The sequence below is a fragment of the Ktedonobacter robiniae genome (genome assembly GCF_016587375.1).
GTDB lineage: Bacteria > Chloroflexota > Ktedonobacteria > Ktedonobacterales > Ktedonobacteraceae > Ktedonobacter > Ktedonobacter robiniae.
In genome coordinates, this window is the sequence record NZ_BNJG01000001.1 from 3842742 (window position 1) to 3900412 (window position 57671).

General features: G+C 53.7%; 44 protein-coding genes, 1 pseudogene and 1 riboswitch (2 of these 46 cut by a window edge). Of the genes and pseudogenes, 27 read left to right on the plus strand and 18 right to left on the minus strand.

Going from position 1 to position 57671, the window contains the following annotated elements; all coding sequences use genetic code 11:
• The 3 genes in view from dnaB to JMJ04_RS16075 are tightly spaced (at most 28 nt apart) and all read left to right on the plus strand, a layout consistent with a single transcriptional unit that may run on beyond the window.
• Nucleotides 1-795, plus strand: partial view of a replicative DNA helicase gene (dnaB, locus tag JMJ04_RS16065; protein WP_201371470.1) — the 3' portion only. Its footprint begins 546 nt before the window's first position; the window shows 795 of its 1341 coding nt (coding positions 547-1341); the start codon falls outside the window, past its left edge; it ends in the stop codon at nt 793-795.
• 28 nt (nt 796-823) lie between these two features.
• Entirely contained in the window at nt 824-1030 is a 207-nt protein-coding gene (locus JMJ04_RS16070) for a helix-turn-helix domain-containing protein (protein ID WP_201371471.1), read from the plus strand.
• 8 nt (nt 1031-1038) lie between these two features.
• Nucleotides 1039-2232: a tyrosine-type recombinase/integrase gene (locus JMJ04_RS16075; RefSeq protein ID WP_201371472.1), complete on the plus strand. Its 1194-nt coding sequence runs from the start codon at nt 1039-1041 to the stop codon at nt 2230-2232.
• Nucleotides 2233-2572: 340 nt separating this feature from the next.
• On the opposite strand, the gene JMJ04_RS16080 is transcribed toward JMJ04_RS16075, so the two are convergent.
• Both JMJ04_RS16080 and JMJ04_RS16085 read right to left on the minus strand, forming a co-directional pair.
• Nucleotides 2573-3172, minus strand: a complete 600-nt coding sequence (locus JMJ04_RS16080; RefSeq protein ID WP_201371473.1) for an anti-sigma factor family protein — start codon at nt 3170-3172, stop codon at nt 2573-2575.
• Entirely contained in the window at nt 3169-3705 is a 537-nt protein-coding gene (locus tag JMJ04_RS16085) for an RNA polymerase sigma factor (protein WP_201371474.1), read from the minus strand. Before JMJ04_RS16085 ends, JMJ04_RS16080 begins: the two co-directional genes overlap by 4 nt.
• A gap of 448 nt (nt 3706-4153) precedes the next feature.
• Here JMJ04_RS16085 and mtnA point away from each other — a divergent pair, with 448 nt between their 5' ends.
• The 7 genes from mtnA (at nt 4154) to JMJ04_RS16120 (ending at nt 12531) form a co-directional block, all read left to right on the plus strand.
• Nucleotides 4154-5263 carry an S-methyl-5-thioribose-1-phosphate isomerase gene (gene mtnA, locus JMJ04_RS16090; RefSeq protein ID WP_201371475.1) on the plus strand — a complete coding sequence of 370 codons (1110 nt, stop codon included), beginning with the start codon at nt 4154-4156 and terminating at the stop codon, nt 5261-5263.
• 149 nt (nt 5264-5412) lie between these two features.
• Nucleotides 5413-6039, plus strand: a complete 627-nt coding sequence (locus JMJ04_RS16095; RefSeq protein WP_201371476.1) for an HD domain-containing protein — start codon at nt 5413-5415, stop codon at nt 6037-6039.
• Nucleotides 6040-6094: 55 nt separating this feature from the next.
• Complete coding sequence (locus tag JMJ04_RS16100) at nt 6095-7033, plus strand: PfkB family carbohydrate kinase (RefSeq protein WP_201371477.1); 939 nt, start codon at nt 6095-6097, stop codon at nt 7031-7033.
• A gap of 90 nt (nt 7034-7123) precedes the next feature.
• Nucleotides 7124-8392 carry an adenosylhomocysteinase gene (gene ahcY / locus JMJ04_RS16105; RefSeq protein WP_201371478.1) on the plus strand — a complete coding sequence of 423 codons (1269 nt, stop codon included), beginning with the start codon at nt 7124-7126 and terminating at the stop codon, nt 8390-8392.
• 231 nt (nt 8393-8623) lie between these two features.
• A riboswitch (SAM riboswitch) is annotated at nt 8624-8764 on the plus strand.
• 312 nt (nt 8765-9076) lie between these two features.
• Nucleotides 9077-10321, plus strand: coding sequence for a methionine adenosyltransferase (metK, locus tag JMJ04_RS16110; protein WP_201372378.1), 1245 nt, complete (start codon nt 9077-9079; stop codon nt 10319-10321).
• Nucleotides 10322-10597: 276 nt separating this feature from the next.
• Entirely contained in the window at nt 10598-11749 is a 1152-nt protein-coding gene (locus JMJ04_RS16115) for an acyl-CoA dehydrogenase family protein (RefSeq protein ID WP_201371479.1), read from the plus strand.
• 164 nt (nt 11750-11913) lie between these two features.
• Nucleotides 11914-12531, plus strand: a complete 618-nt coding sequence (locus tag JMJ04_RS16120) for a DUF1003 domain-containing protein (protein WP_201371480.1) — start codon at nt 11914-11916, stop codon at nt 12529-12531.
• A gap of 72 nt (nt 12532-12603) precedes the next feature.
• Here JMJ04_RS16120 and JMJ04_RS16125 read toward each other — a convergent pair whose 3' ends face one another.
• Complete coding sequence (locus JMJ04_RS16125; protein ID WP_201371481.1) at nt 12604-14565, minus strand: hypothetical protein; 1962 nt, start codon at nt 14563-14565, stop codon at nt 12604-12606.
• On the minus strand, nt 14562-15347 hold the full coding sequence (locus tag JMJ04_RS16130; RefSeq protein WP_201371482.1) for an RNA polymerase sigma factor: 786 nt from the start codon (nt 15345-15347) through the stop codon (nt 14562-14564). The genes JMJ04_RS16125 and JMJ04_RS16130 overlap by 4 nt, the downstream gene beginning before the upstream one ends.
• A gap of 568 nt (nt 15348-15915) precedes the next feature.
• Here JMJ04_RS16130 and holB point away from each other — a divergent pair.
• The 6 genes from holB to JMJ04_RS16160 all read left to right on the plus strand — a co-directional run bounded on the left by holB (nt 15916) and on the right by JMJ04_RS16160 (nt 23209).
• Nucleotides 15916-16947, plus strand: coding sequence for a DNA polymerase III subunit delta' (gene holB / locus JMJ04_RS16135; RefSeq protein WP_201371483.1), 1032 nt, complete (start codon nt 15916-15918; stop codon nt 16945-16947).
• A 38-nt stretch (nt 16948-16985) separates the two neighbouring features.
• The gene (locus JMJ04_RS16140) at nt 16986-17783 is read left to right on the plus strand and encodes an enoyl-CoA hydratase/isomerase family protein (RefSeq protein WP_201371484.1); all 798 of its coding nucleotides are present in this window, start codon (nt 16986-16988) and stop codon (nt 17781-17783) included.
• A 138-nt stretch (nt 17784-17921) separates the two neighbouring features.
• Complete coding sequence (locus JMJ04_RS16145) at nt 17922-18932, plus strand: NAD-dependent epimerase/dehydratase family protein (protein WP_201371485.1); 1011 nt, start codon at nt 17922-17924, stop codon at nt 18930-18932.
• Nucleotides 18933-19077: 145 nt separating this feature from the next.
• Entirely contained in the window at nt 19078-20007 is a 930-nt protein-coding gene (locus JMJ04_RS16150; protein WP_201371486.1) for a hypothetical protein, read from the plus strand.
• A gap of 598 nt (nt 20008-20605) precedes the next feature.
• Entirely contained in the window at nt 20606-21943 is a 1338-nt protein-coding gene (locus JMJ04_RS16155; protein ID WP_201371487.1) for an alanine--tRNA ligase-related protein, read from the plus strand.
• Between the two features lie 261 nt (nt 21944-22204).
• Entirely contained in the window at nt 22205-23209 is a 1005-nt protein-coding gene (locus JMJ04_RS16160; RefSeq protein ID WP_201371488.1) for a DMT family transporter, read from the plus strand.
• Between the two features lie 181 nt (nt 23210-23390).
• Here JMJ04_RS16160 and JMJ04_RS16165 read toward each other — a convergent pair whose 3' ends face one another.
• The 4 genes from JMJ04_RS16165 to JMJ04_RS16180 all read right to left on the minus strand — a co-directional run bounded on the left by JMJ04_RS16165 (nt 23391) and on the right by JMJ04_RS16180 (nt 29798).
• Nucleotides 23391-24620 (minus strand): aspartate aminotransferase family protein, encoded by a 1230-nt coding sequence (locus tag JMJ04_RS16165; protein ID WP_201371489.1) that lies wholly within the window; start codon nt 24618-24620, stop codon nt 23391-23393.
• Nucleotides 24621-24708: 88 nt separating this feature from the next.
• The gene (gene argJ, locus JMJ04_RS16170; protein ID WP_201371490.1) at nt 24709-25920 is read right to left on the minus strand and encodes a bifunctional glutamate N-acetyltransferase/amino-acid acetyltransferase ArgJ; all 1212 of its coding nucleotides are present in this window, start codon (nt 25918-25920) and stop codon (nt 24709-24711) included.
• 803 nt (nt 25921-26723) lie between these two features.
• Entirely contained in the window at nt 26724-28694 is a 1971-nt protein-coding gene (ftsH, locus tag JMJ04_RS16175; RefSeq protein ID WP_201371491.1) for an ATP-dependent zinc metalloprotease FtsH, read from the minus strand.
• Between the two features lie 354 nt (nt 28695-29048).
• The gene (locus JMJ04_RS16180) at nt 29049-29798 is read right to left on the minus strand and encodes a ComF family protein (protein WP_201371492.1); all 750 of its coding nucleotides are present in this window, start codon (nt 29796-29798) and stop codon (nt 29049-29051) included.
• Between the two features lie 164 nt (nt 29799-29962).
• Here JMJ04_RS16180 and JMJ04_RS16185 point away from each other — a divergent pair, with 164 nt between their 5' ends.
• Complete coding sequence (locus tag JMJ04_RS16185) at nt 29963-30151, plus strand: hypothetical protein (protein WP_201371493.1); 189 nt, start codon at nt 29963-29965, stop codon at nt 30149-30151.
• A 51-nt stretch (nt 30152-30202) separates the two neighbouring features.
• Here JMJ04_RS16185 and lysS read toward each other — a convergent pair whose 3' ends face one another.
• The 4 genes from lysS to JMJ04_RS16205 form a co-directional block, all read right to left on the minus strand.
• The gene (gene lysS, locus JMJ04_RS16190; protein WP_201371494.1) at nt 30203-31693 is read right to left on the minus strand and encodes a lysine--tRNA ligase; all 1491 of its coding nucleotides are present in this window, start codon (nt 31691-31693) and stop codon (nt 30203-30205) included.
• A 422-nt stretch (nt 31694-32115) separates the two neighbouring features.
• Nucleotides 32116-33264 carry an RNA-guided endonuclease InsQ/TnpB family protein gene (locus JMJ04_RS16195; protein ID WP_201371495.1) on the minus strand — a complete coding sequence of 383 codons (1149 nt, stop codon included), beginning with the start codon at nt 33262-33264 and terminating at the stop codon, nt 32116-32118.
• Nucleotides 33265-33509: 245 nt separating this feature from the next.
• Nucleotides 33510-33974 carry a GreA/GreB family elongation factor gene (locus JMJ04_RS16200; protein WP_201371496.1) on the minus strand — a complete coding sequence of 155 codons (465 nt, stop codon included), beginning with the start codon at nt 33972-33974 and terminating at the stop codon, nt 33510-33512.
• A gap of 74 nt (nt 33975-34048) precedes the next feature.
• Nucleotides 34049-34948 carry a biotin--[acetyl-CoA-carboxylase] ligase gene (locus tag JMJ04_RS16205; protein WP_201371497.1) on the minus strand — a complete coding sequence of 300 codons (900 nt, stop codon included), beginning with the start codon at nt 34946-34948 and terminating at the stop codon, nt 34049-34051.
• A 664-nt stretch (nt 34949-35612) separates the two neighbouring features.
• Between JMJ04_RS16205 and JMJ04_RS16210 the strand changes: the two genes are divergently transcribed.
• The 4 genes from JMJ04_RS16210 to JMJ04_RS16225 all read left to right on the plus strand — a co-directional run bounded on the left by JMJ04_RS16210 (nt 35613) and on the right by JMJ04_RS16225 (nt 39782).
• Nucleotides 35613-35855, plus strand: a complete 243-nt coding sequence (locus tag JMJ04_RS16210) for a DUF433 domain-containing protein (protein ID WP_007906169.1) — start codon at nt 35613-35615, stop codon at nt 35853-35855.
• Between the two features lie 475 nt (nt 35856-36330).
• Nucleotides 36331-36516 (plus strand): hypothetical protein, encoded by a 186-nt coding sequence (locus tag JMJ04_RS16215; RefSeq protein WP_201371498.1) that lies wholly within the window; start codon nt 36331-36333, stop codon nt 36514-36516.
• Between the two features lie 178 nt (nt 36517-36694).
• A complete protein-coding gene (locus JMJ04_RS16220) occupies nt 36695-39193 on the plus strand; it encodes a mannose-1-phosphate guanyltransferase (protein WP_201371499.1) in 2499 nt (832 codons plus the stop codon).
• Between the two features lie 94 nt (nt 39194-39287).
• Nucleotides 39288-39782: an aminoacyl-tRNA deacylase gene (locus tag JMJ04_RS16225; protein ID WP_201371500.1), complete on the plus strand. Its 495-nt coding sequence runs from the start codon at nt 39288-39290 to the stop codon at nt 39780-39782.
• A gap of 59 nt (nt 39783-39841) precedes the next feature.
• Here JMJ04_RS16225 and JMJ04_RS16230 read toward each other — a convergent pair whose 3' ends face one another.
• The 4 genes and pseudogenes from JMJ04_RS16230 to JMJ04_RS16245 all read right to left on the minus strand — a co-directional run.
• Nucleotides 39842-40936, minus strand: coding sequence for a threonine aldolase family protein (locus JMJ04_RS16230; RefSeq protein WP_201371501.1), 1095 nt, complete (start codon nt 40934-40936; stop codon nt 39842-39844).
• A 241-nt stretch (nt 40937-41177) separates the two neighbouring features.
• The gene (locus JMJ04_RS16235; protein WP_201371502.1) at nt 41178-42164 is read right to left on the minus strand and encodes an NAD-dependent epimerase/dehydratase family protein; all 987 of its coding nucleotides are present in this window, start codon (nt 42162-42164) and stop codon (nt 41178-41180) included.
• 320 nt (nt 42165-42484) lie between these two features.
• Nucleotides 42485-42688: a helix-turn-helix domain-containing protein gene (locus JMJ04_RS16240; RefSeq protein ID WP_007906152.1), complete on the minus strand. Its 204-nt coding sequence runs from the start codon at nt 42686-42688 to the stop codon at nt 42485-42487.
• A 1109-nt stretch (nt 42689-43797) separates the two neighbouring features.
• Nucleotides 43798-44265, minus strand: a pseudogene (locus JMJ04_RS16245) (RNA-guided endonuclease InsQ/TnpB family protein); the annotation flags it as partial.
• 474 nt (nt 44266-44739) lie between these two features.
• On the opposite strand from JMJ04_RS16245, the gene polA reads away from it, so the two are divergent.
• The 5 genes from polA to JMJ04_RS16270 all read left to right on the plus strand — a co-directional run bounded on the left by polA (nt 44740) and on the right by JMJ04_RS16270 (nt 53855).
• Entirely contained in the window at nt 44740-47865 is a 3126-nt protein-coding gene (gene polA, locus JMJ04_RS16250; protein ID WP_201371503.1) for a DNA polymerase I, read from the plus strand.
• A gap of 36 nt (nt 47866-47901) precedes the next feature.
• Nucleotides 47902-49071: an LL-diaminopimelate aminotransferase gene (locus tag JMJ04_RS16255; protein WP_201371504.1), complete on the plus strand. Its 1170-nt coding sequence runs from the start codon at nt 47902-47904 to the stop codon at nt 49069-49071.
• A gap of 300 nt (nt 49072-49371) precedes the next feature.
• Nucleotides 49372-51507, plus strand: a complete 2136-nt coding sequence (locus tag JMJ04_RS16260) for an amylo-alpha-1,6-glucosidase (protein ID WP_201371505.1) — start codon at nt 49372-49374, stop codon at nt 51505-51507.
• Between the two features lie 166 nt (nt 51508-51673).
• Entirely contained in the window at nt 51674-52348 is a 675-nt protein-coding gene (locus JMJ04_RS16265) for a response regulator transcription factor (RefSeq protein WP_201371506.1), read from the plus strand.
• A gap of 1 nt (nt 52349) precedes the next feature.
• Nucleotides 52350-53855 carry a sensor histidine kinase gene (locus tag JMJ04_RS16270; protein ID WP_201371507.1) on the plus strand — a complete coding sequence of 502 codons (1506 nt, stop codon included), beginning with the start codon at nt 52350-52352 and terminating at the stop codon, nt 53853-53855.
• 43 nt (nt 53856-53898) lie between these two features.
• Here JMJ04_RS16270 and JMJ04_RS16275 read toward each other — a convergent pair whose 3' ends face one another.
• A complete protein-coding gene (locus JMJ04_RS16275) occupies nt 53899-55845 on the minus strand; it encodes a protein kinase domain-containing protein (protein ID WP_201371508.1) in 1947 nt (648 codons plus the stop codon).
• 503 nt (nt 55846-56348) lie between these two features.
• Between JMJ04_RS16275 and JMJ04_RS16280 the strand changes: the two genes are divergently transcribed.
• The gene (locus JMJ04_RS16280; RefSeq protein WP_201371509.1) at nt 56349-57350 is read left to right on the plus strand and encodes a hypothetical protein; all 1002 of its coding nucleotides are present in this window, start codon (nt 56349-56351) and stop codon (nt 57348-57350) included.
• A gap of 84 nt (nt 57351-57434) precedes the next feature.
• Here the strand turns inward: JMJ04_RS16280 and JMJ04_RS16285 are convergent, their stop codons facing one another.
• Nucleotides 57435-57671 carry the final stretch of a class I adenylate-forming enzyme family protein gene (locus tag JMJ04_RS16285; protein ID WP_201371510.1) on the minus strand. It continues 1374 nt past the right edge of the window, so 237 of the gene's 1611 nt are visible here — the last part of the coding sequence; its start codon lies off the right edge, out of view — the gene reads right to left on this strand; the stop codon is at nt 57435-57437.

Here is a 57671-nt window from a genome sequence, read left to right on the forward strand (position 1 = left end):
TTCAATGCTCTGGATGTTCCCCTAGGTGGGCTACAACCCTCTGACCTGATCATCCTAGCGGCGCGTCCCGCTGTTGGCAAGACCAGCTTTGCCCTGAACGTGGCTTACAATGCGGCCTATCACCATCAGCAACGCGTGGCTGTCTTCTCACTAGAAATGAGTAAACAGCAGCTGGGCATGCGCCTTCTGTCCATGGCGTCCGAACTGGACCAGCAACGGCTACGGATGGGCTGGATTCAAGATCACGAGTGGGAAAAGGTGAGCGAGGCGGCGGCCACCCTTACCACAGGCTCCATCTGGATTGATGATACAGCTGGGATAACGCCCTCTGCCATGCGAAGTAAGGCGCGTCGCCTTCAGGCGCAGCAAGGGGTAGACCTGATCATTGTGGACTACCTCCAGTTGATGCATGTCTCCCAGGAGAAGCGCACGCAAAACCGCGAACAGGAGATCGCGGAGATCAGCCGCAACCTCAAAGCATTGGCAAAAGAATTAAACGTGCCTGTCCTGGCTCTCGCGCAACTCTCCCGAGCGGTCGAGAGTCGTCAGGCGAAAATTCCCCAACTCTCTGACCTGCGAGAGTCGGGAGCCATCGAGAACGACGCCGATGTGGTGCTCTTCATCTATCGCGAAGAGCTCTATAACCCTGACAACGAAGAGGCGCGCAACACGGCCGACATTATCATCGCGAAGCATCGCAATGGCCCTGTCGGTACCGTCCGGCTGGCCTTCAATGCCAGTCAAACGCGCTTTGCCCCTTTGGAAGTAACTTCTACAAGTGAGATGTCCGAATAACCCAGTCTATTGCTTGGAGGATACCAATATGCAGAAATCAATAAGGAAGGCTTCAGGTGAGTTACAGCCTTTACTAACAATTCCTGATGTTGCGAAGACGCTCAATGTCTGCGAGCGCATGGTATACAAGCTGATTGATTATGAAGGATTGCCCACGATATCGCTGGGCCGATCAGTGCGGATTAACCCTGTTTCGCTCAAGCAATGGCTTGCAGACCGTGAAAATAAACGTTAGGAGAGAGTATGGGGCGCAGGAAACATGGCGAAGGGACGCTTTTCAAGCGTGCTGATGGTCGCTGGCAAGCTAGTTTTGTAGCCTCTGATGGCAAGCGCAAGTACTTTTATGGTGAAAAGTCGTCTGAAGCCCTTGAGAAGATGCGCAAGGCGATGCAGGAAGACCAGAAAGGTCTTCTTGCATCTGGCAAGCGTGTGCTGCTGAAGGACTACTTGCCTCAGTGGCTAGAGCTTGTAGCAAAACCACAGGTGTTTCAAGGTACCTATGTCCAATATGAAGCTACGGTCAAAAAGCACTTGCTTCCCGCCTTTGGTCATATCATGGTGCATAAGCTGACGGTTCAGCAAGTACAATCCTTCTATGCAAAGAAATTGGAAGAAGGGTTAGCACCTGGAACTGTCATTTACATCCATAGCATTCTTCACATGGCTCTAGATAATGCAGTAAGTTGGGGGCTTATCTCTCACAATGTGACTGACAAAGCAAAATTGCCTAAGAGAAAGCGCCCTGACCATCGCGTCCTGAGTTTAGAAGAGGCTAAGACGCTGGTGAAGTTTGCCCGCGCTTCTCGCTTGGAAACGCTGCTGATTATGGCCCTGACAACCGCCATGCGAAGAGGCGAACTTCTTGCTTTACAATGGAGTGATATCGATTTTGAGAAGAAAACACTTCAGTTAAGGCGCTCTTTCAGAAGAGTGGGCAATGTGGGGAATATTGTCAAAGAGCCTAAAACTAAAGCAGGTCAACGCCGAATTATGCTGACTGATTTTGCGATAGAGGCCCTCAAAAGACATAAGCAGTTGCAAGAAGAGCAGCGTGAAAGATCTACAAATTGGCGTGATCTTGACCTGGTGTTTCCCAATACACTGGGAGGATATTGGAGCCCTGATTATATGGTGTTAGTGTTTAAGAAAATGCTTACCCAGGCCCAGCTTCCTCAAATAAGGTTTCATGACCTGCGTCATAGTGCAGCAACTCTGCTCCTGGCAATGGGTGTACACCCTAAGCTAGTACAAGACTTGTTGGGACATAGCAAAATTGCTACCACAATGGATACCTACTCACATGTGCTACCTTCAATGCAAAAGGAGGTTGCAGATAAGATGGGTTTAGCTTTTACATTTGAAGAAGATCAGGAGGATGAAAAAGACCAAAAAGAGGAGGATCAGGGGGACGAAAAGGACCAAAAAGAGGAGAATTGATGTAGAAATTGATGTAAAATAGTAGGTGTACATTTTTTCCATAACATAAAGCCGCTTTTTAAGCGGCTTTATTGTTTTCTGTTGGGAGATTCTTAGGAGTGTAACGTATAAGAACGCAAATAGTTATCACTTTTAAGGTCAAATTTCTGTTTCTACAGAAATTCATTGAAAATAGTAATTAAAGAGGGTGAAAAACGTAAAAAAACAGAAAAATCTCTTTTGCAGGTTTGCACGTTTCAAGATAACGTCAGCCTTTCCCTTCAGGAACCTTGTTTTGCCAAATGCAGGAAGGAAAGCAACCAAAGAGAATGTAGGGTCCCGGACATCGAAAACAATCCATTTAGATGAAGTGGCTCAGTACGGGTGCCCATAGATAAATGCCAATGAGGAGGCCTGCAAGGAAGGAGAGAAAGAGTGCCCCAAGAAACAGTAGCAAGGTGAGTGGACGGCCTTGTTGGGTCCCAGGTTTCAAGGAATGCTGTGGTTGTAAGTGGGAAAGTGTGATGGGTTGCAGAGGGGGGATGCCTGGTGGTCGCGCGACTTTATCGGTATCGACCTCGCGCTCATCATTGGCTTGTCGTGTTGTGACAGAAGGGATGTGGTCGCGCCCTCCCTGTAAGGCCACGAGGTGTGGACGTCCTGCCCTGGCGAAGCGAGGGAGAGACGTTGCGGTGGTATTTTGTTGCTGTGTATGTGAAGATGCATATGCGCCACTGGACACCTGGCGGGAGGGCGAGGTGAAGATGTGTGCATAGAGTGAAGCATCTGGTGCGACGCGCGGGATGTGGGCAAGTAGAGTATCAAAATAGCGAAAATCCGCAAGGGCCTCACTACAGGAGCGGCAATATTGAAGGTGGTAGGTTATCTGTTGATAGATATCGGCTGCGAGCTGTGCGTCAAGGTAGGGGCTGAGAAGTTCCTTGACCTGCTCGCATTTCATTTTGCCGCTCCTCCCTGTTCCAAAGACCGATAATGCTCTCGAAAGGACTGACGTGCGCGCGATAGGTACATTTTTACGCCGCTCTCAGCGATGTTGAGGGCGTGTGCGATCTCGCTGTAGGAGAACCCCTCCTGTGTATAGAGGATGAGGGCCGCCCTATATTGTTGAGGCATACGGCGAAGCGCGGCACGTACCAGCTCAGTGGTGCCATAAATTTCCTGTGGATCCGCGCTCTCAACATCGGCTGGTTCATGATCGAGGTCTTGCCAGGGTAACCAGGCAATCAACTTGCGGCGACGGAGCGCATCATAAGCGGTATTCGTCGCGATACGATAGAGCCAGGCCGACAATTTGAGATTAGAATCCATTTTAGGAAGGGCGCGAAAGGCCTTCAAGAACGTGTCTTGCGTTAGGTCGTCAGCCTGTTCGCGGTCACCCACTAAATGATAGACATAGTTATAAATAGCTGTCTTATACTCGTCGTAGATTTGCTCAAAGGACCAAGTACATTCCTTTGTTTCCACCCGGGCCATGCGTTGTTATCCCTTCGATGGCTACAAATTATCACCTTGTCCGTTCCAAGCAAGAGATAAGCATCCATAAATGGGCAACATAACACGACCAGGCACGTACACCTGTCGGGATGGCTTCATCCTTCTGTCTAGTGGAACGGACAACTACTGCAATCAGTAACATGTTTAAAGTCGTCTTAAGAGACTTGCAGTTATGCTATGTTTCGTCTATCATGGTAGCATACTTTAGGGTATTTCCTGCTATTTTGGCATGATGGTGTAGTACTATTGGGCGGGCAGTGTTTACTTGCTTTCCCCTCTCGTTACATTAAGGGAGCTTTTAGGCTTTTGCCAAAGCAGAGCCTGGTGGTGTATTTAGAGGGCGTATGTTCCCTCTTTTCGATACCCGGCAACTCTCCCTGGTGTCTGGTGTCCAGCTAATATCTTGAAGGAGGCTTGTGTCCTCATTATGAAGAGTCAAATCCAGCGCCAACAGGTACGGACGGTCTGGTGGGAGGAGGATGAGCAGGGGGCTGCTGTCTGCCTGGTGGATCAGAGTTGCTTACCGTTGCAGGTGAATGTACTGCGTTTGCGCCATGAGCATGAGGTGGCCGAGGCGATTGTATCCTTAAAGGTGCGGGGCGCGCCTGCAATTGGGGTGACGGCGGCTTTAGGGATGGCGCTGGCGGCTCAACGCCTGTGGCGTGAGCAGGGTGAGCGCATGCCTTTACATGAGGTCTATGCCGCATTGGGCAAGACCCAGCGACTCCTGGGGGCAACGCGCCCGACCGCTGTCAATCTATTTTGGGCGCTGGAACGCATGCAGGATTGCGCTCGGCGTGCTTCTGATGAGCCACAAGTCGAGACCCTGCGGCAATTAGCCCAACTGTTACAGCAAGAGGCGCTCCAGATTGCGGATGAGGATGCGGCCTCTTGCAAACGTATGGGCGAGCTGGGTGCGCAATTTATTCAGGATGGGGATACGCTGCTAACACATTGCAATGCGGGCGCCCTGGCAACCAGTGGCATGGGATCGGGGCTTGCACCTATCTATATTGCGCAGCAACAAGGCAAGCATGTGCACGTGTTTGTGGATGAAACCCGGCCTGTGTTGCAGGGGGCACGTCTGACGGCCTGGGAATTGCAGCAAGCGGGGGTTCCTTTAACGTTGATTACTGACAATATGGCGGGCCATTTTATGCGGCATGGGGGGATCAAGGCGGTCTTTGTGGGGGCTGATCGTATCGCCGCGAATGGGGATGTGGCAAATAAAATAGGCACATATAGCGTGGCTGTCCTGGCTCATGCCCATCACATTCCGTTCTACGTCGTCGCGCCCTTCTCGACGGTTGATTTGACGCTTGCATCCGGTGAGCTGATCCCGATTGAGCAGCGGAACGCGGAAGAGGTTACGAGCATACGCGGCGAGCGGGTGGTGCCCTGGGATGTCACGGTTGCTAATCCCGCGTTTGATGTCACTCCTCATGAATATATAACCGCGCTCATTACTGATTGCGGTGTGGCGCGCGCTCCCTTTACAACTTCACTGCGGGAAATGATGTCCAGCAAGTCCGAGTAAGAACTGGGTGGCGCATGCGCTCTTTTCCGCGAACATGAGCAATGATACTGCTGCATGCCAGCAGGTACAGCGTATCTTCCCACCTGGGAAGCATAGATCAGAGCACAATCAAAGGCGATACATAATTTGACTATAGGGAGGTTCTGCTGATGGAAACCGATATTGTACATGCGACCGCGCAGTATGTGGAAGAGGTGTTGGGGAGCGAGGGATTGCGCTATGCCAGCGCGGTAGTCGCTAATTGTAAAATGCTCGCCCTCCAGTTGGAGGCACAAGAAGATGCGGCGCCTATCGATATGGAGGCGCTGGTTGTATCGGCATATTTGCATGACATCTCTAACGTTGCGCATGGCTTTGCGGATCACCATCGCAAGTCAGCGGATATGGCTCTCTCTTTCTTGCAGCGCGAACAGGCTCCTGATGTCCTGGCGCAAAAGGTGGAACAGATCATTCTAACGCACACTTTGCAGACGAGCGATACCCATCCCGACGTTCCTGTGGAGGCTCGTCTTCTCTATGATGCCGACAAATTGGGGCGTTTGAGTGGGTTGGCGGTTGTAACCTCGCTAATTGAGTTTGGTGCGCGTTATCCCAACCGCGCCGTGAATGGCGATGTCCTGGCTGCGGTCTTGCGGCATGTTGAAGAGCGCTTTATTGAACTCTACCAGTCCTTGCAGACTGACCCAGCCCGTGACATGGCGCAGGAGAAGTTTCACCGCACACTGGCCTTTCTCGATGGTGTGATTGAGCACTTGAGTGATGCTACGCCTGTATAGAAAAACGTGGTACAATCCCCTCTGATGAAGAAAACTCTTTTGGAGGCTGTAAGTAGTGTCGATTCTTGTTGTGGGTTCCGTGGCCTTAGATGCTATTGAGACCCCTTTTCAGAAAGCCGATCGCGTCCTGGGTGGCGCGGCTTCCTTTTTCGCGACGGCGGCATCGCTCTATGACGAAGTCAACCTGGTCGCTATCGTTGGCAGTGATTTTCCCCGCGAGCATTTAGAATTCTGGCAACGTCATCGTATCGATCTCAGTGGTTTGCAGATACAGGAGGGCAAGACGTTTTCCTGGGGTGGGCGCTATCACCTGGATATGAACCATCGCGATACGCTCTACACTGAACTGGGTGTGTACGCGGATTTCCACCCGGTCGTTCCAGAGACCTATCGTCAGAGTCCCCTGCTTTTCCTGGCAAACATCCAGCCCTCCCTGCAATTGGAGGTTTTAGAACAGGCACCCAATGCGCGCCTGACTGTGCTAGATACGATGGAGCTATGGATTACGACCGCGCGCAAGGAGTTGACCGAGATCATCAAGCGCGTCGATGTCTTGCTTATGAGTGAGGAAGAGGTACGCCAGTTTACCGAACAGGCGAGCATCCTTGCGGGCGCACGCCAGTTGCTGGATATGGGCTTGAAATACCTGGTGGTGAAATTGGGAAGCTATGGCGCGCTCCTCTTTGGCGCGGATGCAACCTACTTCAGCGCTCCAGCCTATCCTCTCGAAGAGGTTATCGATCCAACAGGCGCAGGCGATGCCTTTGCGGGCGGCCTTCTTGGCTATCTCTCTACAGTCGAGCCTGGTTCCAATGGTGCCTATAGCGCGGAAGATATGAAGCGTGCAGTGGTTCATGGCAACATTATCGGCTCCTTTGCGTGCAGTGACTTTAGTATCAATGGTTTGCGCGAATTGTCGATAGCAGATATCGAGCAGCGTTATAACGAGCTTGTGACCTATTCGCATTTTGATCCACGCTGGAACGTGCGCTAAGAACCTGTACCTGGCTCTCTGCCAATCGAAGCGATTTGTTGTACAATACTATTCAGTTTTGCTGTTGTTTAAGAAGGGAACAATTATAGAATGGCTATTTCAACGCGTGGTGATGTAAAGGATCTCTCGCTGGCCGCTCGCGGTAAGGACCGCATTGAGTGGGCCGCGGAAGATATGCCGGTACTGCGCCTGATCCGTGAGCGCTTTATCAAAGATCAGCCGCTGAAAGGCGTGCGCATGTCTGGCTGCTTGCATATCACAACTGAGACCGCGAATCTGGCGATTACGCTTAAGGCTGGTGGTGCCGACTTGGTACTATGCGCCTCCAACCCGCTTTCGACACAGGATGATGTCGCGGCCGCCCTGGTAAGCGAGTACGGTATTCCCACCTATGCTATCAAGGGCGAGGATGAGGAGACCTACTATCGCCACATCAATGCGGCGCTTGATCACAAGCCGAACATGACTATGGATGATGGTTGTGACCTGGTCTCGATCCTGCACACCTCGCGTAGCGAGCTGGTAGAAAATGTGGTCGCGGGCCTGGAAGAGACAACTACGGGCGTCATTCGCCTGAAGAGCATGGAAAAGGCAGAGGTGCTGCGCTTCCCTGTGCTGGCCGTCAATGACTCTGATACCAAGCATATGTTCGACAACCGCTATGGTACGGGCCAGAGCACACTGGATGCCATTATTCGCTCGACCAACAGGCTGCTCGCGGGTCGTACCCTGGTCGTCTTTGGTTATGGCTGGTGCGGTCGCGGTGTCGCGTCGCGTGGTCATGGCCTGGGCGCGAACGTGGTCGTCTGCGAGGTTGATCCTACGCGCGCGCTTGAGGCCGTCATGGATGGCTACCGCGTCATGCCTGGGGTCGAGGCTGCCGCGATCGGTGACATCCTCGTGACAGTCACCGGCGACATCAACGTGATCGATCAGGATCACCTGGAGCATATGAAGAACGGCGCGCTGATCGCAAACTCCGGCCACTTCAATGATGAGATTAACATCCCTGCGCTAGAGAAGCTGGCGACCAACAAGCGCCGCGTACGTGACTTCGTTGATGAGTACACCTATAGCGATGGCCGCCGCGTTTATCTATTGGCTGAGGGTCGCCTCGTCAACCTCTCCGCCGCCGAGGGTCATCCCGCGAGCGTGATGGATATGAGCTTTGCCAACCAGGCCCTTGGTGCTGAGTATATGCTCAAGCTTGCCAAGGACCTTGAGCCTCGCGTCTACACCATCCCGGCTGATATCGACAAAGAGATTGCCCGGTTGAAGCTCCAGTCGATGGGGGTTCGCATCGACACGCTGACCCCTGAGCAAGAGAAGTATCTCAACTCCTGGGAGTCTGGCACCTAGTCCTCTCTCTTGAGTGGCCCATGCTCAGCATAAACTCTCCCTGTAGAGAAAAGTGGCTGGACAACGGTACTGCCGTTGTCCAGTCACTTTTCTCTACGAAGAGAATCCTAGCTCTTGTGTAGTTGACAATGGCTGAATCTTTGACGTAGAATAAAACCAATAAAAAGCGTTCAGGCAGCATTCTGCTGAAGCGCTGTACTTCGAAAATGAAACAAAATACGCATGAGATCGCTCTCATCAAGAGAGGTGGAGGGACACGGCCCGACGAAGCCCGGCAACCCGCTTAACTTGTTTTGCAATCATGAGTAATGAGGCAAAACGAGGGAGAAGGGTGCCAATTCCGGCGGACTTTTTATATCCGCAAGATGAGGGGAATGAGCATAAATGCCATACCCCTGCTAAGCAAGGGGTTTTTTTATGCCTACAATTCGCTAAGATCTTATTCCGAACCCCAACCCCCATTCGGGAGCATAGCGCCACTCGCGTGGCTAGCGCTTCCCCCATTCGGGGACAAGCGCGCTCAGGGTTTTCGGAGAAGAAGTAAGGCAAGAGAAAATATCCCGCGTCGCTCCTCGCACCCACAGGCGTGACCCTGGTTGCATACCATTCCACCTGTTTCTGGCGTACGTTCATGTAGATGAACCTTGTTGTAAGAGAGGAAGGTGCCAACCTTTGAGTAATTTTATGGAGAGCCCAAAGTCGTTTTTTACCAGTGAGTCGGTCACAGAGGGGCACCCAGATAAATTGTGTGACCAGATTTCTGACGCTATTCTGGATGCGATTATCGCGCAGGATCCCCTGGCACGCGTAGCGTGTGAGACGGCAACGACGACTGGCCTGGTGTTGGTGGCGGGTGAGATCTCGACCTCCGCCTGGGTGGATATGCCTGCACTTGTAAGGAAAACAATCGAGCAAATTGGCTACATTAATGCAGACTATGGTTTCGATTATCGCACCTGTGGCGTCGTAACATCAATTGGCAAGCAGTCTCCCGACATTGATATGGGCGTGAGCGCATCGCTAGAGGCGCGCGATGTCCAGTTGCATCTCAGCGATGATGAACTGGAGCGCGTTGGCGCAGGCGACCAGGGCATGATGATTGGTTTCGCCTGTAACGAGACGCCTGAATATATGCCCATGCCAATCAGCCTGGCGCATAAGTTGACGCGCCAGCTCTCGCAGGTCCGTCGCAAGTCCTGGGGCGGCAATGGCCCGATGACCTATTTGCGCCCGGACGGCAAGGCACAGGTCACCATCCAGTATGAGCATGGCAAGCCTGTGCGTGTAGATACCATCGTCGTTTCAACGCAGCACGCCGAGTACGTGGATCGCGAACAGATTCAACAGGATGTGATCGATCATATTATCAAGCCGGTTATTCCTGAGCATCTGCTTGACTCAAAGACCAAGATCTTTGTGAACCCCACGGGGCGTTTTGTGCTGGGTGGACCGATGGGTGACGCTGGCCTGACGGGGCGTAAGATTATCGTAGACACCTATGGCGGCATGGCGCGTCATGGTGGTGGTGCCTTCAGCGGCAAAGATCCCACGAAGGTCGACCGTTCGGCAGCCTATGCCGCGCGCCACATCGCGAAGAATATTGTTGCCGCTGGCCTGGCTGATCGCCTCGAACTCCAGGTCTCGTATGCCATCGGCGTCGCGCGTCCGCTCTCCCTCTTTGTCGAGACCTTTGGTACTGGCAAGGTATCGGACGAAGAGATCATTCGCCTGATCAATGAGCACTTCGACCTGCGCCCGGCGGGCATCATCCAGGACTTGCGCCTGCGCCGGCCCATCTATCAGCCTACCGCGGCCTTTGGTCACTTTGGGCGAACCGACATCGATGCGCCCTGGGAAGAGCTGAACAAAGTCCCCATGCTGCGCAAGGGCGTGGGCGCCAACATCGAGAGCGACAAAGCCTTCTCGTAAGCTGCCTAGTATATAAAAAGAGAAGGCAAGAATGTGTGCGAGATCATGATCCCGCACACATTCTTGCCTTCTCTTCTTTTTTTGTAGGGGATAGTGGCCTGGCAGGTGGGTATACGCCCACCTGCCAGGCCACTATCCCCTACCTCCGAGCGCTACAGGCGAGAAGTCGGTGGGGGGAAAGCAACAACGCTTTGCTGAAATCGGATATAATATGATCTTGGTAGAGATTGCTACGCTCTACTGAAGGCAGCTATGTTGCAAGAAAGGAAAAACGGTATGGACTTTACACTCAACGACGAGCAGATAGCCATACGTGATACTTGTCGCGAATTCGCAGCGCAGGAGATTAAGCCGCGCGCGGAGGAGATGGATGCCACTGGCCAGTTCCCTTATGACCTGGTTGGCAAGATGGGGCAATTGGGCCTGCTGGGACTGCCATTTCCTGAGGAGTATGGTGGCGCGGGCGCGGATTTTCTCTCGTACTGTCTAGCTATAGAAGAGATCTCGCGTGGTGATGTCTCGGTGGGCATTACCATGGAGGCGCATACCTCGCTGGGTGCGACTCCGTTTTATCTCTTTGGCAGTGAGGAACAGAAGCAGCGCTATCTGCTCCCTCTCGCTACTGGTGAACGGCTCTGGGCCTTTGGTCTCACGGAAGCAGAGGCTGGTTCTGACTCGGGTGGGACGCGCACGCGTGCTGTGCTCAAGGAGGATGGCCAGTGGCATATCAATGGCTCCAAGGTCTTTATTACCAACGCTGGAACCAATATAACAGGTGGCGTGACGATTACGGCGGTGACGGGTCAACGTCCAGATGGGCGCAACGAAATCACCAACTTGATTGTGCCAAAGGGTACGCCTGGCTATGTTATCGGGAATCCATATAAGAAGATGGGATGGAAGGCCTCGGATACCCGCCCGCTTTCTTTTGAGGAGTGCATGGTTCCCGAAGAGAATATCCTGGGAAAGCGTGGCGATGGCTTCAAACAATTTATGCAGATCCTGGATGCGGGGCGTGTTGCAATTGCGGCCCTCTCAGTTGGCCTGGCCCAGGCTTGTCTGGATGAGGCGCTGAGTTATGCCAGAGAGCGTAAGCAGTTTGGCAAGTCGATTAGTGCATATCAGGCCATTCAGTTTAAGCTTGCCGACATGGATATGGAGATTGAACTGGCACGCCTGATGTACTATAAAGCCGCGTGGCTGCATATGCAAGGGAAGCCCTACCGGCGCGAGGCCTCAATGGCCAAGCTCTTTGCGTCCGAGACGGCCAAGCGTGCGGCTGACCAGGCGGTACAGATCCATGGTGGCTACGGCTTTATGGATGAATATCCTGTGTCGCGCTACTGGCGTAGCGTCAAGATCAACGAGATTGGCGAGGGGACAAGCGAGGTGCAGCGTATGCTGATCGCCAAGGAGCTTGGCTGCTAGCCAGGAGGCGTTATCTACCTGGAAGAGAAAACGCAAGATGGCCTCTCCAGCAATTGCTGGAGAGGCCATCTTGCTACCCCAATTTCATGTCTCTTTAAAGTTTATGAAGTAGGTTATGAAGGGGAAGATGAAGGGTGGACAAAAAATGAAAAAGGAGTTTCTTGATGAGCATCACACCCGCTTTAAATGAAAAAGAGGCTCACCACAAGAGCCCAGGACAGTTGAAGTTCCCGCGTTTCGACCATAAGCAGCATGGGCCTGTTGTCAATGTGAATGAGGCAGCCGATCAAAATTTGACTGTTGGACAAAAAGTGGCTGACACTGTTGCGTCCAACATGGGTAGCTGGCGTTTTATTATTATTCAGAGTCTTATTCTTCTGGCCTGGATTCTCTTTAATAGTGTGCAAGCATATTTCGGTCGCTTTGATCCTTATCCATTCATTCTGTTGAATCTGGCGCTCTCATTTCAAGCAGCATTCGCCGCGCCATTTATCATGATCTCGCAAAATCGGCAGGCTGAAAAGGATAGGCTTACTGCCCAGAATGACTACGTTACTGATAGCAAAGGCGAGGAGGAGATCAGGAATATTATGGAGCACCTGGATCACCAGGACAGCTTGATCCTCCAGGTCGTACAGAGCTTGCAGGACCAGAACAAGCGTTTAGAAACCCAGCATCAGCAAATGCTGAGTTATCTGAGCAAAGTTGATCCCCAGTTGGCGCAGGAAGCCATGAAGAATATCACGCCAGACGCGGAAATTAAAGGTGGAACGAAAAGTTAAAAGGGCGTAGAGAACTTAAAGAAGAAAGGCGAGAGGAAATTTCCTCTCGCCTTTCCTGGTGTATTAAGGTGTCTAGTTGTTGGGGGAGACGATCTTCGTGGGCCAGTTAAAGGTCTTAAAGGTGACCGTATTGGCTGGCTGAGTCGTGTTCGCATTGGAGTCGGGAGGAATTAGCCACACAGCGGTATCTCCATGGATGGAGAGGAAGAGCGTGTTGGCTGGAATCTGGGTCCCTACTCCCACCTGGTTGTTAGTTAGAACGTCGAACATATTAATGCTCTTGTTCTTGTTCTGCCAGAGTAAGAAGCGGTTGCCGCCCTGGAGAGCCATGGACTGGCCTTCATCGCCAAATTGTTGCGGCGCCAGCGTGGTATCACTGAGTTGATAGCCAAAGAGGGTTCCCTGGATCATGGCATCGGCCTGCAATGGATAGGCGTTGGGATCGCTCTTTGCGATCAGGGGCGCCTGGGTTGGTTGCGTGATAGGTGTTTCGTCTTGGCCTGTTGTCACGGAAGGCGTGAGCACAGGAGTGCTTTTCGCCGCGGAAGGCGTAAGCGAGGCCACTGGCGTCTGTGAGCCTGTCGTGATAATGGGTGACGGCTTGTTTGTCTGATTTGGGGCATCCAGGGGGAGCGTGCTCAGCATAAAGAGCGTGTCGCCCACCACATGTGGATGGAAGGAGGCTTCATCGTTTTTAAACAGCGAACGTACCGTCTCGATATGCGGCGCCCAGCGACCATGCTCTGGCGCGGCCTCCTCTTCCTGGCTCTGCCAGATATTGCTATGCAGGATATTATCGTTCGTGGCCCACTCTTCTCCCCAGTAGATGCTTCTGCCATCGCTGCTTGCGGTAGGAGAAGCCAGGACATGACCCGCATTTACATGGGCCAGCTCCTCCGATGTTGGTACCTGCTGAGCATCGAGCTGGTAGCGAGTTAGATGGGAGGTGCCCTGGTTATCAAGCCAGGAAACCAGCAGGTTATTCTGATAGGTGCTCGTTCCCTGAAGGGGTGAGTTTATCCATGCCGGAACCGTGTTCTGGTCATACAGCCCTTTGAGTAGGGTAATGGGCTGATTGGCGCTTGCCTCGTTCTTTTCACCTGGAAGATCGTTCTTGTTCGCTTTCGTATCTCCTGAACCCACGTAGAGCGCGTCGAGGCTCCAGGTGCGTGTGAGCGAGCTATTCTGCGTATCTAGAGGCTTGCCCGTGGTGGTTTTAGGTTTATCCAGTTGTAACCAGATGAGCCAGTTCTGGACGTTCTCAAGCAGATAGACGTTACTCGTTGTTGGTTTATCCAGCAGCGGTATCGGTGTGATAGATGCATCGTTGTTGGTATTGAGATGGACCTGTTCGAGCATCCATGCAGGGTCACTGCCATCTTGATAGGCGCTGAAGTACATGGTATTGCGGTCCGCGAGCGCGCTGACGACATGCGGGTAGGACGTCTGTACCGCAATATTGGCAACCGAGAGAGATGCGCCTCTGGTCACATTGGCTTGCTCTCCCCCGATAGCAGGTTTTCCATTATTCATTTGCGCCATGAGCACCAGGGATGAGATACCACCTGCCATGATCAGCATCAGCACGGCGGCAGCTATCCCAACAATCGTGGTAGGTCCCATACGTGCCAGGCGTGGACGCTTGCGTGTAATCGGAATAACAGGAAGGGGACCGGTTTCTGCTGACGAAAAGGTGGTAAGAGGCTCCAGGTGTTTTTCCTCGGCGACGATATCTTTGAGATAGGGTTTGAGGAAAGCAGGTGTCGGCGTTGAGAGTTCTGAAGATGTTGCACGCTGAATATAGCGCGTATGCTCAGCGGCGAGCGCGCGCATGAGTTTAGCATGTGCCTCCGGTGCTGAGGACAGTGTAGGTAGCGAGCGAACACTTGCACCGATAAAGTCGCTCTGTTGCTGAATCTGGCGACAGGCAGAGCAAACCTCCAGGTGAGCATCTAGCTCTGGGAGGATTGCAGCCCGCTCCTTTTGTATGTCTCGATAATTAGCGAGGAGTTCTCGCGCTCTATTGCAGTTCAATCTTCACCGACCTCTTTTTTGTACAATGCGATAAACCGTTCCCGCGCTCGCATCAGGCGCATCTTAACCGCAGATGCACTGATATTGAGCACTTCAGCAATCTCTGCACAAGATAGGCCGTCGTTCTCGTATAGCCAGAGGCAAGAAGAGTATTTAGGAGGCAGTTGATTGAATACACGCTCCACAAGCTCGCGATCAGCAACGCGATTTTCGAACTTACCGCCATCGTAGCCATTGCGCTCATAGGCAGTACTGACCGCTGTTGCCCGCGCCTCATGTACCTGCTCGTCGCCCGCGTAGTTCTCTCCACCCGAGTTCCCGTTGTCTGAGACAACGCCAGCGCCAATGCCGCGATCTTCATTAAAGAGCGACAGTGGAAGCCAGGAAATCAGGCGGCGGCGGCGCAGAGTATCAGTGGTCGTATTTGACGCGATACGGTATAGCCAGGCAGAAAGTGCTCCTGGCTGTACTTGTGTGCCTCCTAATAGTGCCCTGTATGCCTTGACGAAAACGTCTTGTGCCAGGTCGTAGGCTTGCTCCCGGTTGCCAATGAGGTGGTAGATATAGTTCGTAATAGGCCCTTGATATCGTTGAAAGATATCCTCGAAGTCCTCTACGCTCACATGCTCGCTTGCTTGTACCTGTGGCTGCTGTTCTTCGTCAGCAGGTTCAGGTTCTGGCGCCTGTGGGCGAACTTCTTGTGCTTCGAGAGCCTGTTGCTCTACCTCATCCTGACTGGCTGATGTGGATCCTCCAGGAGAGCCTCGGCGTTCCTCTTCCATAGAAGAACGCAGACTGCTATTTGTATTGTACAAACGGATAGGGAGATCCATTGGTTACATCGACCTTATCAGTTTTGCAGAAGTTTTAAATCTGATTGTGTTGTGTGTCTGTGAAGTTTTTGCATATATAAAGTAGCATAGCATATGCTGTCTAGAAAACGCTGTGATCTGGTACACAGGAAACCGCGAAGCTGACAAACCGCTACCCTATACACTTATACGCCAGGCCTGGCGGATTGGTTGTAAACGAGGAGTTGGAATCTGTTTGTATCGCCCTGGTCCTTGTTTTGCGTTACCCATGAGATTTAGTATAGCATACAAACCTTCAAAGCCCTCTCCTGTGGTACCCAGGTCACAACCTGAGCAGGTTTAGTATCTGCTTTCGTGCCTGCGGCACTCACGGGTAAGAGGTGTCTGGTGGTGGGCTGGCACTGCCAGCCCACCACCAGACACCTCTTACCCGGAGGCAAGCGTAGCGAGCCAAGGCAGGCGCCAGAGAAGAATTGGAAGCCTCTATAGGTGTGAAAATTGCCTTGCGTAGTGGCGTGCTTTTTGGTACCATGGGAGCATGATAACTGAGCAAGGACAGTCGCAACAAGGCTGGAATATTATCGGCCACGAACACAGTATCGATATCTTGCGCCGCATGCTGGCGTCGCAGCAGGTTCGTCACGCCTACCTCTTCTCCGGTCCCCCACGTATTGGTAAGTCGCTCCTGGCGCATCGCTTTGCGCAGACCTTGCTCTGTACGGGTGGCCCAGACCCTCGTGTGTCTCCGCTCAATCCTTGTAATACTTGCCTGGCGTGTCGCAAGGTGCTACATGGCAATCATCCAGATGTACACGTTGTGACCAAAGCCCCCGATAAGCAATTTATCGTCATTGAGCAGATTCGTGCTTTGCAGAACGACTCATCGCGGCGTACGCTGGAGGGGCGACGAAATGTCTTCCTCATACCAGATGCCCACCAGATGAATGTGCAGGCGGCGAATTGTTTGCTCAAGACGCTGGAGGAGCCAGAGCCTGACGTGGTACTTCTCCTGACCGTGCCGGAACCGGGTCTACTATTGCCCACGATTATCTCGCGTGTGCAACAGTTGCCTATGCAACTTCTGACCACAACGAAGATCCGCCAGGCGCTTGTGGATGACTGGGAAGCCGATCCTAAGGAGGCCGACCTGGTAGCCGCCCTGGCCGCCGGGCGTATGGGTTGGGCCGTGCAGGCCATTGAGGATGAAGAGATGATGGAGGAGCGCAAGGCCCAATTAGAGGGGCTGGCCAAACTTCCTACACTGAACAGGGTGCAGCGCTTTGACTTCGTGCAACGCCTGGCCAGTGATAGCGAACGCGCTCGTGAGATGCTCGAACTCTTCCTGCTCTGGTGGCGTGACCTGGTGTTGGCAAGCAATAATTGTCTCGATCTGACCGTCAATGTCGATATGCGCGACCTGCTCAAGACGCAGGCCAGCAAAATTCTCCCCAATCAGGCGCAGCAGATGGTGCGCTCGATCCTGAAGACCCTGGAAGCGCTTGAGCAGAATGTGAATACGCGCATGGCCCTTGAAGTTTTAATGCTGGATATGCCTACAATAAAGGGATAGCCAGCTTTTACACACCATCAATGATGAGGAGTGGACGCATGCGAAGTGATTTCCAGCACCTGGTAACGCAAACCTCAGAGCATATTTCAATCATTACGATGAATCGTCCCGCAGTATTGAATGCCTTCAATGAGCGCATGCTCGCTGAGCTAAACGAGGCTGTCGCCGACGCCGCGCAAGATGAGGATGTTCGCTGTGTGATCCTGAAGGGGGCCGGGCGTGGTTTTGGCTCGGGTCAGGACCTGAGCGAGTTCTCTTCGGCCAATGGCAGCAAGGAGCCGTTGGAGGTTAGCAAGCATCTGGGCAAGTATCACCAGTTGATTCGCACCTTGCAGGAGATGGCGAAGCCGACCATTGCCTCGGTACATGGGGTTGCCGCCGGTATCTCGTGCAATATTGCCCTGGCCTGTGACCTGCGTATCGCCGCCGATAACGCGCGTTTCATCCAGGCATTTGCCCGCATTGGCCTGATGCCTGATGGGGGCGGTGGCTACTTTCTGCCACGCCTGGTAGGTATTGGCAAGGCCCTGGAGATGGCAATGCTGGCGGATGAAGTGAGCGGACCAGAGGCCGAGCGCCTGGGCCTGGTGAACAAGTGCGTACCTGCTGCCGAGCTGGAAGAGGCAACTTTGCAGGTCGCGCAACGCCTGGCGCATGGCCCCACGCGTGCCTATGGCCTGATCAAGCAGCTTATGTACCAGGGCCTGGATAGCGACCTGGCTTCGTCCCTCAAACTGGAGGGCGAACTGCAAGGTCGCGCGATCACCACGGAAGATCACAGAGAAGCCATTCGCGCCTTCTTTGAGAAACGCGCCCCTAAATATCAGGGGAAATAGGCTCTACAAAAATATGCTGGTAGCATAGTTTATTCATCAACCTATGCTACCAGCATATTTTTGCCCTGTTCAGTGAGCTTCTGGGCGGGTTATGCTAAATGGCAAGGACGTTACTGAAATAATGAAGGAGTGAATCGGATGAAGTTTTTGCTATTAGGTGGTACCGCTTTTCTGGGGCGGCATATTGTTGAGTCTGCCCTGGCACGTGGGCACGAGGTTACTATTTTTCACCGAGGCAAGACGCGGCCAGGCCTCTTTTCCCAGGCAGAGGAGATCTTAGGGGACCGCGAGCATGATCTGCACCTGCTTGCAGGTCGCAAATGGGACGCTGTTATTGATACCTGCGGCTATGTACCACGCATCGTACGCGCCTCCGCGCAAGCGCTGGCTGGCTCGGTTGAACACTATACTTTTGTCGCCAGTATTAACGTGTATGGCGACTTTAAAGAGAAGGGCATCGATGAGCAGTATCCACTGGCGACCTTAGAAGATCCAGGCATTGAAGAGGTCACGGGCGAGACCTATGGCCCGCTCAAAGCCCTGTGCGAGCAGGAGGTCGAGCAGGCCTTCCCTGGCAAGACCTTGCTGGTGCGCCCCGGCTTGATTGTGGGTCCCTGGGATGCTTCCAATCGCTTTACCTACTGGCCCTATCGCCTGGCTCAGGGGGGCGAGGTCCTGGCACCAGACCACCGGGATATGCCCTTGCAATGGATTGATGTGCGCGACCTGGCGGAGTGGATGGTGCGCATGTCTGAAACCAGGCAGACGGGTGCCTTCAACGCGACTGGCCCGCAAGAGCCACAGCCTCTGGGCGAGGTGCTGGAGCGTTGTCGGGTCGCGTTGAATAACGAGGTGTATTTTACCTGGGTCGCGGAAGATTTTCTGGAGCAGCAGGAGATCCAGCCCTGGATGCAACTCCCACTCTGGATACCAGGCGAGGATGGCGACGCCTTCTGTACTGTGAAGAACGCCAAAGCCGTCGCCGCTGGCATGACCTTCCGCTCCCTGGAGGAGACCGCGCGCGATACTCTGGCCTGGATTCATAGCCAGCAGCGCGAAGGCACGCTGGGCAAAACGCTCTCCCCAGAGCGCGAGCGAGAGGTACTCTCCGCCTGGCATGAGCATGTGAAGGCTCAGGCGGGTGAATAGGCTTTTTTCTCGCTGCCTGGGATAAGCAGCTAGTATCCGAGGCACACCCCTCTGGGGAGGATGATAGAAGGCGCGTGTTTGCTCTCCACTTGAGATGATGATAGAATTCGACCATCATTTCGAGTGGAGAGGTAGAGGGACAATAGTGCGGATAGAGAATCTTTCTTATAGTAATGCACAAACGCAAGGCCCTGAACGACGAGAATGGTTGCGTACCCATGCAGCGCAGCATCTAGAGCAGTGCGAGGCCATGTATCAGCTTGCGTTGCATCGGCGCTCTGCCAGTACATCTGCCAGCATCGCTGTGTTGGGTGCGGGCGGCTGTACTGAGGTCCCCCTGGTATCATTATGCCGGGGCGCCGATGAACTCGTGCTGGCTGACCTTGATCTGGCGGGGATGCGGCGCGCCTGCGATGAACAACTGAAGAGTCCAGGCCAGCGTCGCAGGATGCGCCTGGTTGAGTGCGATCTGAGCGGACAGGTGAGTGGCCAGTTGCTGCGCCACACACGTCGCAGGCGTTGGGACGAGCTATCTAAGCAGGGGAGTAGTGCGGTCTTTGACGCCGCGGCCCAGTGCCTGGAGGAGTGCCTCGTGCCTGACCCACCTGTGATTGATGACCTGGGCAGCGCGCAATATGGCCTCGTCGTAAGCTCATTGGTCATGTCGCAGCTATTTAGTTATCCCATTCTTGATCTGTTGGATGCAATTCAAGCCGCAACTCCCGAGCTACTTGGTGAGCAGGAGCGCCATCGACGCTATCAAGAAGCCGCGCAAGCTTTTCGCCTGCGTGTCATCAACGCACACTTGCATCTGCTTCGCTCCCTGCTGGATCAGGATGGCCTGATATTGCTGCTGAGCGATGTGCGTGGCTTCGCCTTTAATGTCTACGGAACTGATCACGATGCCAGCCATCGCAGAGATATTCCCCTTGTCCCGCGTGGCTTCTTTGACCTTGTCCAGGAGCAGTTTACAGTTCTGGAGGAGCGGCATTGGGAATGGATCACCGACCTTCCCGAGAACGAGCGCCTGGGGCGCGGCTACGAGGTCGTAGGCTATCTTCTGACCCCACGTTAAGTACAAAATTTTTGCAAAGCTTGACTTTCTTCAGTATCGTCCGTATACTTTACATATAACATGGAGTTTGCTGTGATACAGAAATCGTCGCGAGGGACGAAATCAGCGGACACCCAAAAGACCAGCGAGACGGGGAGAGTGCAAGCCCGTCGCTTTGGATGGACCTGGTAGGCCCCCCTCAGGCTCTCAAATGAGCCACGATGCGGAACAAACACCTGTGAAAGCGTTCAGCAAGAACGGTTGTAATGGGTAAGTAATTCTAGCCGGTCGCCCTCCGTTACCATGGGGCAAGGCATCGAAGAGCCAGCCTGTGTGCTTGATTCTTGCAAAGGCGGTTTGCTTCCGTGCCTGTAGAGTGGAGAAACTCTGCCTGGCTTTGTTGGCCTGGTGGAGGTTTTCAATTCAGGTGGTACCACGGGCTTGCTAAAGCTTAGCAATAGATAGAATAGCCCGCCCTGAGCGTTTATGCTTGGGGCGGGCTTTTTGTATGCGCGAAAACATCATCTCTGAGCTAAAACGCTTCCATTTGAGAGCAATCGATCCTGTATTCGCGAGCCGTAAACACTAGTACGTAAATACAAAAGGAGATGAATACATCATGACGACAGTGCTTAGTTCTCCTCAGATCGTTGAGCGCTACCTGGGGTACTTTCGTGGGCATGGGCACTATGAGTTGCCTTCCACTCCCCTCGCGGTGCCTGGTAACAGCACGTCCTTTATTATCGCGGGTATGCAGCCGCTGCTTCCCTATCTGCGAGCTGAGACCTTGCCTCCCTCGCCGCGTCTTAGCTCAGTGCAGCGCTGTCTGCGGACCGATGATGTCGAGGCAGTAGGCAGTAATGACCGCAAGATGAGCGCGTTTCTGATGCTTGGCAACTGGTCGATAGGAGAGTACTGGAAACGTGAGGCGATAGTGATGGCGTTGGAGGTCTTGTTACAGCATTTGGAGGTAGAGCGAGAGCGGCTCTGGGTAACCGTCTATGCGGGCGACGAATCTCTGGGGTTGCCCGGCGACGATGAGGCGATCAACGAGTGGTTGCGCGTGGGCATGCCCAATGAGCGGATTGTGCCCCTGGGGAGTGAGGATAATCTCTGGACTATGGGTGATGGTCCCGGTCCCTGTGGTCCCAGCTCGGAGATCTTCGTGGATCGTGGTGTGGCATTGGGGTGTGGGCGCGCGACCTGCCGTCCTGGATGTGACTGTGAGCGTTTTATGGAGGTCTGGAACCTGGTCTTTATGCAGTATGAGCGTCACGCGGATGGCTCACTTACCACGCTGCCCCAGAGGAATATCGACACCGGGATGGGCCTGGAACGTATAGCGACTGTCTTGCAGGGGTCTGAGTCTGTCTTCTCCACAGATGTGTTTCTGCCCGCGCTAGAGCGCTTACGCGAGCTGGCGCCCGAGCAAGAAGGCGAGGTGAGGCGCACGCGACGAATGATTGTTGACCACATGCGCGCGGTGCTCCTGGCGGGCCTGGTGGATGTGCGGCCCGGGCGCGATGGGCGTAGCTCTGTGGTGCGCAGGCTGATTCGCCGCGCGGCGCGCCAGGGGCGTGTGCTGGGACTGGAGCAACCCTTCCTCGGCGAGTTATTGTCGCCCCTGGCGGCGGGGCATGACTCTCTGCTCACGTCGCAGGAGCATTCTCATGTGCAAGGACTGGTGCAGGTCGTGACCAACGAAGAGCGCATGTTTTCGCGCGTACTCACTCAGGGATTGAGCTTGCTGGAGCACGTCGAGGCGAACGAGCAAGGCTATGTCGATGGGCGGGTTCTGTTCCAGCTGCACGCGGAGCGCGGCTTCCCGGCGGACCTGGCGGCGGAGATTCTCGTTGAGCGAGGACTCTCCATCGATTGGCAGCGCTACGAGCAGGCGCGCCAGCAGCACAGCCAGGTGAGTCGTGTAAGCGTGAAGACACATTTCCAGTCTTCCTGATTATTGTCCATCGCTTACTATATGTTGCGTCGGACTAATTTGCCAATTGCCTCTACCAGAATGATCTTAAGTTCAATTGTAGTGCGTCAAGGTAATAGAGGAGTGCATGTTACCAAGGGCTGGAGGTGACATGTACTCTCTCTTTTACTGTAGAGAATAATTGGCACCCTGGCATGTGTTATCTCTACTGTAGATAGATACTGATGAATGCAATAATATAAAAAAAAAGGTTCAGTTTCTTGAAGGAGTTTTATTAAAATTATGTCGCGCCTACATCCATCTTCGCAGGCTATGCAGCGTCGTTCGTCTCGGGATGTGCCCTCTCTCGTCGCGCTATCACTGACACTTGTGCTCTGGGCCTCGGCTTTCGCGGGTATTCGCGCGGGTTTGACGGGGTATAGTGCCGGAGCATTGATCTTATTACGTTTTTTGATCGCTTCAGGGGCTTTGCTTATGTATGCGTTGGTCACGCGCATGCGTATGCCTGATAGGCGTGATATCCCGGCGATGATCCTGCTGGGGTTTATCGGTATTACCGTGTATCAGTTAGGTCTGACTTATGGCGAGACGAGCGTTTCGGCGGGGACCGCGGGCCTCTTAATTGCCACTGTCCCCTGCTTCACGGTCATCCTGGCGACTTTGTTTCTGGGAGAGCGCTTCTCTGTATGGGGGTGGGTTGGTCTATTGATCAGTTTTACAGGCGTGGCCTTGATTTCGTTGAATGGAAATGGTGGGCTACATTTTACTCCAGGTGCCTTGCTTATCCTGCTTGCATCCTTCTCTGAGAGCGTTTATTTTGTGGTTCAGAAGCGCTATCTACGCAAATATAGTGGGTTGGAACTGGCGACGTATAACCTCTGGGGTGGCACACTCTTTATGCTGATCTTCCTTCCCACTCTCTGGCAGGAGTTGCCGCATGCCCCGCTGGGGGCGACGCTGGCTATTGTGTTTCTGGGCTTGTTTCCCGCGGCTGTCGCCAATCTCGTGTGGACCTTTGCCCTCTCGCGTACGAGTGCTTCAGCTGCTATAAGTTTCCTCAATATCTCACCCGTATTTTCGCTCATCATTGCCTGGCTCTGGTTGAGAGAGGTACCATCGGCTCTCGCGCTGGGTGGCGGTCTGGTCGTTATTCTGGGTGTCTTGCTGATTAATCTTAAGGGAAAGGTGAGTGTGCGAGCGGAACAGCCCGCCAAGCTCGCTGAGGCAGAAGCGCAGCCTCAGGTGCTTCTTCTTGCCTCCGAAGAGGTGTCTACTCCAATCAATTAAATCTCACGCAAGTATTACTGGGTCGCGCTACATTGCGCGCCGGGCCGCTGGCAGTAGGGAGTCACGCCGGGAAAGTGGCTACGACTGCGGGCGACCCAGGCATAGAGGGCATCCGCTTGTAACGCAAGAAGAGAGGGCCCTGCCAGCGCAGGGCCCTCTCTTCTGGTATCTTAAAGCGTTTTTACTGTTGAGCTGCGGGAAGCTTGGAGACCTCCTCCAGGGAGCGGTCCAGGATCGCGTGTGCCTCGTCGAGATCGGACTCGGTGAGGATCAACGGGGGGACCATGCGTAGCGTTGAGCCGCCCAGAGCGTTGAGCAGCAGGCCGTGCTCTAGCGCTCGCTCCGCAATCGTGCCTGCCAGGTCATGTTTGACATTGACGGCGCGCATCAGGCCGATGCCGCGTGGGCTATCGATGATGTGCGGATATTTCGCGCTGAGGCCCTGGAACTTCTTATCCCAATAAGCTCCCATCTTCGTCGCGTTCTCAAGCAGGTTCTGCTCTTTGATGGTCTTGATGGTTGCGACACCTGCGGCACAGGCGATGGGGTTGCCGCCGAAGGTTGTCCCGTGATCGCCATAGGCGAAGACGTCGGTGCGGGGGCCGGTCAGCATCCCACCAATCGGAACACCACCTGCCAGGCCCTTAGCCATGGTAACGATATCCGGCTTGATATCATAGTGCTCCCAACTGAAGTATTTGCCGGTGCGGCCCGCGCCGGCCTGCACTTCATCGCAGATCAGGACCAGGTTCTGCTCGTCGCACCACTGACGCAGTCCCTGGAGAAACTCCTTGCTGGCGGGCCAGATGCCACCCTCGCCTTGAACGGCCTCAACCAGGATCGCGACCGTCTTGGCGCTGGTGGCCGCTTTGACCGCGTCCAGGTCGTTGAAAGGTACCTGCTTAAAACCATCGGGCAGGGGAGCCCAGGAGGCCTGATAGGCTGCCTGGCCGGTTGCGGCGGTGGTGGCCAGCGTGCGACCATGGAAGCTGCGCTCCATGCTGATGATCTCAAAGGCCCCATCGCGGTGGAGGCGGCCATACTTACGCGCCAACTTGATCGCGCCCTCGTTGGCCTCGGCTCCGCTGTTGGAGAAGAAGGAGCGCATGCCACCGCTCAGCTCGGCGAGCTGTTCGGCCAGTTCGATCTGGCGTACGTTGTAGTAGAGGTTAGAGACGTGAACGAGCTGCGTGACCTGCTCTTGTACGGCTTGAATGATAGCTGGATGGCAGTGTCCCAGGATGTTGACGGCGATACCGGCGACAAAATCAATGTACTCTTTCCCCTCGCTGTCCCAGACACGTGCGCCCTGGCCACGTACAAGCGTGATAGGGAGGCGCTTGAAGGTACCCTGATAATATTTCTGTTCGAGGGCGGCCCAATCTCGTTTCTGCAACTCCGTCGTTGTCATAGCTTTTCTCCTTATGACTTACTTATTATGCGAAAACCAACGCCGCTCACGCGGCTAGCGCTAGCGCGCTCAGGTTTTCGAGAGGCAGTTAGCGTGTGTACAAAGAATTTTCGTCAATATAGCCGTGGGTAAGGTCGCAGCCCCAGGCTGTGGCCTCGCCGTTGCCCAGGTGCAGGTCGATGGTAATCAGAACCTCGTCACCAGCCATAGCCGCATGCGCCTGGTCCTGATCGTAATCTATCGCCATGCCTTTAGCGGCGATCTGGGTCTCGCCAATAAAGATATCAAAGGCATTCTGGTCAAACTCGCAGCCGCTGGAGCCAGCCGCTGCCGCAATACGACCCCAGTTGGGATCGCCACCCGCCAGCGCGCACTGCCAGAGCGGTGACCTGGTCAGGGAGCGTGCCGCCAGGACCGCGTCAGCCTTGTCACGAGCGCCGCGTACGTAGATGGTTTGCAGCTTGGTCGCGCCCTCGCCATCGCGTGCCATCTCGCGTGCCAGGTAGCGTGTGATATAGCGTAACGCCTGGCGGAAAGTCTCCGCGTCGGGATGTTGTGCATTGAGTGGGGTATTGCCGGCCAGGCCATTGGCGAAGATCAAACACGTATCGTTGGTCGACATGTCACCATCCACCGAGACCATGTTATAGCTATCGTTGACCGCGTCTCGCAACTCCTGTTGCAGCCATGCGCGTTCTACTGCCACGTCGGTAGTCAGGTAGCTCAGCATAGTTGCCATATTGGGGCGAATCATGCCTGCTCCCTTGGTGACGCCACCCAGGCGAACGGCCTGGCCCTCGATCTCGAACTCAAGCGCGAGGCGCTTGGGGCGAGTATCGGTGGTCATGATCGCCTCGGCAAAGGCGTCGCCGTATTCGGGGCTCAACTCGATCTGTGGGATGCCTGCTTCAAGCTTCTTCATAGGCAATTGGCGTCCAATGATGCCTGTTGAGGAGCAGAAGATAAGTTCTGGGGCGAGTCCGAGTTTGGTCGCGGCAAGTTCAGTCATACGATAAGCATTGTGTAAGCCCTGCTCGCCCGTGGCGCAGTTGGCATTGCCGCTGTTGACGACAACTGCCTGCCCCTGGCCGTCTTGTAAGCGCTCCTGGCAGAGCAAGACGGGCGCTGCGCGCAGGTTGTGGGTCGTAAAGACACCAGCGACAGTGCAGGGAACATCTGAGACGAGGATCGCAAGGTCCTTAATGCCAGCGTCAGACTTGATACCACAAGCGGTCGTACCGGCGCGGAAGCCCTGGGGAGCAGTAACGCAGTGATCAATTTCATGAAATAGTTCTGCCACGAAAGCATCTCCTTCTACTGAAGAACATTGTTGACCTGAGATGGGTGCTGTTTGGGCTCCATGCCAGGCCTGAATTCAAGGCTGTCAGAAAAAAGGGGCATAGTTGTCCCTGGGAGGTGTCGACAGCAAGAAATGCGCGGAGGGCCAGTGTATGAATCCTGGCGTGCAGTCGTGGTCTGGGTAGAATGCGCCTGTGTGTTGTTTCCCACCGTGTGAAACTCCTTCAAATGTGGACTAACTTCCTGGAAGGAACTGAGAGCCAATGGCTTTCCTCTGTTGCCCCTTCCGTAAACAGTTGAAGGGACGAGAGTAAAAGGAAAGGCTCCTTTTCACACCCGTGGTGCCACCCTACTTGTCTTTCGCTTCGAAGCGGCAAAAAGCTACGATGGAGAAGCTTCCTGCCCTACGTCGTTGTAGCGAAGATGAAAGACCACTTTTTCTGGTTCTCTGCTGCGTGGTAACCAGCCACCCAACCTACTTATTCCCTATAACGGAGCCGCATTACCGGCATGATACAGGCAATTTTCTTCGGTCAGCCGCTCGCGAAGGCGTTCGAGAAGTGCATCTCCGTTCCGAACTTCCACTCTATTTCGGATCGCTGTTGGCCGCTACTTCTGTACTTTTTTCGTTCAGCACGGGACAGGCTTGTTGTCTTTATTGACGAACTACTAATTTATGATATCAGGCTGGGATATGTAATGTCAATGGAAAACGTGTATGTAGGGTTTCGTGTTTTGCAAATGTCAGCTTTCGCGCCTGTGGCTGGGGCGTAAGCCCCAGCCACCTACTATATGAGAGGTTTGTTAATATATGTCGGGTTGCTCTCCGTTGAGGGGGAGGCGAGGGGTGATGAGCGGCATCTCCAGGTGAGTGGAAGGTAGCTCCTCCGGTATGCCTGCGAGAATGGAGGGGGTATCATACTGGCCTTCGTTGATTGGCTGGTTGAAGAGTGACTCGAAGAGTGGCCCCTCCAGCGTCTCCTCCTTGATCAGGCGCTCACTAATCATGATAAGGCGTGTCTTGTTTTGTTGCAAGATGGTTTGAGCCCTGCCAAAGGCCTCGTGGATAATGCGATGAATCTCCTCATCGACCTCGCGTGCCGTTTGCTCGCTATAGTTGCGTTGCTCGCCAAAGTCGCGCCCGAGGAAGACAAGCTCGTCTTTATGTCCAAGCGCCATGGGGCCGATGCGATTACTCATGCCATACTCGGTGACCATGGAGCGGGCGATCTTAGTAACGCGCTCAATATCGTTGGAGGCCCCGGTTGTGACCGCGCCAAAGATAAGGAACTCGGCGACATGACCACCCAGAGCATAGGCCAGCATATCTTCAAACTGGGGTTTGCTCCAGAGATAGCGGTCCTCGGTGGGGAGGAGCATGGTGAAGCCGCCTGCCTGGCCGCGGGCCACAATCGAGACTTTATGTACCGGGTCGCAGTTGGGCAGCATACGCGCGACGAGGGCATGCCCAACCTCGTGATAGGCGGTGATTGCTTTCTCTCGTTCGCTAATAATACGGCTCTTGCGTGCTGGACCCGCTACGACGCGGTCGGTGGCCTCCTCTAGCTCGCTCATGCCAACGCGGTGCCTATTGCGGCGCGCAGCCAGGATCGCGGCCTCATTGAGGACATTGGCCAGGTCGGCGCCAGAGAAGCCGGGCGTCTGACGCGCGAGGGTCTCCAGAGAGATGTCGTTCTCCAGGGGCTTACCTTTGGCGTGAACCTGGAGGATCGCGATACGCCCGCGAATATCGGGGCGATCAAGCACGATCTGGCGGTCGAAGCGTCCAGGGCGCAGGAGCGCGGGATCAAGCACGTCGGGGCGATTGGTCGCGGCAATGACTATCACATTAGTATTATTATCAAAGCCGTCCATCTCGACCAGGATCTGGTTGAGCGTCTGCTCGCGCTCATCGTGAGAGCCACCCAGGCCCGCGCCACGCTGGCGACCAACGGCGTCAATCTCATCGACGAAAACAATGCAGGGGCTATTGCGTTTGGCCTGCTCAAAGAGGTCACGCACGCGACTGGCGCCGACGCCAACAAACATTTCTACAAATTCTGATCCACTAATACTGAAAAAGGGGACGCCCGCTTCTCCTGCGACGGCGCGAGAGATGAGCGTTTTGCCTGTACCTGGAGGCCCAACCAGTAAGAGTCCTTTGGGAATGCGTGCGCCAAGGGCGGCGAACTTCTCGGGATATTTGAGGAATTCTACGATTTCTTGAAGCTCTTGCTTGGCCTCCTCCACGCCTGCGACATCGGTAAAGGTGACCGAGGGCTTATTGCCCATAAACATCCTGGCTCGGCTTTTACCAAATGACATGGTCTGGTTATTGCTTCCCTGGGCCTGGCGAATGAGCACAAAAAATAGGACGGCGAGGATCAGGAAAGGGATCAGCCCTACCAGGCTCCCCAGCCAGTTCCAGACCTGGCTCGGCGTTTCATAGCGCAGGAGTAAAAGGCGATTGTTGACATAGTCAATGCCATTATCTTTGAGTACGCGAGTGGCATCGAAGCTCTCATTAATACTGGCCGTCTCCCTTGGTGCATCTGGTTGGGTGCCACGAATGAGCGTGAGGGTGTTGCTATCGACGCTCAGCGTATCCGTCTGATTTTTCGCGATGTCTTCTTTGACGTGTTGGAGTATCGTTGAGACATTAACCGTTTTGCTTCCGGTTTGTGGTCGAAGGATGATAAGGCCCAGGAGGAAAATCGCTATAATCGCCAGAAGCCAGAGAATACCCGTTCTGAGCCATCTCCTGTTACTTGGCATTCAGGCGCCTCTCTCTAGTATGTATCGGAAGATAAGCAATCAACGAACTACCTCTCTACTTCTATCGATAAGCAAATGATGTTACCGAATATATAATGATTGTCTCTTGTGTGCTTTATTATAACACACACGGTTATTGATCTCGTGCAGTACATCTTTTATAAAGGCTGTGACTGTGGGTAGTAGTTCTGGCTCGATATACTTTGCCGCCTCTTTTTTGCCTCGGATGGTCGCTACACGAACACCGCTGTGTCCCGCTAGCGCGCCAATATGGCGCATTTCGCGATCAGGTATTGCTGCTCCTTTCGTCGCAGGCCGTGGGCTGTGTACGATAGGGAGCGCCCGGTGTGAGGCTTATGTCCGGTGCCAGGCCGAGGCAAGCACCAGTCCAGTGACCGAGTGAGCGCCAGCGGCGAAGAGCGGACGCGCGCATGCATCCAGGGTTGCACCTGTCGTGCAAACATCATCAATGATAAGAATTTTACGGTTTGCGACGCCTGGGGTTGCAGCGGTAGAGACATAGAGAAATGCTCCCATCACATTCTGCTGGCGTGACCTGCCTGTAAGAGAGACCTGGGCCTGCGTTGGTCGCTGGCGAATAAGCTCTTCATTTACAGGAACGCCGGTCAACCGGGAGCAGACACGTGCCAGCAGGAGGGCCTGATTGAAGCCACGCAGACGCTGACGTGCCGGATGGAGTGGGACTGGAAGCAAGACATCGGCCTCTAGTTGAAAGCGTTGATACGTCTGGGCCAGTAAGGTGCCCAGGTGCTCGGCCAGGCGTGTCTCTCCATTATACTTTAGCGTTTTGATGCAGGCGCGCAGTGGACCAGCATAGGGGCCAAAGGCATAAATGTCATGCATATGTCCCCGGGGTGGATAGAGCAGGCAGGCGTTCGGCCCGCCTCGCTGTGTGCAGAGGGGGCAGGGAGGATGTGTTGGTAAGGCCTGGGCCTGAAGCCGGGCCTGGCAACGTGGGCAGTGAACGTGTCCAGGCTGCTGGCAGGAGGCGCAACGCGGAGGAAAGAGCAAATCCAGCCCCTCTTGCCCAAGCGTCTTCAACATCGCAAGCAGGGAAGAAGCATATGAAAAGGGTGCAGGCATCGTATTCCACCTCCAACATCCAATACCATCATCTTTTTTTAATCAAAATGTCTTTTGGGACTCTCTTTTATTACAGTACTATGTATTCGACGAAGAATGAGCTCAGTTTTCGCTGATCGCTATGGTAAAAGAGGAATGCTATCTATGCTCTAAGGAGGAATCACGTGAGGTACGCTGTGACGTATCGTCTCACTCATCCAGCTTACTTTCCTACGACCTCGATGGCGCAGATCGAGGCACATACGCATGCCGAATTAGAGCGTAAACTTGCCAAAATCGTTTCCAAGTGGAAAGGGCTGGGATATAAGATTCGTGTGATGGGCGTGCGGCAGGAAGTGAATTTAAATAAATAAGATGGTGCTGGCTGGTCGCCGCAGGCGACCAGCCAGCACCATCTTATTTATTTAAATTTCAGTTATCTGCTCTTCCGCCGTTTTGCGCATGGTGGGGAAGAGAATAACGTCGCGAATGGACTCCTGGTCTGCCATGAGCATGGCGAGGCGGTCAACGCCGATGCCGACACCGCCCGTGGGAGGCATGCCGATCTCAAGCGCCTCCAGGAAGTCTTCGTCCAGTACCTGGGCCTCCTCGTCGCCCTGGCTCTTCTGCTTCATTTGATCTTCAAAGCGCGCGCGCTGATCCAGGGGATCATTGAGCTCTGTGAAGGAGTTGCCAGTCTCCAGACCGCCGATGAATGGCTGGAAGCGCTCCACCAGACCGCTATGGGTGCGGTGGCGTTTGGTGAGCGGTGAGACATCCAGTGGATAGTCAATCAAGAAGATGGCCTGTTTTAGTTCTGGAATGCCCTTACGGAACATCTCGCCTTTCAGATCATCGATGAGGCGACCCCGGCCCAGTTTGGGATCCACGATATAGCCTTTTGCGTGCATCTCGGCGGCCAGGCTCTCGCGGTCGGGGAAGGCATTGACGTCGATGCCTGTGTATTTGTGGATGGCCTCTAGCAGGGGAATGCGTGGCCAGGGGGGCGTCAGGTTGATCTCGGTTCCCTGGTAGATGACGCGGGTTGTACCCTTTACCTCTTGCGCGATGTAGGCAATCATCTCCTCTACCAGTTTCATCATATCGTTGTAGTCCGCGTAGGCCTGGTAGCACTCCATCATGGTGAATTCGGGGTTATGGCTGCGATCAATACCCTCATTGCGGAAGTTGCGCCCGATCTCATAGACGCGCTCAAAGCCACCTACGATCAGGCGTTTGAGGTAGAGTTCAACTGCGATACGCAGGTAGAGGTCGCGGTCAAGCGTGTTGTGATGCGTGATAAATGGGCGAGCCGTGGCGCCACCATAGAGGGGCTGTAAGATTGGCGTCTCAAACTCCAGGTAGCCCTGGCTCTCCAGGAAGCGGCGCATGGCGCTGATTACCCGGCTACGGGTCTCGAAGACCGTTTTGACCTCCTCGCCATTGGCGATGAGATCGAGATAGCGTTTGCGCTGGCGAAGCTCTTTGTCTTCAAGCCCATGATATTTCTCTGGCAAAGGTCGCAAACCCTTGCCAATGACGCGCCAGCCTTTCACATGGAGGGTGCGCTCTCCGGTGCGCGTCACAAAGAGGAAGCCTCGTGCTTCGATAAAATCGCCCAGGTCAAGCAGTTTAAGAACGCGATAGCTCTCCTCACCCAGGTCGTTAATGCGGAAGTAGACCTGGATTGCGCCGGTGCCATCCTCAATCTTAGCGAAGGCGGCTTTTCCCATTTCGCGTAGGAGGCGCACGCGACCGACGAGGGCGAAATCTCCCTCGGGTCCAGCGTACTGGTCAAAGTGAGTGAGCACATTTTCAATGGTATGGGTACGCTCTACGCTATTGGGGTAGGGGTCGATGCCCTGCTCCCGTAAGGCGTTGAGGCGTTGGATGCGTATCTCCCTTTCTTCTGGCATGCTTTCTTCTTTCCCTTCAACATCTTCTGATCCGAAAACCCTGAGCGCGCGTGTCCCCGAATGGGGGAAGCGCTCGTCACGCCAGTGACGTCGGGTTTCGGAATAAGATCCATAGTATTCCAGTGTGTATCGGCGGCATGCTTGCTCCACACAGCCATTATAGCGCGCATAGGCGATCATCTGAGGATAAGGTCGATGTGTGAGAGCGAGGCATGGATAGCTCGAGGTGCTGACCTTCTTAGACGAAAACCAACCCCCATTTGGGAGCACGGCGGTGCCACTCACATGGCTAGCGCTTCCCCCATTCGGGATAAGCGCGCTCAGGTTTTCGAAAGGTAGTAAATCTCGTGTATTGTATCATTGTTTGTTGTTACTGAATAGTCAATACCCCATGCATAAATGCAGAGGCTTGCCCACATCCGTTAGGATTGGGCTTCAGGGCTGATTGACAGCAGCCCACTACCCCGGAAGGCAGTATAGCGGTTGCGGATGTTTACCGCCGCATTGACGTCAGCATGGTCCGTGTGACCACAGTGAGGACAGGTAAAGGCGTGACGCTTACGCACACCACGCAAACCACAATGAGAGCAATTCTTGCTCGTATAGGCAGGGTTGACCTTAGTGACACTCAGCCCACTTTCCTGGGCTTTGTTTTCCACGCAGGTGCGGATGAGATGTCGTTGCCAGAGGCTCATTCGACGTCTGAGTGCCTTGCCTCTGAGCTTGCCCTTTTCCGGTTTGGGCAGATGCAGGTCTTCAAAGACAAGCACTGCATTCTTAGGGGCAAAGGTCACTAGTTGCTTAGCTGTTTGTTGGGCAAAGGTGCGTGTGCGGTTGCGTTGTTTGCGACCAAGCCGTTTGAGAAGACGTCGGATGCTTCGTGTATCCTTCTTCTCTGCCTTACGGGTCGCATGTTTGCGCTGGAGACGCGCGCGGGTCTTGGCCGTACGACGATTCTTGACTTTGACGTCTTTCCCGCTCACGAAGAGTGTCTGACCATCAGGATCGACAGCAACGAGTGCATTTGTCTCATTGAGGTCAATGCCTACTGGGAGAATACCTTGAGGTTCTGGAACGTCAAGTGTGAGCGTCACACGTCCAATGAGCTTGCCATTGCGCTTGAGAACGGTGAGGCTATCAATCTCAACGGCTTTCTCAAAGATGGTCTTGAAATCTTGAGGGATGGTGTAAGTGAGATGTTTTCGTCCTGCGATGGTCCAGATAGAGAGGGAGCCATCCTTGCGAAAATCAGCATCACGCCCGCGCTTCCCAACCAAGAACAAAGCGCGTGCTTTCTTGAAGAGGAAAGGGCGTTGTGCAGGTTTCTTGTTGGCTTTGGCACTGGCATAAGCAGCGGAGACAAGGCGAATAGCGGAGATCGTCATTTGTGCAGAAAGCGAACCTTTGGCGTTGTGATAGCAAGCTCGTTGCAAGGCAAGAGCCCCAAGAGGCTTCCCACCATTGAAACACGGTTCAGAGAGGAAATGTTGTACCTCTCGAAACACGTCAATGGTGCGCTCAAGGTCGCTATCAGGCTCTATAACAATGGTGATAGTTCGTTGTATCTGCATACCTACATTTTACCACTAACCTGTAGTATTGTCAATTCTATGTGTGGTATATGTGGCAATTCCTCCCTCCTGCTAAAGCCGAGGGCACCCTTGCCACAGTCATAGTGGAAGCAGAAAAAAATCCCTTGAGGACTCGTATAGAAATGTTGCACGAGCCATCAAGGGATGAGCAATTTTTTTTAGGGGATAACCAGGGGCTAATCTGGGTTTATCATTGTATGATGGTTGGGGTGGAGCGTGAAGCTTTATTCAATGCGCGAAATTGTGTACTCTTTGACCCCGCCTGGCGTTGAGACAATGACATGATCGCCGGCCTTGTGCCCGAGCAATGCTCTTCCGACGGGCGACTCGTTAGAAATACGCCCGGCACTGGGACTGGCTTCAAAGGCGCCGACGATGGTATAGCAGTAATCGCGTCCTTCACTCGATCTCAGATGGACGATTGAGCCGAGGGAGACTTCATCGGTGCGTGCATTGTTGATGAGCTTGGCCCTGGTGACCAGGTGTTCTAGCTCCAGGATGCGTGATTCCAGCAGCGCCTGCTCTTTTTTGGCATCATCATAAGCCGCGTTGTCGATGACATCGCCAGATTCCTTGGCATCGTGAAGGTACTGTGCAACCTTTGCACGGCCCTCGGTGCGCAAATTTTCCAACTGGCTCAAAGCACGCTGTAGACCATCATTTGTGAGGAATACGTCCTGTGTCTCCATCTTTTTTTCCCCTCATGTCTACGGTTAAGGAACTCCCTTAACCAGGTATCAGCACTCATCTGGAAGTGTATATCCTACATCTCCCCAGCTAATGCTGACCAGTTCACCCGAATGACTGCGAAGCAACAGAGCTCCCCGTCATCCACGTCCTCAGCAACGCCGCTGAGGGTACGATCTCCCTGGCGTACCGTTATGGTACGTCCCAGGGTTGACAACTGGCTACGCCAGGTCTCGCGTAGCAGTTGAGCCATAGACAGTTGAGAGCCCACGGTATCTCTCTCCTCTTGAAGGGGGAGATAGTAGCGCTCAATAGCGTGAAGCATGGCCGCAATGAGCCGTTCTCGGCTCACCGGGTAACCACATGCCTCTTCCAATGTGGTAGCTCGCGCAACTGTCTTGCCTGCTGGCTGCTCGCTCTCCTGAGCGTTTTGAACGGAGCTTGCGCTCTGTTCACGATGGACATCTATCAGGTGTGCAATGGGATCGATGTGACCCTTCACATTGACACCTATCCCGATGACGGCAACCAGGTGACCAGATTGATCATGGCTGGTCTCGATGAGAATGCCAGCAACTTTTTGGTCGCCAATCAGAACATCGTTTGGCCATTTGATGGTAGCTTGTATGTTGCAGGTAGCCTGAATCGCTTCAACCAGCGCCAGGGGGGCCAGCATCATGAGCAAGTAGGGTGGAAAGTGCGGGCGGAGGATGGTAGAGGAGAGAATGTTACATCCCTCGACATCTACCCAGCTACGACCGAGGCGACCTCTGCCAGCAGTTTGTTGTTCCGTGAGAACTACTGTGCCTTCTGCTATCCCTTCACGGGCAAATTGCATTGCCCTTGTATTGGTTGAATCAATAACGGGTATATAGATTACGTGATCGCCTTTGCCGAAGTTGTGAGTCTCTAACAGCCCTTGCAGTGCCTCGAGATTGAGGCGATCAAAAACGGCGTGTGCTTGTTGTCTCTCCAAAGTTTCCGCGTCCGCTTCTCTCTATCTACTTATCTACCTTTGTGTTGACATAACCTTGTGGGTTATTCGACAAGCCCGCTTCTATCGACTGAGCTGTTCCATGTCTCTTGACGAGACGGGCTGGGGTAACAACTATAGAGTGTCATCCTACAATGCGAGGGTCTGAGATCCCCCTGCCTTCAAATGAAGGTAAACCAGGCGCGACACGAAGGTGCCTCTGCGCTAGCAGGAGATGGGGCAGGTAGGTAGAAATGTCGTTTATTCCTGCCAGCGGTTGCTCACAACCCATTTTTCATATACGCTCGAAAAAAAGAGGAATGCCCATGGGCGATGCCTCTTTCCCTGGGAGGGTGTGTGGACCGTGAACGGTCATATAGCCAGTCGATTTGCTAGTGAATTACACCCACCACCTCTCGATGGAAAGTATTGTACCAGAGGATTTTAAGCGCTGTCAAGATTTTTCTGAAAACTCACTCATAACGAGGATGAGCTTGATTGGCTGAGTCGGCATGAGAAGTATGTTTAGTTGCGGCATCCTGATGTGAATTTTTCGTGAATTCAACCGGGCTTTTCTTTACAAGATTTTAACTTAAGCGGATGAGTATAGTAGGTGCCGTGGTATGCTGAGAAGGAATGGCACCGCGGCATCGAGAAAGGATGAGTTATGACCATTGAGCGTACTACGCATCCATATATTATACGCAATACCGCCATTTATGCCGGCGAGCCAATAATTGAGGGAACACGTACAACCGTTCGCCATGTCATTCTGCTGTTTCAAAGTGGACAGGATCCAGAGGAGATCGCTGATAGTCAGCATTTGAGCCTGGCCCAGGTCTATGACGCCATTAGTTATTTTTATGATCACGAAGAAGAGATTCGGCACTACATTTCACATGGCGAATAGTGGACAGATGAAGGGCCGTGGCAGCCTGTACCCGTTCACATATTTGCGCGCGTCACTTCTATGTTATACACTATACTCTGTATAGTAGCGTGAAAATGGTAGGGGGCCTGTTACAAGGGGAGGGATAACGCTACATCGCTCGATCTTCCACATCGTTTACTTATCCATGTTCATTGTCTGCGTCAGGCACATCTCTCAAAGAGAGTAGCTTATAGCCTCTGGATATCAACAGGGCTGTATGCGTTGTGTGCCTGTATGGGAAGGCAAAGGGGCCTGTCGAAGACGCCGATTGTCTGCTGGTTCAGATCTGTCTGTCTCCGTTTCTTGCGACATCACGGTGTTAACTAGTAGCACATATCCCCGAACTACAGGTAATGCCTATCCGGAAACCTGAACGCGAAGCGTTAGTCGCGAGAGCGATGTTGGTTTCCGAATAAGAGGGTAGTTAGACGAGTTGCAAAAGGAGGACTTGCGGATGAAACAACAGCAATATGTAGATCTGCTGGTTGATGCCCTCCTGGATGAGGGTTTTACATTGGATGAATCATTAAAGTTGATTCAATTGCAGGAAAAGTACGAAGAACAGATACTAATTGAAGAAACAAATTATCACCGTTTTGTACGCTGGTTAGTGGAACACGGGCGTTTGAGTGATTGGTAACAACTTGCGACGAGTTTTAAGCATGTTGTACAATAAAAAGAGCGGAGCAGATGGGACGGCGTGGCTATGCTACGCCGTCCTTCCTTCATAATTTCTTCTTTAAATTGAATAACGTTACACTTTTTTTGTTGGTCTGTGAAGGCAACCGGGAGAGTTGCCTTTGGCAAGGGAGGCCTCTATGAAAGCGGTTGTAATGGCCGGGGGAGAAGGATCGAGGCTGCGACCATTGACGATTCAACGTCCCAAGCCTATGGTACCGATTGCTGGAAAACCAGTAATGGAGCATATTCTGAATTTGTTGAAGCGTCATGGTATTACCGAGGTCGTTGTTACGGTTCAGTATCTGGCGAGCAATATAGAAGACTACTTTGGAAACGGTTCTCAGTTCGGTATGCGCATCACCTATTCGCGTGAGAATGAGCCGCTGGGAACCGCTGGTAGTGTGAAGAACGCCGAGGACCAGTTAACAGAGCCGTTTCTGGTGATCAGTGGCGATGCTTTGACTGATTACGACCTGACGGAAGTCATTAAGTACCACAACGAGAAAAAGTCTCTGGCAACGCTCCTGCTTGCGCATGTGCACAATCCCCTTGAATACGGCGTCATCATTACCAATGAGGACGGGCACATTACCCAGTTTCTGGAGAAGCCAAGTTGGGGCGAGGTCTTTAGCGATACAATCAATACGGGCATCTATGTGCTCGACCCCAAGATCTTCACCTACTTCGAGAAGAATAAGCAGTTTGACTTTAGCCAGGAACTCTTCCCCATGATGCTCAAGCAGGGTGATCCCATTTATGGGTACGTCGCTCCCAAGGGTTACTGGTGCGATGTCGGTAACCTGAGCGAATATATGCGCGCGAACGCGGAAGCCTTGCAGGGCCTGGTTGACATCGATATTCCCGCGAAAAATATTGGCGGCAATATCTGGTGTGAGGAGGGGGTCGAGATCGCTTCCGATGCCCAGCTCTATGGACCAATCTACCTGGCGCATGAGTGTAAGGTGAAGCCAGGGGCTATTATTCATGGCCCAAGCACAATTGGGCATTATTCCATCATTGATGAGCGCGCCCAGGTGGATCGCAGCATCGTCTGGAACAATTCCTACATTGGTGAACGCTCTGAACTGCGTGGCGCCATTGTTGGTTCCTCGACCAGCGTCAAAGGGAAGGCTGTCATGTTTGAGGGGTCGGTCATCGGCGACAACTCAAGCATTCAGGAAGGCGCGATTATTCAGCCAAATGTGAAGATCTGGCCGGATAAAGAGATTGAGGCCGGGGCGGTAATCAATACCAGCATTATCTGGGGATCACAGGGGCGCCGCAGCCTCTTTAGCCGCCATGGTGTGACCGGGTTGGTCAATATCGATATCACGCCCGAGTTCGCGACTCGCCTTGGCGCGGCCTATGGCGCGATCCTGCCTCGCGGTTCAGTCGTTGGCCTCAACCGGGACGATCACCGTACTTCGCGTATGATCAAGCGCGGCATCAATGCGGGCCTTCCCTCAGCGGGCGTTGATGTCAATGACATCAACCAGGTTCCTCTGCCAGTGGCGCGCTACTTTATTCGCAACACCGACGCGGTCGGAGGTGTTCATGTTCGGGTCTCACCCTATGATCCACGCGCGGTAGATATCAAGCTTTTCGATCAAAATGGCCTCGATATCAACAAGACGACCGAGCGCAAGATTGAGAATCTCTTCTTCCGCGAGGACTATCGCCGTGTCTACCTGGACGAAATCGGCGCTATTGAGGTTCTCAGCAATGCCGAGGTCACTGGTCGTTACCTTGAGGGCTTTAACAGTATTGTGGATTACGAGGCTGTGCGCAAGCGCAAATTCCAGCTTGTGGTGGATTACGCGCATAGTAGCACTATACAGCTCTTGCCCCAGATTTTCGATAAACTGGGCTGTGAAGTAATCGTGCTCAACACCACCGCCGATGATTTGAGCACCGGTCCCGTGGATGAGGAGGGACGTAGTATGCAGCGCCTGGCTGCTGTGACCTCGGCCCTGAACACGGACATGGGCATTCGTATTGACGCGGGTGGTGAGCGTATCTCGCTCGTCGATGATCGCGGTCGTGTGCTGGATGGGATGAAGATGCTGGCGGTAATGGCCAGTCTCTACCTGCGCGCCCATCGTGGTGGAACGGTTGCCGTACCTGTGACGGCACCCAGCGCCTTGCAGCATATCGCCAAGCGTTATGATGGTTACATTCAGCACACCAAGGTGCTCTCACACGCTTTGATGACGGCGGCCAGCCGTGAGGGTGTAGTGATGGTTGGTGATGGCCGGGGCGGATTTGTCTTCCCTGCGCTTCAGCCTGCCTTTGATGGCATGCTGGCGATTGCCAAGCTGCTCGAATTGCTCTCTACCTTTGATATGCGCCTCTCCGAGGTCGTAGATGATCTGCCGTCGTACTACATGAGCACGACGCACGTCACCTGTCCCTGGGAGCATAAGGGTAAGGTCATGCGCATCTTGAGCGAGCAGTATCGTGAGCGCCGCGCCAAGCCCATTGATGGCATTAAGATCGACCTGGGAAGCGAATGGGTCCTGGTCCTGCCGGACGCGGATAACCCCCTCTTCCATGTTGTTGCCGAGTCAGTCTCATCTGAGCAGGCTCAGGCCCTGGCGGAGAAGTACGCACGGGTCGTCACTGGCCTTCAGCAGTAGCCATGCATGTTTTGACAGAGGTCATCATGAGGGGCTGTTCTCCCGTTTCAGAGGAGAATGGCCTTCTCTTTTTGTGCAAGGAGTTTCGCAGGCAATGGCAAAGGGAGTTCGTACCCAGGCGATGCGTGCCCTGGACGCAAAAAAAGTCGCTTACACTGTACACACCTTCGATGATTGCATTCGAGATGCCCAGCAGGTGGCGCAGACGCTGGGCTTGCCGCCTGAGCAAGTGTTTAAGACGCTGGTATTGCTGCGCGAAGACGACTTACAGGGGCGCCCATTCCTGCTCATGGTTCCAGCCAATTGCGAGGTTGACCTACGCCTGGTGGCACGAGAACTAGACATAAAAGGGGTGCGCATGGCCAGCCATATGCAGGCCGAGAAACTGACGGGTCTGAAGGTTGGGGGTATCTCGGCCCTGGCTCTCCTGCAAAAGCCGTTTTCGGTCTATCTTGATCGTAGTGCACAGGCGTTTGAGGAAATTCTTGTCAGTGGTGGGCAGCGCGGAGTTGATCTACAATTGCGCGTCGCAGACCTGCTACAGGTCACAGGTGCACAATGGCTCCATGCTACCCAGTCGCCTGCGTAAATGGCACGAAACGCAATGGGTCATAGACCATTGCGTTTCGTGCCATTTACTCATTCATTCTAGTATGCGCCGGTGCGCGAGCCTGTGGTGCCAGTGTAGGCCAGTGTCTTGCCACGCACAAGTCGCCCGACCGCTTGAATGGTCTTGTCGATATCCTGCTCGGTAATGCCCAGGTGCGTGACGGCGCGTACCAGCATGGGGCCCATAGCGCTAAAGCGAATGCCCGCCTCCTGTTTGACCAGTGCTACAAACTGGGCCGCGTCAAGCCCTGTCTCAGTCACATCGAAGAGCACAATATTGGTCTCGACCTCTTCGGGATTTAAGAAGAGCCTGGGTAGTTTCGCCAGGCCATGCGCCAGACGCTGGGCGTTCTGGTGATCCTCTGCCAGGCGCTCGACATGGTGTTCTAGAGCATAGACACCCGCGGCCGCGATGATTCCCGCCTGACGCATAGCTCCTCCAAAGAGTTGCTTATAGCGCCATGCCTCGTTGATGAACTCGCGGGAGCCAGCCAGCACACCGCCTACAGGGGCACCCAGTCCCTTGCTCAGGTCGATCCAGAGACTGTCAAATGAGCGTGCGTATTCATGGGCGGGAATGCCAGTGGCCACGACCGCGTTGAGCAGGCGGGCGCCATCCATATGCGTTGCCAACCCATGCTGGTGTGCGCTCTCGCAGACCTCGCGGATGGTTTCGAGCTGCCAACAATGGCCGCCGCCAAGGTTCGCCGTCTGCTCGACGGAGATGAGGCGGCTGCGTGGATTATAGCGATCTTGTTTGCGCAGCCCCTCCTCCAGTTGTTGCGCGCTAAAGACACCGCGCTCACCCTCCAGGGGGCGAACAAGAATGCCTTTCAGAGGGGTGGGGCCGCCACCCTCAAAGTGCAGGGGATGAGCGGTCTTATCCATCAGGATCTCATCGCCAGGCTGGCAGTGAACGGCATATGCCGCCTGGTTGCACATGGTACCGGAGGGGAGGTAGAGGGCTGCCTCCTTGCCCAGAAGCTGCGCGACCATGCCCTGCAAGCGATGAACCGTGGGATCTTCTCCCAATTGCTCATCGCCTACCTCGGCCTCGCACATATAGCGACGCATCTCAGGCGTGGGTTTAGTCACGGTGTCACTGTAAAGGTCTATAGTAATAGGCGTGTCCATGAGGTTATGTGTGGCTCCTAAATAGCTTATATATCTGTTTGTCTAACAGAATTTTATCGTATCTATATTTTTTGCTTTCTATTTTAAATATATATCACACTGGTGATGCTTAGGAGTCAAGAAAAGGTGGAGAAATAGCTCGAAGTGGCTAGTAGTCTCAAAAGTGTGGAGCGGAATAAGGCAGACAGCCCAGTGTTGGGTCTTCTGCCTTTTCCACTTCTCTGCCAGAGAGGATGTCGCCTTAAACATGTGCCAGAGAGGAGTGTCTGCTGACTTGCGCGAATTGAGGTTGCTGGTTTAAGGAGTCCTGGGCTTGCTGCTGTACGCGTAGGAGGTGCGTAATGCCCTCCTGGATTGAGACTCTGGGCTGCCAGTCAAGGACCTGGCGGGCGCGCGTGTTATCAAGTACGATGGCGGAATCCTCGGCCAGCGCTCCTGAGATGTAGACTGGCTCGATATCACTGCCGAGGGCCTGAGCGGCCAGCAGGTATAGCTGTTTGAGGGTATAGCCCTCACCACGACTGATGTGTAGCGTCTGGTTATTGCCGCGCGTCAGGACTTGCAGATTCGCCTGCATGACATCATCAATAGCGATGTGGTCGTGCATGCTCTCTCCTGTGCCGCGAATGATGGGGCGCCGTCCCTCACTGAGCATATGCAGGAAATAATTGAGCGGGTGTGGATTATTGACCTTTCCATTGCCGCCATAGACATCGGCGTAGCGGAGAATGGTATGAGTTAAGCCATGCTGCTGGCCGTAGTAACGAACATACCATTCGCCCGCGGCCCGGCTAATATCGGCGGGTTGGCGTGGTTGTAGCGGGGTCTCCTCGCTGAGCGGGAGGTGCTCCTCGCCGACTGCTCCATAGAGCGTATTGCCACCCGAAGCAAAGATAAACTTGCGTACAGAGGCATTCACACAGCTGTCGAGCACATGCAGTAGTCCGCGAATGTGGGTATCTGCGTCCAGAAGCGATTGTGCTAGTGGTACTTCATACAGATGTTGATTGACGTGATGACTGACCACATCGGGGCGCTCATTCGCTAAAATAGCGCGGAGTTTTTCGTCGCGAATATCTATTTGATAAAAGCGGGCGCGTGGGTCAACCGCGTTTACTGAACCATTGTTAAGATTATCAATGACAATAACGTCATGTCCAGCATCAAGATATGCTGTTGTAAGATGGCTACCTAAAAATCCTGCTCCACCCGTGATTGCAATTTTCATAGAAAAAGATCCCTTCTCCTCCTGAGACATTGAAGTATTGCCTACCACTTGTAGCGTTGGTATGATAACGCTCTCCCTGTATTCAGTGTATCCCTTGTATGTATAGACTAAATTCAATAGATGTTCTTAAAATGGATCTATCGCTGGTCGATTGGTGTGGAGAAAAATTACATTGTGGATAGAGCGCGGCGAAAGGTGGGTTGGTCTTGTTGAGGTAATATGGGAGAAAAAAGAAGAACGGAGGCATCAACTATGCCTCCGTTGCGTGTTGTTCGGCATGGGTAAATGTGTGGATTAAATGCGATGACGTACTAACGACATTACTCGATAGGCACTGAGCTGTTAAGTAGTTGATCGAGCGTTGATTTCTTGATGCGGTATGCCTGGCGTTTCCCACGATGGGGCAGGGTGATCGCTTCTAACGCTCCACTCTTGATCCAACGGCGCACTGTTGTGTCGTCTACACGCAGGCGGCGAGCTACTTCGCGAACGGTCAACAGCTCTTCTCTTGCGTCTTCTACCATTATGCCATCTCCTATGTTAATCTGGCGCGCTCCCTCAGCGAGTGCACTACTTTTCTGAAAAACACCTTTGTTTCCCTCAAGCCCTCCTCCAGGAGGCTGATGGTGGGTATTACCATCAAGGGCTGTCAAACATCGCTGCACTGACAGTTGCTGTAAGAGTCCTAGCATGGTACTCTATTGTTTTCAAGTTGTCTGTCTCTCTCCTTGCGTAACTGATGACGCAACGAAACTACATACAACACTGCCTGCCAGCTAACTATACTATACATATAGGCGCAAAATATACATATTGGCGCAAACCCACTGACATTCCCCCGCCAAAGGCGCGAGGCTTCTTCTTTCATCCAGCCCGCTTGCCCGCTTTCACCTTGTGACGAGAACGAGTAGAGGCGGTCTGTCAAGAAGCGTTTTGCACACCTGATAGTGTACCCGTTTCCGATTGCCCACCGGTACGGTGTGCCTTGGCTAAAATGTTGTAGAGTAGACGGCCAGCGAGGTTCTGTTTCCAGACCTTTTCTGTCCGTCCCTCTCCGAACCTGGGCTTGCACCCTTTCGATGCACCCGGCTCTCCAGTTTCTTGTCGCTTCGTGGAGGTAGGCGTTGCGCATCTCGCGCACCGCTCCGTTCACGACAATACTCCCTGCTTCCCTTCCCCTTGTATCAAGCATTACCTTGATCATTTGAGTACTATGAAAGCTCCGTCGTCATAGGCTCGCACCCGTAGACGATCCCGCATTTGCGCATATCAAACGTTGAGTACGTGTAGGTGCCCCGTTCGTTTCCTTGAACCAGCTCATTGCTGGTCGTTCATCGGAGAGAGTCTTCCGCACTCGCCATCAATAAGTGCGTATTCCGATGACATCGCCACAGGTATGTTGCGATGAGCCAACGCTTAGACCACTGGAGACTAGGGTTCAGCCAATTCAGGTTTCACCATGCGTACAGGACTTGCGGTGCATCACAGTACATACCTTCCTGTTTAACCGCGTTCCCGACATGCTAATTTTCCCTTTGTGTTTCCACGCCAGGTAAGTTGGGCGCCCTTGAGGTTCTTACTCTCAACCTCATCTCCCTCTGGGAGAAATTTGATATGTACCGAAGCGGCGCACGATGGCAGCGTTGTGGTCACGGTCAAGGATTAGCCCACAGCCAGAACAGGCATGCGTTCTGACTGAGAGGCTTTCCTTGATGCGTGTGCCACAGCCACCACAATCCTGACTGGTGAATGCTGGCTCAATGGCTATGATGGGGATGCCATGCACTTGCCCGTAGTAGTTGAGCCAGAACAAGAACCTGCCCCAGGAAGCATCGCTGATGCTCTTTGCCAAGTGCCGATTCTTGACGAGGTTGCGTATCTGCAAGTGTTCATAGGCAATCAGATCGTGAGATGTGATAAGCGCGTTTGCCGTCTTTCTGGCAAAATCTTCACGCTGCCTCTGCACTTTAAGGTACGCCTTTGCTAGGGCTTTGCGGGCCTTTTTGTGGTTCTTAAACCCTTTCTTCTTGCGAGAGAGGTGGCGATGGAGCCGCTTCAACCGCTTCTCCGCTTTTCTCATGTAGCGCGGGTTCGCAACCGTCTGCTTTAGATTTGCTTTAGTCTAACATAGACTGTAGCTGACTTGTGTTGAAAGTGCCAAATTAGCTAAAATAATTGACATAGTCAAGAACACGAAAAAGTTTTGTACCTCAAAGTCCAGCTTTCTTGATTGTAATCTGCTCCCCGTGTACAATCCTGATATTAAAGCTATTTACAGCTTTCTCGGCAAGCGTGGGTTGTATTAGGCTGCAAACGTGCGGTATACCGATCTTAACTGCAACGGTTGGTGTGGTATTATCAGAAAAATAGCACTGCGGATGCCTTTGAGTTGGAGTGTGTAGAGACGTATGCCGGGCCTGCTTCAAAAGTCTCTATCCCCTAGAAGCTGGCTTGTTTGGCTGGTTTGGCGCGAATATATGCCACAAAACAAAAACGGCTCTTTCCAGTTTCGCGCTCGCAAGAAAGAATAGTTAGAGAGGCAACAAACGATGTTGAGAGAGTTGGGGTTCTCAAGATGACACAAGCAAACAAGCGAAAGAAGCTCGTACTGATCGACGGCCACGCCATTATTCACCGCGCCTTTCACGCGGTGCCTGAAGATCTTTCCACGAGTAGCGGCGAGCCAGTCAATGCGACCTTTGGCTTCACCTCGATGCTGATGAAGGCATTATTGGAGGAGCGACCAGACTATATAGCGGTGACCTTTGACCGTCCGACGCCGACGTTTCGGCATGAGCAATATGCACCATATAAGGCGCACCGGCCAACGCTTCCCGATAATATGCGTCCTCAATTTTCGCGTATTCGCGAGGTGGTGCAGGCCTTTGGCATTCAGATCTATGAAAAGGATGGTTATGAGGCCGACGATGTGCTGGGAACCCTCTCCGTGCAGGCGAAGGCGCAGGGAGTTGATACCATTATCTACACCGGAGATATGGATACTCTGCAACTGGTCAATGAACAGGTGCTAGTGAAGGTCGCCAAGCGCGGTATTTCTGAAGTCGTGGAGTATGATGAGAAGGAAGTCCAGGCACGCTATGGCTTCGCTCCTCACCAGTTGATCGACTATAAGGGCCTGGTTGGTGATAAGTCAGATAATATTCCAGGTGTGGCAGGGATTGGCGCCAAGACGGCTACACGCTTGATTGTCGAGTATGGCAACCTGGAAAATATTCTCGCCCATGCCAGTGAGCTGAAGCCAAAGGAGCAGAAACTGTTGCAGGAGGGCGAGGAGCAGGGGCGTCAGAGCAAGTTTCTGGCGACCATCGTGCTCGATGCGCCCGTCTCTCTGGACCTTGAAGCGTGCCGCATGACGCATGTGGACAGCGAGCGTATCTTAACCCTCTTTCGCCAACTTGAGTTTCGCAATCAGGTTGAGCGCGTCTTTGCGCTCTTCCGCCAGCTAGGTGTCAGTGTGACCTCTGAGGCCGATTCGAGGCTTCAGCCGCTTGAAGAGCCGGATGCGCGCTCCGCCAGTGAAGTTGCTGCTGGAGATGAGCGTGAGCGCCTGCTTTTAGCGCCACCGCTGGGTATCGTTCCCATCTTGCCTCTGCCGCAACCACCAGGGCGTGAGGAGGTCGCTCCCGAGTATGTAGCCACAGCGCCTGCCTCTACGGTGGAAGCCAGGGTTGCGACAGAGCCAAGAGCACTTCCTGAGACTCAGGAAGAACAGCAAGATGGTCCCACACAGTTAAGCCTCTTCGATACGCCAGAGCCGCGTGCGGAGGTTGCGCGCAAGTTGCGCCTACCAGGACCTGCATTGGTCGAGACCTCGCTCTTCTTTGAAGAAAGCAATGTGCAGCCGCCGACGAGCACCATGATCATTAACTCTGAGGAAGGGGTAGATGTACTGGTGAAGAGCTTGCGTGGTGCGGGCCACTTTGCCTTTGATACTGAGACGACCTCTGAGGATCAGCGCAAGGCAGACCTGGTTGGCCTGTCGTTTGCGATGGCCCCTGGCGAGGCGTACTATATTCCCGTCGGGCATACCACCACCGTCGATGGGCAGGAACCAGGGACCCAGTTGCCGTTGCCGCGTGTTCTAGAGCAGCTCAAGCCCATCTTTGAAGATGCAAGCATTGGCAAGTACATGCATAACGCAAAGTATGATATAGCCGTCATGCTGCGTTACGGTATCCAGGTGGAGGGACTTAGCTTTGATAGCATGCTCGCCGCCTACCTGATTGAGCCTGGACGCCGTGGTCTGGGCCTCAAAGAGCAAGCCTTTCAACGCCTGAGCATCCTCATGACACCCATCACGGAGCTGATTGGTAGTGGCAGTAAGATGATTAGTATGGCGCAGGTTCCCATCCGCCGTGCCGCTGACTACGCAGGTAGCGATGCCGACATGACGTTGCGCCTGGTTGCTCCCTTGCATAAAGATCTGCAAAAGCATAATTTGCTCGATCTGTTCTATCGCCTTGAGATGCCTTTGATCAAGGTGTTGATGCAGATGGAACTCTATGGTGTCGCACTTGATGCCGAGTTTTTGCACGAGTTTGGCGAACAGCTCGATGAGCAACTACGGAAGGCGGAGCAGACCATCTACGACGCAGTGGGGCATCACTTTAACGTCAACTCGCCTAAGCAACTGGGCGAAGTGCTCTTTGTCGAATTGAAGCTGCCCGCGGGAAAGAAGACCAAGACAGGCTATTCTGTGAGCGCGGACGTGATCGAGAACTTGCGTGGTATGCACCCTGCTATTGATTCATTGCTGGAGTACCGCCAGCTCAGCAAGCTCAAGTCGACCTACATTGATGGTTTGCAGACCCTGATGGATCGCCAGACGGGGCGTGTCTATACCTCGTTCAACCAGACGATTGCCTCCAGTGGGCGTCTCTCCTCCAGTAACCCAAACCTGCAAAATATTCCCGTGCGTACTGAGCTTGGCCGCCAGATTCGGCGCGCCTTTATTGCGGATCCCAGCTATGTCCTGCTGACGGCTGACTATTCGCAGATCGAGCTGCGCATTCTGGCCAATATTACGAATGAGCCACGGCTGGTGGAGGCCTTTAACCAGGGCGAGGACATTCATACCATTACCGCGGCCTCCCTCTTTAGCGTGCCAGTGGAGGAGGTGACCCGAGATCAGCGGCGTCTGGCGAAAACGGTGGTATATGCCGTGCTCTATGGGCAGTCGGCCTATGGCCTCTCTCAGGTAACGGGGATGCGTCCCGGCGAGGCAGCTGACTTTATTAAGCGCTATCATGAGACCTTCCCCAATATCAAGGTCTACGTGGAGAGTACGCTGGAGCAGGCGCGCCGGCAGGGGTATGTCAATACCTACTTTGGGCGCAAACGTTTTATTCCGGATATGCGTGTGCTCTCGCATGTCGAGCGCCAGGCGCTGGAGCGTGAGGCAGTCAACATGCCTATTCAGGGGTCGAATGCCGATCTGATTAAGGTTGCCATGTTGCGCTTGCAGCATGCCTTCCTGCAAAATGGCATGAAGACACGTATGATCTTGCAGGTGCATGACGAGCTTGTCTTTGAAGTGCCCGTCGAAGAGTTGGAGCGCGCGAAGCGGATGGTGAAGGCGGTTATGGAAGGGATTGGAGCGTTATTGGTGCCTCAGAAGGTGCCGATAAAAGTAGATATGAAGTCTGGAAAGAACTGGTTTGCCGCCGAATCTGTGGTATAACAAGAGAAAAGATCCATTCCAGACGAGGAGTACATTTTGGTCCAGCTATCTCATCTTATTGAAAACTTGCCGCCGTTTCACTTTGCTGACGCAAAGCGGCGTATCGCGGAGAAGACCGCGCAGGGCGTGGATGTCGTCAATCTCTCGGTAGGTGATCCAGACCTCCCAGCTCCTCCCCAGGTCGTCGAGCGCCTTTGTGCTGAAATGCGTGTGGCGGAAAACCATCGCTATCCCGAGTATCGGGGTATGCAGGAGCTACACGAGGCCATCGCCCGTTGGTTCCAGCATCGCTTTGGCGTGGAACTAGCACCCCAGCGGGAGATTATGCCTTTGATCGGCTCGAAAGAGGGACTGGTCTATGCTGCCTCCTGTGTGCTTAACGCTGGTGATATCGCACTCGCCCCCGATCCCTACTATCCCGTGTATATCTCGGCGAGCGCGAGTGTCGGCGCGCAGACATATCTGCTGCCTCTACGGGAGGAAAATGGCTTTCTCCCAGACTTGCAAAGTATCCCGGGTGATGTCCTGGCGAAGGCCAGGTTGCTCTGGCTGAACTATCCTAATAATCCAACCGCCGCCAGTGCCCCACGTTCATTCTTTGAGCAAGCAGTAGCCCTCGCGCATCAGCATAACCTGGCGCTTGTGCATGATATGGCCTATGCCGAGGTCTATTATGACAACCACGAGCGCCCGCTCAGCCTGCTTGAAATTCCGGGCGCCAAAGAGGTCACGGTCGAGCTGCACTCCCTGAGCAAGACCTATAACATGGCTGGTTTTCGTATAGGCATGATGGTCGGTAACCCGACACTAGTAGATGCGGTGGCGCGCTTAAAAAGCAACGTGGATAGCGGTATCTTCCGTCCCGTCCAGTATGCAGCCATTGAAGCATTAAACCTGCCCGAAGACTGGATTCTGGAGCGCAACGTCATTTATAAGCGGCGTCGTGATGCGCTAGTGCAGGGGTGGAATGCGCTTGGTTTGCGCGCCCCACTCAATCAAGCGGGCCTGTATGTCTGGGCGAGTGTGCCTCAGGGCTTTACCTCGAAACAATTTGCGGACTGGCTCTTTGAGAAGGCAGGTGTATTTCTGACGCCTGGGACGAACTTTGGCCCCTCGGGCGAAGGCTATGTACGTATCTCGCTGACCGCTCCCGAGGAGCGTATCCAATTGGCCCTGGAGCGCATCCAGAGGGCTTTTTCCTCATAGTGCAAGCGTTTTTAGGTTTGGAGTGTGCGTAGCCCTGGCAGCCACAGGCTGCCAGGGCTACGCACACTCCAAACCTATTTCTCTTTTTTCATGAAGGCCGCATAATATTGGTATATGTTGCTGGACGTTGTGGTTTGGAGCGTGCTAAACTTCCATAGGATGTAAAAATCTTCACTTTACTCGAGCAACTTGTATTACTTGCCATATATTTCTATATGTTTTTTGTTCTTTTGCGTTATACATCAATACCATAGGGAGAATACACATATACGCTTGTGGGTAAGTAAGGAGCGTTGACTAATGATTCTGGATCATACGTCTGTTGAGGCTTCTCAGCAGCAGGGACCAGATGCATGGCATCTGCGTGTTGGGCACGATATTTGTGGTGATGTGCAGCAGGCGCTTAATCATGAGTGGTTGGTGACGAATGGCCTGGGAGGGTACGCAGCTGGTTCGATTTGTGGCGCAACAACCCGCAGCTATCATGGTCTGCTGGTGGCTGCGCTTCAGCCACCCGTGGCGCGCACTGTTTTTGTAAGTAAGGTCGATGAAGAGATTACCTTGCCAGGCGGCGAGGTGCTCAAGCTAGGAGTTAACGAGTATCACGACAAGGTGGTGGATCCTCAAGGGTATCAGTATTTGCAAGAAGTGGTGCTGGATGGAGATGTTCCTTGTTTCCGCTATCGTCTCACGGAGCAGTTGGAGCTGGTCAAGCGTGTTTGGATGGAGTATGGACAGAATACAACCTACATTCAGTACACCCTTGAAGGAGCGGGCGATGAGATCGCTGATGAGAACCTGACGCTGACACTGGTGCCGTTTTGTCTCTCGCGTGACTATCACGCTTCGACGCAAGGCGCCGACGATTGGCATTTTATTGTGGATAGCCAGCATAATCGCTGTCGTATTCGTGCCTATAATGAGGCGCCAGTCTATCACCTGATCGCGGGTCCCTCGGCGTTTTTCTCCCCCACGGGCCTCTGGTACTGGCGTGTGCTGCATCGGCGGGAGAGCGAGCGTGGTATGCTGGATCAGGAAGATGTATATCAGCCAGGAATTTTTCGCATGCCCATTACGACGGGTATGCGCGTTACCTTTGTCTTAAGTGCTGAACAGAATCTCCCCTCGGACCTGGGTGGACCACGCCATGAAGAACTGGTCACGGCGGCGCTGGTTCGCCACCAGCGCCGTGTGCGTCAACTGCTCTCCGTGGCTGAGCGTACTATGGATAATCTAGAAGAGCGTGATCCAGTGCTGGCACGCTTGGTTGTGGCCGCTGATCAGTTTATTGTTGCGCGACCAAACTACGCGCAGGCAAAGGCCTCTCGCCAACCATTGCGCCTTGCTCCAGATCGCAAGACGATCATCGCAGGCTACCCCTGGTTTACAGATTGGGGACGCGATAGCATGATTTCATTGCCGGGCTTGTTGCTGGCAACGGGTCGCTATAGTGAGGCCCGTGGACTGCTCAAGGCCTTTGTCTCCTACACACATGAGGGCCTGATCCCCAATCGCTTTCCCGATCAAGGCGAGCACCCCGAGTACAATACCATAGATGCCACTCTCTGGATGTTTCACGCGCTTGGGTTGTACCTACAAGCCACCGATGACTGGTCACTCCTCAAGGAGCTTTTCCCAGTACTGCAAGAGATTGTTGTCCGCCATGAGCAGGGAACGCTCTTCAATATTGGGATGGATGCGACAGATGGTCTCCTACATGGAGGAACGGACGGGGTCCAGCTCACCTGGATGGACGCGAAGGTTGACGGTTGGGTCGTCACGCCGCGACGAGGCAAGCCAGTAGAGATAAACGCGCTCTGGTATGCCGCCTTAACGAAGATGGAAGCCTGGGCCGTGCGCCTCTCGACGGATGCCTCGCACTATAGTCAATTGCGTACCCTGGTGCGACAGCATTTTGCCAGGCGTTTCTGGTACGCAGAGGGCGGCTATCTCTATGACGTGGTCGATGTTGATGGGAACGCGGGCCAGACGGATGCCTCGCTTCGCCCCAATCAGTTGTTCGCGGTCTCCCTCTGCCGGGACCTGCTTTCGGGGGGGCAATGTGCCAGCATTTTGCAGCAAGTTGAGCAGCATTTGCTTACCCCCTTGGGGCTACGCTCGCTCAGTCCAACCGATCCCGCGTATCATCAGCACTTTAGCGGAAATCGTTGGCAGCGTGATAGCGCATACCACCAGGGAACCGTCTGGCAGTGGTTGCTCGGCCCCTTTATCGATGTGCATTTGCGTGTGCATAAGGATCGTGATCAATTACGTACCTTGCTCTTGACCGCTCTGGACCAACTTTGGCAGAATTGTCTCGGGACCATTAGTGAGGTGGCTGAACCAGAACCACCCTATGCCGTGGGCGGGTGTGTGGCCCAGGCCTGGAGCGTGGCGGAGTTCTTGCGTTGCTGGCTGCTCTTGCAAGAAAAGTAGCCTGGGACTTTCCGAGTAGGGACTTCTGGCAGGAGGCCCCTGGTTTTTCATGTTGTTCTAATGTCTCCAGTTTATAGTGTAGACATCGTGTTGGCTACCTATGCCGCAGGAGTCGTGGTGGAGGTAACCAACATGATGCGGCTTTCAATGTACGAGGTACGGTTTTATGCGTATCCTGATTATAGAGGATGATCCCCGTCTGGGTCCGAGTTTGAAGAAGGGTCTCGAAGGTAGCCATCATGCGGTCGATTTGTTAGCCGATGGCGAAGATGCGGTGTATATGGCTACCTCCATTCCTTATGACCTGGTCATACTCGATATCCTGCTTCCCGGTTTAAGTGGTTTTGAAGTCTGCCGTCAGTTGCGTGAACAGGGCAAGACGATGCCTATTTTGTTGCTAACCGCGCTGGGCGAGGTGGAGCATCGCGTCAAAGGATTAGACCTGGGGGCAGATGATTATCTCACCAAGCCCTTTGCATTTAGCGAGCTTGAGGCGCGTGTACGAGCCCTCCTGCGCCGGGGAGGACCAGTCTTATCTACAACATTACAATTTATGGATATTACGCTTGATACCAGGACGCATGAGGTTAAACGCGCGGAGCGCCTGATTCCCCTGGGAAACAAAGAGTATGCTCTCCTTGAGTTTTTTATGCGCCATCCGCACCAGGTACTGAGTAGATCGATGATTGTCGAGCATGTCTGGGATGGCGATACCGAACACCTCTCCAATGTTATTGATGTCTATATTCGCTATCTCCGGCGCAAGCTCTGCAATGAGAATGAACCAAACGTCATTCAGACGATACGTGGCTCTGGTTATCAGCTCAAGGAACCCTTATAATATGCGAACGCGTCGGCCACAGCTCTTTCCCCCCGGACTGCGTGTACAATTGACCCTCTGGTATATTGCCGTCTCCGCTACGCTAGTGATTTTGTGTGCTACGGCCTTCTATATGATAGTCAAAATTCAATTGGAGACGAATTTTGATACCGCGTTGCGCCTGCGAACACAACAAATCGCTCAGGCCTTGATCGTCTCACAAGGACGCATGGATACCTCGGATATTGCGGGGCAGATGTCGCAGTTAGGCGCAACCGCTGCCTATATCGATACGCATCCTGGCCAGAGTAAGCGTACTTTTCAACAGGAGAAAGACGTTTCACCAGGCGATTTCTTTGTGCGCGTACTAGATGAGCACGCACAAACACTCTATGCGACCACAGATATGCGCCGATTGGTATTAAATGCGACAAGCGTCCATGATCCGCTTCACGGAATCCCCTGGCGTGGAACTGTCTATGATGCTGATGGTCAGCAGGTGCGGGTATACTGTACGATGCTCGTCTGGCAGAATCAGATTATTGGCGTTATTCAGGTTGGACAGTCGTTAGAGAGCCTGAATGAGCAACTGCAAACAGTTCTGTATATCCTCATCGGTATCTGCTCGGTCTTATTACTTGCGTGTGGCCTCTGTAGCTACTGGTTCTCGGCGCGAGCATTTAGGCCGATTCATCACCTTGCGCGGACCGCGCGTATGATCAATGCCCAGGATCTACAGAAACGTGTGCCTCTACCCCGGGCCAGAGATGAAGTCTATGACCTAGCGTTACTCTTTAACCAGATGATAGGACGCCTTGAACGCGCCTTTGAGCATCAGCGTCGCTTTGTTGCCGATGCCTCGCATGAACTGCGCACACCGGTGGCCGTGATTCGTAATATGACAGAGGTCGCGCTCTCTCGTTCCGAGAAGACGGAAGAGTATATTATGGCCCTGGAAGGCATTAATGAGGAGACCGAGCGCCTGGGAAGGCTTATTAATGATCTCCTGGCTCTGGCGCGTGCCGATGAACAGAAGATGCAACTCGATTATGAGCCTGTGCGCCTGGATTTTCTGGCGGCTGATGCGATTGAGAGCATGGAACCCCTGGCCCAGGAACGCCAGGTGAGCCTGGCGAGCGGCCTTCTACAGGCGGCAACGGTCATGGGCGATGCCGCGCGCCTGATTCAGATTATTCTGAGTTTGCTTGACAATGCCCTCAAATATACAAATAGTGGCGGACGTGTGACGGTGTCGGTTGAGATATGTGAGAACCTGGCACAATTGCGTGTTCAGGACACCGGCATAGGCATCTCACCTGAAGAGAGGCAACATATCTTCGAGCGCTTTTATCGCGCCGATCCCGCACGTTCAAAGGCGCTTGGCGGTTATGGCCTGGGCCTCTCTATTGTGGAACTGCTGGTGCGTTTGCAGCATGGCACTGTCTCGGTCGAGAGTGAGCCTGGCAAGGGAGCACTATTTATTATCACCTTCCCGCTGGCCTCAGAGGCTGCCGGGACAGGGTTATAGAAGTTTCTCTCTGAGGCTTCTCTCTGCGCGGGCAGGCTCTCAGTTAGAGCACGTGCACGACAATCGCGCTTGCGTTCCCTTCGCCCCCAGCATTATTGGCTTCTTGTACCAGCAGGCGCGCTATCTCTTCGGTACGAGGGTGTTGGCGTAAAATGTCTTCAATTCGCTTCTCAGGCAGCATATGCCAGACCCCATCGGTACACAGAATGAGTAGGTCGCCAGGTTCCAGGGCGCGCTGAGAACAGTCAACTGTCACCATGGCATTTTGGCCCAGTGTACGGTAGTGTTGATGGCGTTTGGCGCTGGCGCGCACTTCATCTGCCCGGAGCAATCCAGCATCAACAAGATTGGCGGCGATGGTATGGTCGTGGGTCGCACATTGTAAACCCTGTCGCTGGCTAAAATGGTAAACACGGCTATCGCCCACGTTGGCGACATAGAGCCGCTCTCTATAGAGCAGGGCTACCGCCAGGGTTGTGGCCATCGTCGCGTCATAGTCTGCGTTACAATGGTAGACGACGCGGTTGGCTTGCCGCACTGCGTCGGCGAGCCATTGCTCTAGAATTTTCTCGCTCATGGGCAAAGCCTGGCGCTGACCTGAGAAGGTGGCACCTGTGTCTCCAGGTGTGCGTGGAGCATGAATGGGTGTGCCGCGAGAGTGCGAGCGTGTGGTATCTGCCAGTAAAGGGACAAGCGTATCGGCGACGGTCTCAACGGCCAGTCGACTGGCTTCATGCCCTAATGTAGGCTTTCCCTGTGGTCCGAGAAGACCATCCGCAATAGCAAAGATGGCGAAAGGGTGTGGTGATGGTTGTACATTCACGCAGAGTCCTTGGAGGAGCAGGAGCATATCCTCGTTCTCCTGGGCCTTGCGTCCCCTATCGCTTTCATAACTGGCCTCGCACTGCGCCCCAAGTGTGGGCATCGTCTCATCCAGTCCATGCCCACAGTGACGACAGAAGCGAGAGCTGCTGCGGTTCTCCCTCCCGCACTGTGGGCAGGGATTTTCGGGCATAACGGTTCGCGTGATCACGTTCGAGCTATGCGAGACGAGTGTGAGATCGGCGATGGTCGGCTCTGAGGAGATCGTGTTTGTCGCCAGAGCTGCTCGCACAGCCGCTGCGAAGTCGCCAGCGCTTTGATAGCGCTTGCGTGGATCGAGATCCATGGCGCGCAAAATGCATGCATCGACCTCTGGTGGCAGTGCTTGATTGAGTTTGCTGGGCGCGGGAATTTCGGTGGCATGTGTCTTGATTACTGCCTGCACAGGCAAAAGGCCCGTAAATATCTGGTAGGCGACCACACCCATCGAATAAATATCGCTGGTGGGTTCCGCATTGCCCTGATCCTGCTCGGGCGCGATATAGTGTTCTGTGCCTAAAGAGAGGCCGCGCTGTGTTAGTGGTTTCTCCTGTTGCATCGCCCGGGCGATGCCAAAGTCGGCCAGGATGAGATGCCCATCATCCTGTGAAATAAGTAAATTGGAGGGCTTAATATCGCGGTGTATGATCTGCTGTGGATGCGCATGAATTGTATCGATGGCAGCAGCCATGTCGTCCATGTAACCCAAGGCCTGCTGTGTAGGCAGGGGAAGCTCGGGTTTGAGCAAGGCCTTGAGCGTTCCACCTGTGATAAGCGGCATTTCCAGGTAGAGAAGAGGCCCATCCTGCCCAAAGTTATGAACCGACACAATATTTTTGTGCTTGAGCTGATGGGCATAACGCGCCTCACGTCGAAAGCGCTCGATCGCGGTTTGCGGGTCCATGATACTATTTTTGAGCGAGAGGACTTTGAGCGCGACCTGACTCATTTCGAAGGTGTCGCTGGCACGGTAGACCACTCCCATCCCGCCCATGCCTATGAGCGTCTCAATGCGGTAACGACCCGCTACCAGGGCTTCAGGCAGCAGGCATTGGCAGAATGGATTGGTGCATTGTAGCGTGCCAGGTGGATAATCAATCTGGCAACGTGGATTTAGACAACGTGGCATACAAACTCTCTTCTTCCAGGAATGGCGTTTCTTCCCAAGTGTATGAGAGATTCTCTCCTGCTGTCAATATCGACAAAGTTATATGAAATATGTAGTGTTTGGCAACGTCCCCTTGATTGTGTTTCTCCCCTGGCAAAGGAAGGTACTGAGACAAGAAGTAGCCAGGCGTTATTGTGTTTTTGCCTGACTACTCTTTAAATGCTTGAAAACTCTAATAAATATACGTTGCAAGTGCACGAAAGTTGTAGCCATAGGTAGGATGACTAGAGTTTGCCACAATTTATGAAGAACGGTATAATCTGTCAAGATATTGATATGGAAAGGGCTGTATGTCTCCTCCCATGTCCTGTTTACCTCCTATCGGAAACCTGAGCGTGCTTGCCGTGCCACCTTTAGGTGGTCCCCTAATGGGGGGAGCGCTAGCTACGGGAGTAGTGCGTGCCCCCGAATGGGGTTGGTTTCCGCATGAGAAGACGGAAGAGCTTAAAGGATAACACGATTCTATGCTGCAAACACTCCCACTCGTCCTATACATAATCATGATCGAATTGACGATTGGCTCCGTGAGTGTGCTGGTCTTTCTCGATTGGCGCAACGAGGTCAAACGTGGTTTTCTGGTCTCCTATGCTTTTATCTATCTCGCCCTTGCTGGACTGACGTATTTGTTTCAGCAAAACTTCGCCACTGGTGAACTACTCAATACCTATCGCTCCCTGGATCATAGCTGGACAGGCTGGCAGACCCTGCCATTGCTCCTCTTCTTTGTGCTGCTGATCCCTTACACGCTCTTCCTCTTACTGGATAAGAAAGCCGGTGTGGATGGGAAAGTGGAGCATGAGAAGGCTGAAGACGAGGCCCAGAAAGAGGGGAAACCCGCTCCGCGCCGTTCGATACTGCGTGGATTACGCCTCTTAAGCGGTGTGGCTACGGTCATCGCGGGCCTGGTGACACTCCTGGTACTGGGGATGATCTTCCGTCCGCTGGCGGGGAGCATCGCAGGTGGTGCCTTTACCGTGGCGGGTTTCTACGCAGCGGCCTTTGCCCTGGGTGGTGTGATGACTGCTATGTGGCTGGGTCACTGGTACCTGGTCACTCCCGCGCTCTCAGAGCGACCCCTGCTGTTCTCTACCAGCGTTGTCTTACTGGCTATTATCGCGCAGATTATCTTCTTGCCACTGACCGGCCCAACCACGTCGCACGCGAACCAGGCCTCTTCCAACCAACCAGCCGTGGTCGCCTCGACACCCACGCCAGCGCCAACTCAGTCTCCCTCTAGCCAGGTGAAGCCTGCTGGCCAACCAGTCATTACTCCTCTGGATACAGGTGCGATTAACTGGCTGCGTATCCTGGTGAGCTTTGTGCTCCCCCTCATCCTGGGCGGCCTCTCCTGGAAGCTCGTCCGTGATCGCTCGTTCCAGTCGGCAACGGGTATGCTCTACCTGGTGGTGGTACTCACTTTGGCGGGCGAGATCATGGCTCGTGGCTTGTTCTTGATGGGTCTCTAATCCCCGCTAGTAGTAACTTCACTTCTTGGTTGGGAGTGTGTGCATGGGCAGCCTACGGCTGCCCATGCACACACTCCCAACCAATTATTCTTGTGTGAGCTTGAGCGCCTTTTCGCGCTCTTTCAGTTCGCGGCGCAGGATTTTGCCTGACGCGGTTTTCGGCAAGGCATCAATCTGCTCGATGAAGTGAAAACGCTTGTAGCCAGCCAGCTTGCCGTTGGCAAAGGCCATGATCTCATCAGGTGTGGCGCTCTGTCCAGGGCGTAAGACGACAAAACCCTTGATCAGCTCGCCTGCTTCGTCGTCTGGTATGCCAATGAC

Excerpts from the sequence above, each read along its gene's own strand:
- JMJ04_RS16070 (WP_201371471.1), top strand. The coding sequence starts at position 824 with ATGCAGAAATCAATAAGGAAGGCTTCAGGTGAGTTACAGCCTTTACTA.
- JMJ04_RS16075 (WP_201371472.1), top strand. The coding sequence starts at position 1,039 with ATGGGGCGCAGGAAACATGGCGAAGGGACGCTTTTCAAGCGTGCTGAT.
- JMJ04_RS16080 (WP_201371473.1), bottom strand. The coding sequence starts at position 3,172 with ATGAAATGCGAGCAGGTCAAGGAACTTCTCAGCCCCTACCTTGACGCA.
- JMJ04_RS16085 (WP_201371474.1), bottom strand. The coding sequence starts at position 3,705 with ATGGCCCGGGTGGAAACAAAGGAATGTACTTGGTCCTTTGAGCAAATC.
- mtnA (WP_201371475.1), top strand. The coding sequence starts at position 4,154 with ATGAAGAGTCAAATCCAGCGCCAACAGGTACGGACGGTCTGGTGGGAG.
- JMJ04_RS16095 (WP_201371476.1), top strand. The coding sequence starts at position 5,413 with ATGGAAACCGATATTGTACATGCGACCGCGCAGTATGTGGAAGAGGTG.
- ahcY (WP_201371478.1), top strand. The coding sequence starts at position 7,124 with ATGGCTATTTCAACGCGTGGTGATGTAAAGGATCTCTCGCTGGCCGCT.
- metK (WP_201372378.1), top strand. The coding sequence starts at position 9,077 with ATGGAGAGCCCAAAGTCGTTTTTTACCAGTGAGTCGGTCACAGAGGGG.
- JMJ04_RS16115 (WP_201371479.1), top strand. The coding sequence starts at position 10,598 with ATGGACTTTACACTCAACGACGAGCAGATAGCCATACGTGATACTTGT.
- JMJ04_RS16120 (WP_201371480.1), top strand. The coding sequence starts at position 11,914 with ATGAGCATCACACCCGCTTTAAATGAAAAAGAGGCTCACCACAAGAGC.
- JMJ04_RS16130 (WP_201371482.1), bottom strand. The coding sequence starts at position 15,347 with ATGGAAGAGGAACGCCGAGGCTCTCCTGGAGGATCCACATCAGCCAGT.
- holB (WP_201371483.1), top strand. The coding sequence starts at position 15,916 with ATGATAACTGAGCAAGGACAGTCGCAACAAGGCTGGAATATTATCGGC.
- JMJ04_RS16140 (WP_201371484.1), top strand. The coding sequence starts at position 16,986 with ATGCGAAGTGATTTCCAGCACCTGGTAACGCAAACCTCAGAGCATATT.
- JMJ04_RS16145 (WP_201371485.1), top strand. The coding sequence starts at position 17,922 with ATGAAGTTTTTGCTATTAGGTGGTACCGCTTTTCTGGGGCGGCATATT.
- JMJ04_RS16155 (WP_201371487.1), top strand. The coding sequence starts at position 20,606 with ATGACGACAGTGCTTAGTTCTCCTCAGATCGTTGAGCGCTACCTGGGG.
- JMJ04_RS16160 (WP_201371488.1), top strand. The coding sequence starts at position 22,205 with ATGTCGCGCCTACATCCATCTTCGCAGGCTATGCAGCGTCGTTCGTCT.
- JMJ04_RS16165 (WP_201371489.1), bottom strand. The coding sequence starts at position 24,620 with ATGACAACGACGGAGTTGCAGAAACGAGATTGGGCCGCCCTCGAACAG.
- ftsH (WP_201371491.1), bottom strand. The coding sequence starts at position 28,694 with ATGCCAAGTAACAGGAGATGGCTCAGAACGGGTATTCTCTGGCTTCTG.
- JMJ04_RS16180 (WP_201371492.1), bottom strand. The coding sequence starts at position 29,798 with ATGCCTGCACCCTTTTCATATGCTTCTTCCCTGCTTGCGATGTTGAAG.
- lysS (WP_201371494.1), bottom strand. The coding sequence starts at position 31,693 with ATGCCAGAAGAAAGGGAGATACGCATCCAACGCCTCAACGCCTTACGG.
- JMJ04_RS16195 (WP_201371495.1), bottom strand. The coding sequence starts at position 33,264 with ATGCAGATACAACGAACTATCACCATTGTTATAGAGCCTGATAGCGAC.
- JMJ04_RS16200 (WP_201371496.1), bottom strand. The coding sequence starts at position 33,974 with ATGGAGACACAGGACGTATTCCTCACAAATGATGGTCTACAGCGTGCT.
- JMJ04_RS16210 (WP_007906169.1), top strand. The coding sequence starts at position 35,613 with ATGACCATTGAGCGTACTACGCATCCATATATTATACGCAATACCGCC.
- JMJ04_RS16215 (WP_201371498.1), top strand. The coding sequence starts at position 36,331 with ATGAAACAACAGCAATATGTAGATCTGCTGGTTGATGCCCTCCTGGAT.
- JMJ04_RS16220 (WP_201371499.1), top strand. The coding sequence starts at position 36,695 with ATGAAAGCGGTTGTAATGGCCGGGGGAGAAGGATCGAGGCTGCGACCA.
- JMJ04_RS16225 (WP_201371500.1), top strand. The coding sequence starts at position 39,288 with ATGGCAAAGGGAGTTCGTACCCAGGCGATGCGTGCCCTGGACGCAAAA.
- JMJ04_RS16230 (WP_201371501.1), bottom strand. The coding sequence starts at position 40,936 with ATGGACACGCCTATTACTATAGACCTTTACAGTGACACCGTGACTAAA.
- JMJ04_RS16235 (WP_201371502.1), bottom strand. The coding sequence starts at position 42,164 with ATGAAAATTGCAATCACGGGTGGAGCAGGATTTTTAGGTAGCCATCTT.
- JMJ04_RS16240 (WP_007906152.1), bottom strand. The coding sequence starts at position 42,688 with ATGGTAGAAGACGCAAGAGAAGAGCTGTTGACCGTTCGCGAAGTAGCT.
- polA (WP_201371503.1), top strand. The coding sequence starts at position 44,740 with ATGACACAAGCAAACAAGCGAAAGAAGCTCGTACTGATCGACGGCCAC.
- JMJ04_RS16260 (WP_201371505.1), top strand. The coding sequence starts at position 49,372 with ATGATTCTGGATCATACGTCTGTTGAGGCTTCTCAGCAGCAGGGACCA.
- JMJ04_RS16265 (WP_201371506.1), top strand. The coding sequence starts at position 51,674 with ATGCGTATCCTGATTATAGAGGATGATCCCCGTCTGGGTCCGAGTTTG.
- JMJ04_RS16270 (WP_201371507.1), top strand. The coding sequence starts at position 52,350 with ATGCGAACGCGTCGGCCACAGCTCTTTCCCCCCGGACTGCGTGTACAA.
- JMJ04_RS16275 (WP_201371508.1), bottom strand. The coding sequence starts at position 55,845 with ATGCCACGTTGTCTAAATCCACGTTGCCAGATTGATTATCCACCTGGC.
- JMJ04_RS16280 (WP_201371509.1), top strand. The coding sequence starts at position 56,349 with ATGCTGCAAACACTCCCACTCGTCCTATACATAATCATGATCGAATTG.